This is a genomic window from Jiangella anatolica (assembly GCF_003236295.1).
Classification (GTDB): Bacteria; Actinomycetota; Actinomycetes; order Jiangellales; family Jiangellaceae; genus Jiangella; species Jiangella anatolica.
Genome location: NZ_POTW01000029.1, coordinates 1 through 56,167, shown reverse-complemented (window position 1 = coordinate 56,167; position 56,167 = coordinate 1). Strand labels below are relative to the sequence as shown.

Here is a 56,167-nt window from a genome sequence, read left to right as displayed (position 1 = left end):
GGGGAACGTCGCGGGGTAGCGGGCGTAGCCGGCCGGCGACAGCGCGAACTCCAGGCCCTTGCCGTCGAACTGCCCGACCACCGCGAGCGGCGAGCCGGTCGCCGTCACCGAGACCTGGCTGCTGGCGGTCAACGGCGCGGACGGCTCCGAGCGCGCGCCGGCCGCGTCGACCGTGACGACGCGATACGTGAACCGGCGGGCGTTGCCGCCCAGGCCGCTGTGCACGTAGTGCGGGTAGACCGTCTTGGCCAGCAGCGTCGACGGGCCGCCGTCAGGCGCGGCGTACACCGCGTAGTGGTCGACGACGGTGTCCCAGGGCAGCGGCATCCAGTCCAGCACGATGCGCCCGAGCCGGCCCTCCGCGCGCAGGCCGGTGACGGTACGGACGTGGCGGCCGCTCATGCGAGACGCTCCAGACCCGGCGCGCCGGCCGGCGTGGTGAACCGGGCGACGGTCTGCAGCGGCGCCGACGCGTCCGCCTCGACCCAGGGCACGATCTTGAACTCCGACGTCATGCTGTCCTTCGTGAGCGTCACGAGGACGTAGCCGCGGCGGCCGTCGTAGAGCTTGACGTAGGGGTGCTGCACCCAGTCCGGCGTGTAGGCGTCGGTGGGCGCGCCGTCGCCGTCGGAGGCGATCGACGTGCAGATCAGCTCGACCCCGACGGCCGGCGCGGCCGGGTCCGGCCGGAGCTCCGCGGCGACGTGCTTGTGGATGTCGCCGGTGAGCACGACCGGGTTGCTCGTCCGTTCCATCGCGGCCAGCAGCCGGCGCCGGTTGGCCGGGTAGCCGTCCCACTGGTCGGTGCGGTTCGTCGTGATCGGCGCGACCGTCACCCCGTTGGCGATGACGTTCCAGCGGGCCGGCGACGCGGCGAGGCCGTCGTACAGCCAGGCCTCCTGGGCCGCGCCGAGGATGCTGCGGTCCTCGCGGTTCTGGTCCGCCGCGTCGACGGGCAACGGGTCGCGGTACTGCCTGGTGTCCAGGACGTGGAAGCGGACCAGCCCGCCGTCGCCGAAGCTTCGGTAGACCCTGCTGTCCGGTCCTTCCGGCAGCGCCGACAGCGACACCGGCAGGTTCTCGTAGAACGCCCGGTACCCGACGGCGCGCAGGTGGACGAAGTGCTCGGGCAGCACGCCGTACTGCGACCCGTCCGCGCCGTAGTTGTTCTGCACCTCGTGGTCGTCCCACGTGACGATCCACGGCGCCTTGGCGTGCGCGGCCTGCAGGTGCGGGTCGGACTTGAACAGCGAGTAGCGCAGCCGGAACTGCTCCAGCGTCTGGATCTCGACGGCGTGCTCGGGTGTCACGCTCGCGCCCGCGCGCCACAGGTTGGACGACGTGATGGCGTACTCGTAGATGTAGTCGCCGAGGAACACGACCGCGTCCAGGTCCTCGTCGACCAGATGCCGGTAGGCGGTGAAGTGGCCGTGGTACCAGGCCTGGCAGGACGCGGTCGCGAACCGGAACCGCGCGTCGCCGTCCGCCGGAAGCGTCTTGGTGCGCCCGGTCGGGCTGACCTGGCGGCCGACGTGGAACCGGTAGAAGTACTCGCGTCCCGGCTCCAGCCCGTCGATCTGCGGGTGGACGGAGTGGGCGAGTTCCGGCGAGGCCACTGCGGCGCCTCGCCGGACGACTGTGCCGAAGCCCTCGTCGGTGGCGACCTCGTACCGGACCGGCACCGGCCGCGGTGGCATCCCGCCGTGCCCGTCGGCCGCCAGCGGGTCCGGCGCCAGCCGGGTCCACAGCACGACACTGCCGGTGCCCGGATCGCCGGACGCGACACCCAGCCCGAACACCCCGTCCGGCACCGCCCCGGCGTCGGCCTCGGCGGCCGCCAGCGCCTGCGCCGGCGCCGTCACACCTAGCGCCAGCGCGGCCGAGCTCACGCCGCTGAGCTGCAGAAATGTCCGTCTGTTCAGTCGAGGGCCGGTCATGCGTCCGACCCAACCGAACCGAGGTGACCGAAGGTGGTCCTACAGGTGACGGGTGGACCAGTGGTCCATGTCGGTTTGCCCGAACTGCGTCACGCGGCGATCCGCACTAGCCTCAGCCGCGTGCGTGTTGGTGTCTACGTCGACGGCTACAACCTCTACTACGGTGCGCGTGGTCTCTGCGGCCGGTCGACACCGGGCTGGCGGTGGCTGGACCTGCGCGCTCTCGCAGAACATCTGATCGTTTCGCGCTCTCAGTGGGTGGGTGCGGTGGTCGACAACGTCACCTACTGCACGGCGCGCATCAATGGCGCATCGAATCCCGTCGGGCAGCGTGAGCAGGATGTGTACCTGCGAGCGTTGGCGCACACGGGTTCCGCGACCAGGATCAGCTATGGCACCTACGTGTCGCGGGTCGCGACGGCACCACTGGCCGTGAAGGGGCGCAATGGTCGGCCGGTGCTCGTCGAACCGAGCTGGCCGATCATGGTTCAGGACGCCGCCGGAGGCGACGTGCCCGGAGCGACTTTCATGGCGTCCGTCGCCCGGCGCGAGGAGAAGGGCTCGGACGTCAACGTCGCGTCACATCTGGTGATCGATGTGCTGACCGGCCGTCGTGGACGCGGCCATCGTTGTCAGCAACGACAGCGATCTCGCCTATCCGATCCAGGTTGCTCGCGACCGAGTGCCGGTGGGGTTGGTCAATCCGACCAAGGGAATCCGCGCCGGGAAGCTGGCGGGCACGCCGAAGGACGGCGTCGGCAACCACTGGTGGTACCGGCTCGAACCTGCTGATCTGCACGCGCATCAGCTTCCTGTGAAGGTCGCCGCCCGGATCGTCAAGCCGGCGCCCTGGTAGACTGACCGCACACCACCCGGCGCCTCTGGCGTCGGGTCTTTTCATGTGGCACGGCCTCAGCTGGGCGACAGGGGGAGCCGGACGGTGAAGGTCGTCCCCTCGGGGCCAGTGGTGAAGCCGATCGTCCCGCGGTGCCGCTTCTCGACGATCCGCTTGGCGTTGTCGAGGCCCAGCCCGCTGCCCTGGCCGACCGGCTTGGTCGTCACGAACGGCTCGAACAGCCGGCCCTGGACCTCCTCGGGCACACCGCGCCCGTGGTCGGTGACGTCGACGGCGGCGTGGTCGCCGTCGCGGTAGGTGCGCAGCTCGAGCACGCCGTGGCCGTCCATCGCGTCGACGGCGTTGTCGATGAGGTTGGTCCACACCTGGTTCAGCTCCGCGGCGAAGGCGGGCACCGGCGGCAGCGTGGTGTCGTAGTCGCGGTGGACCTCGACGTCGCCGAGTTTGTGCCCCAGCATGACGAGTGTGCTGTCGATGCCGGGGTGGAGGTCGACCTCCTGGTGGGCGGCCTGGTCGAGGTGCGTGTACTGCTTGATCGAGGCCACCAGCGTGGAGATGCGGTTGGACGCGTCCTCGATCTCGTCCATGAGCGCCTCGGTCTCGAGCGTGTAGGAGAGCCAGGCCAGCGCCGACGGGAGCGCGTCGCCCACCTCGGCGGCGACGTCGTCGAAGAAGGTGGTGTCGAGGCCGGCCGAGACGTAGACCGGCGCCACGTCGACGGCGTGGTCGAAGCCGAGGTCCTCGAGGTGGTCGACCATCTCGTCCTCGAGGTCGCTCTCCTGCAGTGGAGAGAGCGGGTCGCGTTTCTTGGAGGCTATCTCGACGGCGCGCTCCTGGATGGTGATCAGCCGGGCGATCATCGCGGGGTCGAGCGTGCCGGAGGCGATCACGCCGAGCTTCTGCCGCATGTGCGCCACGCGGTCGCGCAGCTGACCGGCGGCCCGGACGGTGGCCGCGGCGGGGTTGTTCAGCTCGTGCGCGAGGTTCGCCGACAACGTGCCCAGCTGGGCCAGGTGCTCGCGCTGCCGCACCGTCGCCTCGGTGGTGCGGATGCCGAGGTAGAGCCCATCGAAGAGGTGCACTGCCATCGGGAACCACTTGTGCACGAAGGCCGCGAAGTCGTTGGCGGGCCACCGCAGGAACCGGCAGTCGGTCACCGCGTGCAGCGACGTGGGGTAGGCGGCGGCCCCCGCCGACGTCGCGAAGGCGCGGACGGCGCCGGCGTACGAGCCGCGGTGGTCGGTCTCGTTGACGACGACCTCTTCGCCGTCGGCGTGCCGGACCAGCCGTAGGGTGCCGTCGACCAGGACCCACAGCGCGATGGACGGCTCGCCGGCGCGGTAGACCGTGCTGCCGGCCGGGTAGGCGCGGACCTCGCAGCTCGCGGCGACCTCGGCCAGCTGCTCGGGGGTCATGCCTTCGAAGAGGAACAGCGTGCGCAGCTCCTCGACGTCGATGGGCGTACCCATGGTCACGTCGCCTCCAGGTAGCGGTGGACCAGCGTGATCGCCATGGCGCCCTCGCCGACGGCCGACGCGACGCGCTTGACGGACTCCGCGCGCACGTCGCCGGCGACGAACACGCCCGGGACGCTGGACTCCAGGTGGTACGGGGTGCGGGCCAGCGGCCAGTCGCGTGGCGGTCGCCCGTCGGCGTCGAGAAGTGCCGGCCCCGTCAGGAGGAAACCCCGTTCGTCGCGGGCGAATTCCTCACCCAGCCACGACGTCGGCGGCTCGGCGCCGATGAAGACGAACAGCCGCGTCGCGGGCAGCGTCTGCGTGCCGCCGTCGCGGGTGTCGGTGACGACGATGCGTTCCAGCCGGCCGTCGCCCTCGGCGGCGGTGACCTGGGTGCAGGTGCGCACCTCGACGCGCGGGTCGGACTCGATGCGCTCGACGAGGTACTCCGACATGCGCAGCCGCAGGTCGGGGCCGCGCACCAGCATGACGACCCGGTTGGCGTACTTGGCGAAGTGCAGTGCCGCCTGACCGGCGGAGTTGGCGGCGCCGACGATGTAGACGTCCTCACCCTTGCAGCCGGGCGCCTCGTGCGCCGATGCGCCGTAGTAGATGCCCCGGCCGGCGAAGTCGTCGGCGTGCTCGGCCGGCAGCTGCGACCACCAGACCCCGGTGGCGATGACGACGGCGTGCGCCGTGACCTCGTGACCGTCGTCGAAGCGGACGACGCGGCCCTCGCCCTGCGCGACGACGTCGACGGCGGCGGCCGCGGTGAGCATCTCGACGTCGAAGCGGACGGCCTGGTCGCGGGCCCGCTGAGCGAGCTCGGCGCCGGAGACGCCCTGCGGGAAGCCCAGGTAGTTCTCGATCAGGCTGCTGCGCGCGGCCTGGCCGCCCACGCCGGCGCGGTCGACCAGCAGCGTGCGCAGGCCCTCACTGGCGCCGTAGACCGCCGCGCCGAGCCCGGCCGGCCCGCTGCCGATGACGACGAGGTCGTAGAGCGGGCTGCCCGCCGTCGTGGCCAGGCCCAGCCGCTCGGCGACGTCGCGCAGCGGCGGGCAGGTGAGCACCACGCCGTCGGGCATGATGACCGCCGGCAGCGCCTCGTCGGGGATGGCCGCGGTGTCCTGCAGCGCCGCGCCCTCCGACCCTCGCAGATGCCGGTACGGGACCTGGTTGCTGGTCAGGAACTCCTTGAGGTCCTGGGTCTCGGCCGCCCACTGGTGCCCCAGCAGCGTGACGCCCTCGAAGCCCGGCCTGCTGTCGCGCGCCCAGTGCTCCAGCAGCTCGTCGAGCACGGGGTACAGGTGCTCCTCGGGCGGGTCCCACGGCTTGACGAGGTAGTGGTCGAGGTCGATGTCGTTGACGGCGCGGATGGCGGCCTGCGTGTCCGCATACGCCGTCAGCAGCACCCGCTTGGCCTGCGGCACGACGTCCATGGCCTGCTCGAGGAAGTCGATGCCGTTCATGCCCGGCATGCGGTAGTCGGCCAGGATCAGCGCCGTCGGCTCGCCCCGCAGCGTGAGCTCGCGCAGGACCTCCAGCGCGCCGGCACCGGTCTCGGACCGGACGACGCGGTGGTCCGATCCGTAGCGGCGGCGCAGATCGCGAGCGATCGCCCGGCTCACCGCCGGATCGTCCTCGACGGTCAGCAGCACAGGTCCCTGTCGTGGCACGTGCCCTCCATGAAGTGCCGAGCGGTCGGTGCCCCAAGGGTACGGCGTCAGAGGCCACGCGCTTTCAGCCAGGCGAGAACGTCGTCGGCGACGACCCGCCAGCCGGCGTCGATCGTCAGGCTGTGGCCGCGGTCGGGGTACTGCCGCAGCTCCGTCACGGCCGGCGACTTCCGGTACAGCCGGGCGGTGGTGCGCACGATCGCCGGCGCGACGGTGTGGTCCTTGCCGCCCAGCGTGAGCAGCAGCGGCCCGCGGGTCGCCTTGCCGGTGTCGACCTTGGCCGGCGACGACGGCTTGAGGTTGGCGACCGCGGCCTCGAACAGCGGCCGGCCGGGCGATCCGATCGTCCAGCGGTCGTACAGCTCGTCGGACTCCGCCTGCGGCAGCGCGTTGCCGAACCCGTAGCGGAACTGCTTGCGGGTCAGCGTGACGGTGCCGCGGCGGTTCGCCGGGTTGCGCAGGGCGACCGACGCGACCCGCAGCGACGACGGCGGCAGGAAGATCACGCCCTTGATCGGCGCCGGGTCGATCGCGACGGCCGCCGCGGCGAGGTTCTGGCCGAGCAGCCGCTGCGCGATCAGCCCGCCGAACGAGTGCCCGACGACGATGGGTTGCGTGTCCAGCGCGCCGATGACCTGGGCGTAGTGGTCGACGACGGCGTCGATGCCGATGCCGGCGACCCGCTCCGGGTGCTGGCGGTTCTCCTCGACCGACGGCGAGTCGCCCGGCCAGCCCGGCGCCTGCGGGTCGTAGCCGGCCTCACGGAACAGTTCCAGCCAGGGCGTCCACGAGTCGGCGTGCAGCCAGAGGCCATGGACGAAGACGACCGGACGACGATCACTGGACACGACGATCCCCCCTCGACGGCGCGTGCACCGATCATGGACCAGGATCGACCCGTTGGGAACGGGTCACGCCCAGCTCACGTGCGATGACCGCGCGCAGCGACTCCAGGTCGTAGGGGCCGTGGTGGCGCTGGCCGTTGACGAAGAACGTCGGGGTGCCGGCCACACCGCTCTGGTCGGCGCTCTCGACGTCGCGGGTGACCCGCAGCGCGAAGTGCCGGGACGACACGTCGCGGGCGAACCGGTCGACGTCCAGGCCCAGCTCCTCGGCGTAGCCGAGCAGGTCCGGGTAGGTCAGCGCGTCCTGGTGGGTCAGCAGCAGGTCGTGCAGCTCCCAGAACCGGCCTTGCTTGCCGGCCGCCTCCGCCGCCTCGGCGGCCAGCTGGGCGTGCTCGTGCACGTCGGTGAGCGGCAGGTGCCGGAAGACGAACGTCAGCTCGTCGCCGAAGGCCTCGGTCAGCTCGCGCAGAGCGGGCTCGGCCCGGCCGCAGTACGGGCACTCGAAGTCGCCGTACTCGATCAGCGTGACGGCGCCGTCCACCGGGCCGCGGATGTGGTCGACCTCCGGGTCGACGGGATCGGCGAGGTCGACGATCGGCGCGGCCAGCCGGTCCTGCCCGGCCGACCGGGCGCGCTGCGGCAGCCGGCCGATCGTGCGGAACACCAGCAGCGAGAGCAGCGTGGCGAGCAGCGACGCGGCCAGGATGCCGAGCCGGGCGTCGTCCAGCTCGGCGCCGTCGAACGCGATGCCGGCGATCAGCAGTGAGACGGTGAAGCCGACGCCGCCGATCGTCCCGGCGCCGATCAGCTGCGGCCAGGGCACCGTCAGCGGGAAGCCGAACCGGCTGGCCAGCCACGTCACGCCGATGATGCCGACCGGCTTGCCGACGACCAGGCCCAGCACGATGCCGAGCGTGATCGGCGACGTCGCCGCCTCCCGCAGCACCTCGCCATTGATCGCCATGCCGGCGTTGGCCAGCGCGAACACCGGCACGATGAGGTAGTTCGCCCACGGGTGGAACAGGTGCTGCAGCCGCTCGTTCGGCGACACGGCGGTCGCGAGCGACCGGCTGGCGGTCCGGGCGTACTCCGGCACCGGCTGCTCGCGGAACAGCCGCCACACCGCGCCGACGCGCTCCAGGTCCTCCCGCGACGGCGGGAACGCCGACGCCAGCAGGCCGAACGCGATGCCGGCCAGCGTCGCGTGCACGCCCGAGATCAGCGTCGCGAGCCACACCCCGGCGCCGACGATGAAGTACGGGACGCCGTGCCGGACGCCGCTGTGCTTGAGCACGATCACGACGCCGAACAGCGCGACCGCGACACCGAGCGCGCTGATCGACACGTCGCCGGAGTACGCGACCGCGATGATCGTCAGGGCCACCACGTCGTCGACGATCACCAGCGTCAGCACGAACGTCCGGGTCCGCGGCGACGCCCGCTCGCCGACCAGCGCCAGCACGCCCAGCGCGAACGCGGTGTCGGTGCCCATCGCGATCGCCCAGCCGTGCACGGCGGAGTCGCCGGCGTTGACGGCCAGGTAGAGCAGCGCGGGGACGGCCATTCCGCCGAGCGCGGCCAGCACCGGCGTCGCGACCCGGCGGCGCTCGCGCAGCTCGCCCATGTCGAACTCGCGGCGGATCTCCAGCCCGACGACGAAGAAGAAGAACGCCATCAGGCCGTCGTTCACCCAGTGCCGGATGTCCAGCGACAGCTCCGCGTCGCCCAGCCGGATGGCCAGCTCGGTGTGCCAGAACTCCTCGTAGCTGTCCGGCCACGGCGAGTTCGCCCAGATCAGCGCCGCGACGGTGGCGGCGAGCAGCACGATCGCGCCGGAGCTCTGCGTCGCGATGAACTCACGGATCGGCGAGGCCAGCCGCCGCGACCGCGGGGTCTGCCCGCCCGCCATCAGGACAGCCGGCTCAGCTGCTGCTTGGCCTCGCGACGCCGGCGGCGAGCCGCCTCGGAGGCCTTGCGGGCGGCCTCGACGTCGTCCTCGGCGCTGCCGACGTCGTCGCGGGCCTGCTCCAGCTCGCGGCGGGCGGCGTTCAGCTCCTCGGTCAGTCGCTCGACGGCGTCCTGGGCGCGCTCCAGCCGCTGCCGCTGGTCGTCCAGGGCCGCCTCGGCGTCGTCGACCCGGTCCTCGGCAGCGTCGACGTCGGCCTCGGCCCGCTCCAGCTCCCGCTCGGCGTGCTCCCGCTCGTCGCCGTCGCCCTCCTCCTCGGCCGGCGCCTGCTCCGCCTCGGTCTCATCCTCGGCCGCCGCGGGCTCCGCGGCCCGGGGCCGCCGCGTGGTCTCCAGCCGCTGGCCGCGGGCGACCCGTGCCTCGGACAGCGAGATCACCTCGGCCGGCTCGCCGTCGTCGTCGATCGCGCCGAACCCGACGTGCTCCAGCCCGTGCGAGAGCCGGGCGGCCTGCAGCTGCTCGGCCGCCCGCGGGTCGGCGATGGCGGCGTCCAGGGAGACGTTCACCGCCTCCAGCAGGTCCGGGCCGATCTTCTGCCCGGCCTCCTTGGCCAGTGCGCGGGCCGCCTTGAGCAGGGTGTCGACCTGCTTCTTCCGCTCGGCGGCCAGCTCGCGCAGCGCGGCGCCGTCCATCGCCGACGTCGCCCGGCGCATCCGCTCGCCGAGCGCGGCCAGCTCGGCGACCTCGGCGGCGCGCTGCCGGGCCAGCCGGTTGGTCAGCCAGGCGGCCACGGTCGGCTTGCGCAGCGCCTTGACCCGCGCGGCGACCTCGCCGTCGCCCTCGCTCTTGAGCCGCTTGGCCAGCGCGTTGCGGGCTTCGACGAACTCGTCGGGCGGGAGCGCGTAGAGCTCGTCCGCCGCCTCGTCGAGGTTCATGCGACCAGTGTCCTACTGCAGGTACTTCTCCACCTCGTCGACGGGCCGGGCGGCGGCCTCGTCGGGGTTCTGGCCGGCCTCGACCCGGGCCCGGCGCTGGCGGAGCAGGTCCCAGCACTGGTCCAGCTGCTCCTCGACCTGACGCAGCCGAGCGTGCTCCTCCTCGGTCGAGATCTCGCCCGCCTGCAGCCGCTGCCGCAGGTCGTGCTCGTCCTCGACCAGCGCGTTGATCCGGGCCCTGATGTCGTCTTCCTGCATCGCTGCTCCCACGTCGGTCCGAGCGGTGACCCTGCCGAGCATAGGCGTCGCTCAGCCGATGAGGTCGAGCATCGCCCGAGCCGCCGCCGAGAGCTGCTCGCGCGGCGGGTGCGCGACGGCGACCCGCCAGGTCGGTGCGGGGTCGACGGCGACGTACTCGACCCCGGTGGTGCTGGCGACGACGCCGGGCGGCACGAAGCCGACGCCGAGGCCCTGCCGGACCAGGTCGGTGAAGAGCGGGATGTCGTTGACCTCGAACGCCGTGACGCGGTCCAGTCCGGCGGCGCGGAACAGCTCGTCGGTCGCGGCGCGGGCGCCCCAGCCGGGGCCGAAGTCGACGAACGGCTCGCCGGCCACCTCGGCCAGCGGCACCGGCGCGGCGGCGGCGAACCGGTGTCCGGGCGGGCAGGCCAGCGGCATCGGCGCCCGGCCGAGCGGGCGGACGTCGACGCCGGCCGGCGGGCGGTCGCCGAGCGCGACGAACGCGAGGTCGAGCTGGGCGGTCCGGACGCCCTCGACCAGCTCGCTGCTGGGCGCCTGGCGCAGTCGCAGCTGCACACCGGGATGCGCGGTGTGGAAGCGGCGCAGCAGGTCCGGCAGGTCGTAGCTGTGCGAGGCCTGCATGAACCCGACCACGAGGCGCCCGGTGGTGACGCCGCGCACGGCGGCGACCGCCTCGCGGGCCAGCGCCGCGGCCCGCAGCGTCCGGCGCGCCTCCGGCAGCAGCACCCGGCCGGCCTCGGTCAGCCGCACCTGCTTCGTGCTGCGGTGGAACAGCTGGGCGCCGAGGCCGGACTCGAGCGCGCGGATCGACGCCGACAGCGCCGACTGCACGAGGTGCAGCCGGCCGGCCGCACGGGTGAAGTGCAGCTCGTCGGCGAGGACGACGAAGTGCTCGAGCTGGCGCAGTTCCATCGGTGATCTCGATCAGTGGAATCGAAAAGATCTGTTGGCACGATGGATCTTCGCGCGCGCACGCTGGGGACGTCAACCCACACGAGAAGGGTTCCGATGACCACCGAGCTCCTCTCCCGGCCCGGACGCACGACCGTCCCGCACGCGACCGGGTTCTGGCTCACCGCCTACGCGTTCGCCGTCACGATGGCGTTCTCCGCCGTGCCGACCCCGCTGTACGTCGACTACCAGCAGCGCGACCACTTCTCCGCGGCGACCGTCACGGTCGTGTTCGCGGTCTACGCGCTCGGCGTCGCGGTCAGCCTGCTGCTCGTCGGCCACGTCTCGGACCGGCTCGGGCGGCGACGCGTGCTGGTGCCGGCCGTGCTGCTGTCGGTCGCGGCCGGCGTGGTCTTCCTGCTCTGGCCGGCGCTGCCCGGCCTGCTGCTGGCGCGGGTGCTGCAGGGCTTCGCCGTCGGCGCGATCACGGCGACCGCGACCGTCCACCTCGCCGAGCTGCACCGGGCTGCGCGGCCGGACGCGGGCCCGCGCCGGGCCGAGGTCGTCGCCGTCGCCGCGAACCTCGGCGGGATCGGGCTCGGGCCGCTGGTCTCCGGGCTGCTGGCCGACGTCGCCGCCGACCCGCTGCGGCTGCCGTACCTCGTGGTCACCGCGCTGCTGGCGGTCGCCGCGATCGGGCTGGCGCTGGTGCCGGAGACCGCGCCGGCGCCGGCCGATCCCGGCCCGTACCGGCCGCAGCGGGTCCGGGTCCCGGCGGCGGAGCGCGGGCTGTACGCGGCGGCGGCGCTGACGGCGTTCGCGGCGCTCGCCGTGTTCGGGCTGTTCACGTCGATCGCGCCGACGCTGCTCACCGAGATGCTGGGCGCGCCGTCGCACGCGCTGACCGGCGCGGCCGCGTTCGTGACGTTCGCCGCGGGCGCGACCGGCCAGGTGCTGCTGTCGCGCCGGCCGCCCCGGCGGACGCTGCCGGCCGGCGCCGTCGCCGTGGCGGCGGGGCTGGCCCTGCTGGTCGTCTCGGTCGACGCCTCGTCGCCGGCCGGGTTCCTGCTCGGCGGCGTGGTGGCCGGCGCCGGGGCCGGGCTGCTGTTCGCTGCCGCCGTCGCGATCGTGTCCGGGCTGGCCGGCGCGACCGGACGGGCGGAGGCGCTGGCGGGACTGTTCCTCGCCGGCTACGTCGGGCTCGCGGTCCCGGTGCTCGGGCTGGGCCTGGCGACCCGGGTGACGGGGCTGTCCGGTGCGCTGCTCGCGTTCGCCGTCGTCGTCGGCGCGCTCGGCGTGGGATCGGCTCTGGCCGCCGTCCGCCGGCTCCGCTAGCGTCAAGCCGTGACCGTGATCGGCACGTGGAACCTGGAGAACCTGTTCCTGCCCGGCGACGAGGACGGCCGTCCGCCGGACCAGGCCACCTACGAGGCCAAGCTCGACGCGCTGGCCGGCACCATCGGCCGGATGGCGCCCGACGTCCTGGCGCTGCAGGAGATCGGCGAGTCCGCCGCACTGGCCGACCTGGTCGAGCGGCTCGACGGCGACTGGACCTCGCACGTGTCCGCGCATCCGGACAGCCGCGGCATCCGGGTCGCGGTGATCTCGCGGCTGCCGGTCGAGGAGACTGAGGACCTGGTCGCCTACGCCGACGGCGTCGGGCCGGTGCGCGCGTCCGACGGCGGCGCGCTGTCGGAGGAGATGGGCCGCGGCGCGTTCCGCGCCCGCGTCCGCACGACCGGCGGCGACACCGTCGACGTCGTCACCTGTCACCTCAAGTCCAAGCTGCTCAGCTATCCCGGCGGCCGGTTCGCGCCGCGCGACGAGGGCGAGCGGGCCCGCTACGGGGCGTTCGCGCTGTACCGCCGCGCGGCCGAGGCGGCCACCGTCCGCGAGTGGGCCAACGCGCTGCTCGACGGCGAGGGCCAGGATCGCTCGCTGCTGGTCTGCGGCGACCTCAACGACGAGCCCGGCGCGGCGACGACGCAGATCCTGCTCGGGCCCGGCGGCTCGGAGATCGGCACACCCGGCCTGAACCAGCCGGACAAGGGCGACGCGTGGCGGCTGTGGAACACCGCGCCGCTGATCCCGGAGGCGCGCCGGTACAGCCGCGTCTACCGCGGCCGGGGCGAGCTGATCGACCACGTGCTGGTCTCGCACCGGCTGCTGCAGCGGGTCGCGACGGTGGACAGCCTGGTCGACCGCGGGCTGCCGTCGGTCACCGACGACCCGCGACCCCGCGCGACGGCCCACGACTCCGACCACGCGCCCGTCGTGGCGACGTTCACGGACTGACGGTCAGGTCCTCGAACACCGCCAGGCCGAGCCGGTCCTGGACGTGCGCGCAGGACAGCACGCCGACGTCCTGGGTCGCGGCGGCGGTGGGCAGGTCGGCGGCGCCGATCGTCAGCCAGGTCGTGCCGTCGACGCTGTAGGAGCCGGTGAACCGCTGCCCGTTCCGCGCCAGCCGCAGGTGCACCGGCGACGGCGACGGGTTCAGCTCGGCCCGCAGCACCGACTCGACCGTGCCGCTGCCGTCGCCGTCCCAGATCAGCAGCAGCCCGTTCGCCGGCTTCACCACCAGCGCGATGTAGCCGGTCGACGTGCCGGCGCCGCGCAGGTCGTTGCGGAACACCAGCCCGGCCCGGGCGTTCGGGTCGGTGGCCTCCTGCGAGACGACGGTGACGGTCGCCGTCGTCGCGGGGCCGGCCGCGCCGTCGAGGAAGATCGCGCCGTACTGGTCGACGCCGGTCCACAGGTCGGCGCCGTTGCCAAGGATCGCCAGTCGGCCGCCGCGCTGGCCGAAGTGCGCGCGCGTCGATGCCGCCGTCGTCAGCGGCGCCTGCACCGGCTCGGCGACGGCGACGACGTGCTGAGCGCTGTGGCCGCCGCCGTCGTACGCGACGGTCGCGTCAAGCGTGGCCTGGGCGACCGGCTCGGCCGGAGCGGCCGCCGTCACCCGCCAGGTCACGGCGAACTCCGCGCCCGGCTCCACCGCGGCGGCCTCCGTCGGCGTCGACGGCGTCACCGTCCAGCCCGCTGGGGCAGCCAGCGCGAGCCGGACCGCTGACACCGTCGCCGCCTCCTCGTTGACGAACGTGACGGTGACGTCGGCGGCGACGGCCGGGCGCAGCTCGTCCGCCGCCTCGAACGTCAGCACGCCGGCGTTCGGCGGCCACGTGAGCACCATCCGGTCCGCCCGCAGCCGCTGCCGCAGCGCCGGGTAGGGCACGTCCTGCACGGCGATGCCGCCGCTCAGCGCGAGGTCCGCCGCGACCGCCGCCGCGTGCCCCGTCGCCATGAACACCGGCTCCATCCGCGCGGACCCGAACGCGATGTGCGACGCCGAGATCGCGCAGGTCACCAGCAGGTTCGAGCACTCGCCGCGCCTGGGGACGATGGCGCGGTAGGACAGGCCGTACGGCCCGGCCGGCGGCACCTGCACGTCGCCCTCGTTGCGCGGGAACCCGCCGACGAGCACGCGGGCGCAGTTGTGCGAGTCCATCGTGTACGACGCCAGCGCGATCGGGTCCGGCGCGGCCACCGTCCATCGGCAGTCGTGCTCGGTGACGACGTAGTCGCCGAGCATCCGGCGCGCCTCGCGTATGTACAGCTCGTGCGACCAGCCGGCCGTCGCCGGGAACTCGTCGTTCGTCAGGCCCCAGCCGTTCACCTCGGCCCGGATCGCCTCCGGCACCCGCGGGTCGTTGGCCAGGAACCAGAGCAGCCCCTGCTGGTAGGTGACGTGGTCCTGGAAGATCGCCTCGCGGGTCGCGTGGTCGCCGTCCGGCCAGTCGTAGTTGCGGCCGATGTTGTCGGTGCTCACGGCGCCGTTGTTGTTCATGTCGGTCTTGCCGTTCGGCATCGGCGTGTTCAGCCGCATCGCGTCCCACACGCCGGCCCGGATGTAGCGCAGCAGCAGCTCGTACCGGTCCGGGTCGTAGCCCGGCGGCTGGGGGAACGGCCTGCGGTCCGCGGCCCGGGTCAGGCAGACGCGGAAGTTGAACGCCTGGATGCGGTGGTCGCCCTGGCCGGTGGCGCCGGGCGCGTCGGCGGAGATGCCCGGCAGCAGGCCGCTGGCCGGGTCGCCGGGGACGACGTACGGGTCGAGCTGGCGCTGGAACTGGTGGCCGGAGCGGAACTGGACGCCGTTGAGCGTCTCGCCGTAGGTGCTGTTCGCCTCGCGGCCGACGGTGTAGCCGACGCCGGCGGCGGCCATCAGGTCGCCCTCGTAGCTGGCGTCGATGAACGCGCCGGCGACGAAGACCTTGCCGTTCTCGGCGCGCAGCGAGTGGATCCGGTCGCCGACCATGCGGACGTCCTCGAGCCGGTGCTCGCGGAAGACCTGGACGCCGGCCTCTTCGACCCAGGCGTCGAAGGTCTGCTCGGCGACGTGCGGCTCGAACGTGAACGACTCCGGCCGGCCGTAGTGCGCGCCGAGGCGGCGGTAGAACCCGCGGCTCAGCCCGCCGATCGACTCGATCCGCCCGGTGTCCGTCGCGCCGAGCCCGGCCGAGCTGAGCCCGCCGAGGTGCCGGCCGAAGACCACCAGCGCGACGCTGCGGCCGGCCTGCGCGGCCCGCACCGCCGCCGTCACCCCTGCCGACGTGCCGCCATACACGCACACGTCGGTGCGGACGATCCCCGGGGCGCGCGGAACCGGGTACCAGTACCGCAGCCCCGGGTTCTGGTCGGGCCCGATGGCGGCCTCGGCCACCGGCGTGGTCGCGGCGGACGGCGCGCCCGCAGCGGACGGCGCGCCCGCAGCGGACGGCGCGCCCGCAGCGGACGGCGCGCCCGCGGCCAGCCAGAGCGCTCCGGCTCCGGCGGCGCCCAACACGGTCCGGCGGGTGGGTTCGGGTGCGGGCATGCGCATCACCTTCCGGACGGCGGCGGCTGGAAAGCGCTTGGCCCGGATCGTACTGATCATTCCCGCGCGAGCGGAAGGTCTTTCGCGCGGTGAATTGTGAAACTCGTCCGGTCAGTGGCGAAAGTCGCGACCCAGTGCCCAGAGCAGGTCGCGCAGCTCCGCCGCATCGACGTCCGCGGCGGCGTCGAGGAACGTCCGCTCCGCGGCGTCGACCGCACGGGTCGCGTCGGCGCCGGTCTGCCGTCCGTGCTCGGTCGGCTCGATGAGGTTCTTCCGGCGGTCGGACGGATCCGGCCGCCGGCGGACCAGCTCCAGGCCCTCCAGCCGGTCGACGATCGCGACCATCGTCGTCCGGTCCACCTGCAGCGGCCGGGCCAGCTCCTGCTGCGACTGCGGGCCGTCCTGGGTCAGCGTCACGAGCACGGCCAGCTCGCGCGGGTCGAGGCCGTAGGGGGCCAGCGCCTGCCCGGTCAGCTCGGCGAGCCGCAGGTGCGCGCGCTTGAGCAGGTACTGCAGGCGGTAGGCCCGCGGCGGCGAGCCGGCGCCGTCGTCGGTGGACATGTGTCGATTCTGCCATCGCCCTGATCGTCAGTTAGACTGACGATCAGTCGTACTGATGAAAGGATGGCCATCGTGAACGGTGTCAGCTTCGGGCTCAAGACCACCCAGGTGAACGTCGACTACGCGGACCTCGTGCGGGTGTGGCGCGAGGCCGACGAGGTGCCCGTGCTGGCCGACGCCTGGCTCTGGGACCACCTGGTGCCGATCATCGGCCCGCCGACGACACCGGGTCACGAGGGCTGGACGCTGCTGGCGGCGCTCGCCGCTCAGACGTCGCGGATCCGGCTCGGGCACCTGGTCACGAGCAACCGGTTCCGGTCGCCGGCGCTGCTGGCGAAGATGGCGGCGACGGTCGACATCGTCTCCGGTGGCCGGCTGGTCCTCGGGCTCGGCGTCGGCGCGACCGACGCGCACGGCGAGGGTCAGGAGTTCGCCGCCCGCGAGCACGCCGCGTACGGGCTGCCGCTGGTGCCGCCGGCCGAGGGCCGGGCCGCGCTGGCGGAGGCGTGCACGATCGTCCGCCGGCTGTGGAGCGAGCCGCCGTTCGACTTCGACGGCGAGCACTACCGGCTGCGCGGCGCCGTGTGCGAGCCCAAGCCGGTGCAGCGCCCCGGCCCGCCGCTGCTGCTCGGCGCCTGGGGCCCGCGGTCGCTGCGGGTGGTCGCCGAGCACGCCGACGTGTGGAACGTCCCCGGCCCGCCGCACTTCGACCTCGCGCTGCTGCGGGAGCGGACGGCGCTGCTGGACCGGTACTGCGCGGAGATCGGGCGCGACCCGGCCTCCATCGCCCGCTCCGTCCAGCTGATCGTCGAGTACGACCAGCCGGCCGCCGCCCGTGCGACGGTCGAGGAGCTGATCGAGGCCGGGTTCGGCCACATCGTGCTCAGCGTGCGGCCGCCGCTGCGCGACGGCGTCGCGCACTGGCTGGCCGACGAGATCATCGGGCGCGTGGTCTCCTGAACCCATGGAGATCGGTGACGCGTTCGGCCGGGTGCTCGAGCGATGCCACGCCGCCGGCGGGCGGCCGGGTGTGGCGTTCACCGTGATGGAGCGCGACGACGGGCACATCGGGGTGCACGACGCGGCCGGCTACTTCACCGGCCTGGACGACTGGCCCGAGGCGGAACGGCGGATCTGCGCCGGTCTGGCCGGCCGGGTCCTCGACGTGGGCTGCGGCGCCGGTCGGCACGCCGCGGTGCTGGCCGCCGGCGGCGTCGACGTGGTCGGGGTGGACCCGTCGCCCGGGGCGGTCGCCGTGGCACGCGAGCGCGGCGTCGACGCGCGGCTCGGGTCGGCGGAGGCGCTGCCGGACGGCATCGGCACGTTCGACGCGGTGCTGCTGCTCGGCAACAACGTGGGCCTGCTCGGCTCGGCCACGACGGCGCCGGTGGTGCTGGCCGAGCTGGCCCGGGTGACGGCGCCCGGCGGGCGGCTGCTGCTGTCGGGCCTGGACCCGTTCGACACCGACGACGCCGAGCACCTGGCCTACCACCGGTGGAACCGCGAGCGCGGCCGGCTGCCGGGGCAGTGCCGGCTACGCGTGCGCGACGGCGCGCTGGCCACCGAGTGGTTCGACTACCTGTTCGTGTCCGAGCCGGAGCTGCGAGCACTCGTCGAACCGTCGCCGTGGACGATCGGGCGGTGGGAGCGCGACGGCCACGGATACGCCGTCGAGCTCACTCGCGGGCGGTAGCGGCGGCGCCGGCCACCGCGTCTAGAACGGGCGAGTCGATCTCGCACACCGACCGCAGCGCCGTGACGACGGCATGCCCGCCGGCCAGCAGGTCGGCGTCGGTGCCGGGCGCCGGTGGGTCGGCCAGGCCGGCGACGGAGAGCCGGATGTGCTCGTCGGTCTGCTCGGTCATCGTGGTCTGCACGATGCCGAACGCGGCCAGCGGCGCCGGCCGCAGCTCGCCCAGCTCGCCCGGCTCGCGGTCGGGGACGTTGAGGTTGAGCACCGTGCCCGGCGGCTGGTCCAGCAGCGCCGGCACCACCCGCGCGGCCAGCTCGGCCGCCGTCGCCCAGTGCGGCTCCGCCGCCGGGGCCTCGAGGTGGTACTCGACGGCGAGACCGACGTCGAGGGAGACGGCCAGGCCGCGCGACTTGTTGATGCCGGCGGTCAGGGCCGCGCCGACGGTGCCCGAGTGCAGGATCGCCCGTCCGACGTTGGCGCCGTGGTTGACGCCGGACAGCACGACGTCGGGCGGGTCGCCGAACGCGCCGTACGCCGCGATCAGCGCGATCAGCCCGGGCGCGGCGCCGACGGCGTACGCGGGCACGTCGTCGAGGCCGTCGAGCGGGTGCCGCCGCAGCGCGATCCGGTCGCGCTCCTCCAGCCCGGCGATGATCGACGCGCTGCTGCCGCTGGACTGCACCGCCGGCGCCGCCACGACGACGTCGAGGCCGAGCTCCTGCGCCGCTCCGGCCAGCGCGCGCAGGCCGGGCGCGTCGATGCCGTCGTCGTTGGTGACGAGGGCGCGCGGCCGGGCGGTCACGATCCGTGGGCCCGTTCGGCCAGGTCGCGCGGGGTGACCTGGGCCTGCGGCGCGGTGCCGGCGCCGGGCTCCAGCCGGTCCACCTCGACCAGCTCGCGCAGCTTCAGCACCGCCTCGACGTCGCCGGTGCCCAGGCCGTGCCGGGTGACGTTGAGCATGCCGGCCGCGGCGCCGAGCCGGACCGCGTCCTCTATGTCGCCGCCGCGGGCCAGCGTCGCCGTCACGCCCGCGGTGAGCGAGTCGCCGGCGCCGTGCGTGTCGGCGGACTGCAGCTGCGGCATCCGCACGACTCTGACGATGCCGTCGGCCAGGACCAGCAGCGGCTCGTGCGCCCGCGTGACGATGACGTACTCGGCGCCGTGGTCGTGCAGGTCGTGCATCGCCGCGATCAGCGCGTCCTGGTCGTCGCCGTCGGCGCGGCCGTCGTCGAGCAGCTCCTCATGGCTGACCTTCACCACCGTCAGCCCGCTCTCCAGGACCGCGGCGAGGCGCTCCCCGGCGAGGTCGGCGATGACCGGCTTGCCGACGGCGCGCAGGTCCGCCGCCAGCCGGCGGTAGGTGTCGGCCGGCACCGCGTCGGCCGCCGCCGGGTGGTCCGACGGGCCGCTGAGCAGCACCGCGCCGGCGTCCAGCCCGGTGCTCAGCGTCAGCCCGTACAGCTCGTCCAGGTCGTGCCGAGTCAGCGGGTCCGACGGCGCCTCGGCCACCTCGACCCGCTCGCCGCCGCGGCGGTCGTGGATGTAGGCGCCGTTGCGGCCGGCGCCCTCGACCGCCTTGACGGCGACGCCCTCGTCCTCGATCAGGTGCCGCAGCACGGTCCCGGTCTCACCGGCCAGCACGCAGCACATCGTCACCGACGCGCCGAGCGTGACGAGCATCCGCGCCTGCCAGACGCCCTGGCCGCCGGCGTGGACGTGGATGTCCGGGCTGCCGCCCTGCTCCTCGACGGTCACCGTCAGCACGGGCGACGGTGCGAACAACGCGACGTCGCTGGGCACCATGGCTCCTCCGTTCGTCACCCTGGACGTACCCAGGACGCGCCGAGTCGACGCGGGTCAGGACAGCACGGCCGCGGCGGCCCGCAGGTCGTCGACGAAGCCGGCGTACGCGGCGGACCGGTCGCGGGAGCGCAGCACCGCCGACGGATGCACGGTCGCGACCACCACCGCGTCGTCGAGCGGCGGCCCGTCCTCGGTCGTCAGCGGCGACGCCGGCGCGAAGTCGGCCCACTCCAGCGCCTGGCCGTGCTGCTTGGTCACCCGGAACGAACGGCCCAGGATCGTCGCGGCGGCGGTCGCGCCGAGCACGACGAGGACCCGCGGCCGGACGGCGGCCAGCTCGGCCCGCAGCCACGGCCGGCAGGCGGCGATCTGGCCGGCGTCGGGCTTCTCGTGGATCCGGCGCTTGCCCTCGCGGTGGAACTTGAAGTGCTTGACGGCGTTGGAGACGTAGGCGGCGTCGCGGTCCAGACCGGCCTCGGCCAGCGCGCGGTCCAGCAGCCGGCCGGCCGGTCCGGCGAACGGCCGGCCCTCCCGATCCTCGATGTCGCCGGGTGTCTCGCCGACGAGCATCAGGGGCGCGTCCCGCGGGCCGGCGCCGAACACCGTCTGGGTGGCGTCGCGGTACAGGTCGCAGGCCTGGCAGTGTGCCGCGGCGGTGCGCAGCCGCGACAGCGAGCGGGTCCGCGGCACCGGCGCCGGAGCGATGACGTCAGGCATGGCGGACCCGGGCGCGGCGGAACCAGGCGAGGGTGGCGGCCAGCCCGTCGCGGACTCCGGTGCGCGGCCGCCAGCCGAGCAGCTGCGCGGCGAGCGTGACGTCGGGCCGCCGGGCGTGTGTGTCGGTGACCGGCGGGTCGACGAAGACGATCTCGGCGTCCGGGCCGGCGATCTCCGCGACCTCGCGGGCCAGCGCGAACACCGACACCGCCTCCGGGCTGCCGATGTTGACCGGCCCCGGATACTGGCCGCCGGCCACGGCCAGTAGCCCGGCGACCGCGTCGTCGACGTAGCACAGCGAGCGGGTCTGGGTTCCGGGGCCGGGCACCGTCAGCGGCGTCCCGGACAGCACCTGCCGGATGAACCGCGACAGCACCCGGCCGTCGTCCAGCCGCATCCGCGGCCCGTAGGTGCCGAAGATCCGCGCGATCCCGGTCCGCAGGTCGTACGCGCTGCGGTACGCCGTCGTCAGCGCCTCGGCGAACATCCGCGACTCGTAGTAGCCGCCGTACCCGCCGGCCGGGTCGACCGAGCCGGCCTGGTCCTCGCGGCTGGGCGCGTCACCGGCCGGGCCGTACACCTCCGACGTCGACGCCAGCACGAACTGGGCCTGCCGATCCCGGGCCAGGTCGAGCGCGTTGAGTGTGCCGACGCTGGCGATCCGCATGGTGGCGACCGGGTCGAGCAGATAGTCGCTGGGCGCGGCCGGAGCGGCCAGGTGGTAGACGACGTCGACCGGCCCGACGAGGGCGTCCTCGTACTCCGTGAGGTCCTGGCGCACCAGCGTGAACCTCGGCTCGTCGGCCAGCTGGCGCAGGTTGGCGGCGCTGCCGGTCGAGAGGTTGTCGACGCACGTGACGCGATGGCCTGCCGCGATGAGCGCGTCGCACAGGTGCGAGCCGAGAAATCCGGCGCCACCGGTGACCACCGCGTGCTGCGTCGCGACGTCATCGCCATACATGCCTGGTGCATACCCGCTCATCTCGGATCGACACGGCGCCGGGCGCGTCAGGCGGCGATACGTGGGGGAAGATGGAGGGGCGGACGGCGCGACATGGCGGAGGACGGAGTGGCCGAACCAGACGCGGGAGACTTCGCGGAGATGGCGCTTGCGTTGCACGACGAGCCGGACGTCGAGCAGACGCTGGACCGAGTGGTCGAGTACGCCCGGGCGGCCACCGTCTGCGACGAGGCCGGGCTCATGCTGGTACACGGCGGCGGCCGCATCGAGACCGCCGCCGCCACCGACCCCTGGGTGCACAAGGCCGACGAGCTGCAGAACGACATCGGCGAGGGGCCGGGCCGGCTGGTGGTCGAGAGCCGCACGTCGGTGCTGGTCGACGACACCGCCGCCGACCCTCGCTGGCCCACGTGGGGCCCGCGCGCCGCCGAGTTCGGCCTGCGCAGCGTGCTGTCGGTGCGGCTGCACACGGCGCACACCACCCTCGGCACGCTGAACCTCTACGGCCGCCGGGCCGGCATGTTCGACGACGACGACATCGACGTCGCGCAGATCTTCGCCCGGCACGCGTCCATCGCGCTCGCATCGGCGCGCGAGGAGGACGGGCTGCGGGAGGCGATCGGCGCCCGGCACCTCATCGGGCTGGCGCAGGGGATGCTGATGGAACGGTACGGTCTCGACGCCGACCGCGCCTTCGCCGTGCTGCGGCGCTACTCCCGCAACACCAACGTCAAGCTGCGTGCCGTCGCCGAGCGCGTCATCGCCACCGGACGGCTGCCCGACGAACCCTGATCGGCGCGGTTTATCGGCCGAACCCCTGGGTAACCGGGGGTGATGACCATCGGCGTGATGCGGATCGTGCTGCGGACCGAGACCGGCCGGCGCAGCGATGTGGTCGTGCCCAGCGCGGAGGAGGCGGGGGCGCGGGTGGACTCGGCGTCGTGGTGGGAGTACGGGCTGTGCCGGGGCTGGGACGCGGACCTGTTCTGCGCGCCCGACGGCATGTCACCCAGCCGCAAGCGCGCGCAGGAGACCAGGGCGAAGCGGATCTGCCGGACCTGCCCGGTCCGGGAGCGCTGCCTCGCCGAGGCGATGGCCAGGGACGAGCAGGCCGGCGTGTGGGGTGGGCTGGATACCGAGGAACGGCGGCGGCTGGAGCGGCGGCGACGGGGGATGCGCCGCTCCAGCTGACCGTCCGCCGCTACGCGGGCCGGAGGCGGACGGGACGGCGCCGACCTCGTCGAGCGGCCCTTGGCACGCCGGAGCGTTCCACGAACGCCGCATTTCGGGCGCGAGAGGTCGCCCGCGGCGTGCCAAGCGCGATGTTTCGCCGCTCACGCGGTGATGCGCCGCCAGTCGCGGCTGCGCCGGCCCGGCCGGTAGGGACTGTCCAGCCGTTTCGCGACGACGCCGGCGAGGCCCTGCTGGCGGGCCGCCTCGAGCAGCACGTCGCCGTCGCCGCGCTGGTGGTCCGGGACCTGCCAGGCGGATCCGGCCAGCCGCAGCGCCGTGAGCTCGCGCCGTCGCTCCTCGTACGGCGCGTCCAGCAGCGACCGGCCGTCCAGGTGCAGCAGGTCGTACACGACGTACACGACCGGCGCGGTCTCGGCCCGGCGGCGGATGTCGGTCTCGTCGGACGCCGCCACCCGTCGCCTCAGCCGCGTGGCGCTGGGCCGGCCGTCGGCGCCGAACGCGACCAGCTCACCGTCGAGCAGCAGCCGGCGAGCGCCGACGGCGTAGGTCAGCGGCCGCAGCTCGGGGTAGCGCCGGGTGACGTCGCGGCCGTCGCCGTCGGCCAGCCGGAGCCGGCCGGGGTCGGCGTACGCGAGCGTGCGGGCGCCGTCCCAGTCGACCTCGAACGCCCAGGCGTCCTGGTCCCGCGGCAGCGCGCCGGGGGTGGCCGTCATCGGCGCCAGCGACTCCGGCAGCGGCTCGCCGTCGTCGGCCGGTCCGTCCATCCGGTGGATCATCCAGTCGTCGCCGCGGGTGCGGAACAGCGCGAACCGCCCCTGGACCCGTTCGCCGTCGAACCGGGCCACGACCTTGTCGTCGCGGAACTTCTCCGCCGTGTAGGTGCCGTGGTCCCAGATCGTCATCGCGCCGCCGCCGTACTCGCCGGCCGGGATCTCGCCGTCGAAGGTGAGGAACTCCATCGGGTGGTCGTCGGTGCGGACGGCCAGCCGGTTCTCCTCGGGCGTGCGCGGGAACCCGCGGGGCAGCGCCCACGACGCCAGCACCCCGTCGTGCTCGACGCGCAGGTCCCAGTGCAGCCGGCGGGCATGGTGCTCGTGGACGACGAAGCGCCCGCCGGAACTCTCGTCGTCGCTCATCCGTTCCATCGTCGCCGGGGTAGTGCCCGGCCGACAAGCACGCCGCCGGAATAGCGGGTCGTACCAGGACGTTCCACTTAGCGGAAGTCTCCGGTAGACCGCCTGACGGCCCGGGGCTTCGGGAGCCGGATCGAGAGATCCGCGGACTCCCGCAGGGCAACCCACCACACACCATCGACGGTTCGCGCCCGAGCGCGCGCGGACCGGCATGGGCGAGCCATGGGGTGCCACCAAGACATCGCGATGAGTAAGGAGAACGGGGAATGACGATGGTGGAGGAGCAGGTCCGCGCCCCGAACCGGGTGCGTGACGAGGACTACGACCTGGTCGGCCAGTACCTGAAGCAGATCGGCTCGACGCCGCTGCTCTCGGCGGCCGAGGAGGTCGAGCTGGCCCGCCGGATCGAGGCGGGCGTCTACGCGGCGTCGCTGCTGGAGTCCGAGGTCGACGGCGACCGGCGGGCCGAGCTGGAGGCGCTGGTGCGCGACGGCGAGCGGGCGAAGGATCACATGATCCGGGCCAACCTGCGGCTGGTCGTGTCGGCGGCGCGCAAGTACTACCGCAACAGCGGGCTGCCGTTCCTGGACGTCGTGCAGGAGGGGAACCTGGGCCTGATCCGCGCGGTCGAGAAGTTCGACTACGCGAAGGGGTTCAAGTTCTCGACGTACGCGATGTGGTGGATCCGGCAGGCCATCGAGCGCGGCAAGGCCGAGCGGGCCCGCACGATCCGGCTCCCGGTGCACGTGCTGGAGACGCTGTCCAAGCTGGGCCGGGCCGAGCGCAAGCTCACCGTCGACCTGGGCCGCGACCCGACGCCGGACGAGCTGGCCGAGGAGATCGACCTCACGACCGCCCGGGTGATCGAGCTGCGCCGCATCCGGCGCGACACGGTCAGCCTGGACACCCCGATCGGCGACGAGGGCAGCGCGAGCCTCGGCGACCTTATCGAGGACACCGAGACGCCGCACGCCACCGACGTCGTGGAGTTCCAGGCGCTGGGCGAGCAGGTCCGTGAGCTGGTCGGCACGCTGGCCCCGCGCGAGGCCCTGATCGTCTCCATGCGATTCGGGCTCGAGGACGGCGAGCAGCACACGCTGCAGGAGGTCGCCGAGCGGGTCGGCCTGACGAAGGAGCGGGTGCGTCAGCTGGAGAAGCTGGCGCTGGCCGAGCTGCGCGACCCCAAGCGGCACCAGCCGCTGCTGGAGTGGGCCGGCTGAGCCGATCGACACCGAAGGACCCGGGCGTAGCCTGGGTCCTTCGGCATGTCTGGAGGCTGTCATGAGCGAGCACCCCGACGGTGTGCATCACACCACCCAGGAAGAACGCGACCGCGCGATGGCCGTCCACTCCGTCGACGACGAGACGCGCGTGCACGGCGACGCCGACGAGACCGAGCAGGTCATGGGCGCCGACGGCGACCTGCGGGTGCCGGACGAGCCGGTCGAGCCGGTCGAGCCGGACGACGAGGGCTGAGTCAGCCCGGCAGGAACGACAACCGCAGCTTCCGGTCGCGGTTGTCGACGTTCGAGTCGACGACGCACACGCTCTGCCAGGTGCCCAGCGCCGGCGCGCCGTCCAGCACCGGCAGGGTCAGCGACGGCGCGATGAAGGCGGGCAGGACGTGGTCGCGGCCGTGGCCGAGGCTGCCGTGACGGTGGCGGTAGACGTCCTCGCGCGGCAGCAGCCGGTCGACGGCGTCGGCGAGGTCGGGCTCGGTGCCGGAGCCGGTCTCGATCAGCGCCAGCCCGGCCGTGGCGTGCGGCACGAAGAGGTGGCACAGGCCGTCGCCGCGGCCGCGGCAGAACTCGAGCACGGCGCGGGTCACGTCGGTCACCAGGTCGGCGCCGGTACGCAGGTCGACGATGTGGGTGTCCATCCGGACCATTCTGGCGGCTGCTGTCCACACACGTTCCGGAAGCCGGACGTCAGCCCGTAACCTTCTGGCCAGCGAGGTGATCACACTGTGAGGCAGGCGCCAGGGGGAGGCGAGCGGTCATCGGGGAAGAGTTCGACGTCGTGCTCGACGCGGCGCGCGCGGGCGCGCCGTGGGCCTTCGAGCGCCTGTACGGCGACCTCGCGCCGATCGTCACCGGCTACCTGCGTCTGCAGGGCTCGGCCGAGCCGGACGACCTGACCAGCGAGGTCTTCCTCGGCGTGTTCGCCGGGCTGCCCTCGTTCGAGGGGACGGAGTCGCAGTTCCGGTCCTGGGTGTTCACCATCGCGCACCGCCGGCTGATCGACGAGCGGCGGCGGGCCGTGCGCCGGCCCAGCGAGCCCACCGACGACCCGGCGACGCTGGACGGCCCGGGCGGCGACGCCGAGGCCGAGGCGCTCGACGCGCTGGGGCTGCGCCGGGTGTACGAACTGTGCGCGACGCTCTCGGCGGAGCAGCGCGAGGTGGTGCTGCTGCGCATCGTCGGCGACCTGACGGTCGAGCAGGTCGCCCAGACCGTGGGCCGCTCCGTCGGCGCCGTGAAGGCCCTGCAACGGCGCGGTCTGACGGCGTTGCGGAAAAAAGTCGAGTGAACCCGTACCCCTGGACGTCGCGCCGGCGATGACAGGGACGAGATGCTTCCACTTCACCTGCTCGACGAGGACACCGTCGAGGCCCTGCTGACCGGCCGCCCGGTCACGCCCGGACTCGCGCCGCTGGCCGGCGCCGTCGGGGCGATCAAGGCTGCCTCGCGGCAGCCGGTGCGGCCGTCGGCCGAGCTGGCCCAGCGCATGGCCAGCGGTGACTTCACCGGCATCTCGCCCGCACCGATCCCGGCGCCGGCCGGGCGCCGGTTGCGCTCCTGGCTCTCCGGGGTCAGCCCCCGGGTCCGCGTCGTCACCGGCGCGGTCGTCCTCTTCACCGGCCTCACCGCCGCCACCGCCACGGGCGCGCTGCCCGGCCCGGCGCAGGCGCGCATGGAGACGCTGATCGAGACGGTGACGCCGATCAGCTTCCAGGACGAGCCCGAGCCCGACGTCGTCGACATCCGCGACACCGAGCCCGACCGCGGCCGCACCGCCTCCACGGGGCCCGGCGAGTCGCACACCCCCGCAGACCCCGGCCCGCCGGTGACGACGCCACCCGGTAAGCCGGAGACCCCTCCCGGTAAGCCCGAGACTCCGGGCAACCCGGACAAGCCGGAGACCCCGCCGCCGGGCCGGCCGGAGACGCCGGGCAATCCGGACCGGCCGGAGACACCGAGGCCCGAGGCGCCGGCGCCGGACAACTCCGGCCAGGGGAACAACGGCAACGGCAATTCCGGGAACGGGCTCGGCGACGGCAACGGCGGCGCCGGGAACGGCAACGGTAACGGCAACTCCGCAGATCGCCCCAACGGTCCAGACCGTTAGGGCCCCAGAACGCCCGACGTATCGATGACGTCGGGTGCAGGTTGCGGCCCCGGTTCGCTGCGGAGGCCGGGGTCGCAACCTTCAACTTCTCCCGTCACACCGACCGCTGGTAGGCGCGGAACGCCCGGGTGGCCAGCCAGGCCATGACCAGCATCAGCGCGAACAGCAGCCCGGCCCGGCCGAGGACGGCCGACCAGTCCGGGTGGCCCAGCAGCGCCTCGCGGCTGGCCCGTGCTGCCCAGTCGACCGGGTTGTAGCGGGCGATCGTGCCGACCCAGTCCGGCAGCAGCGCCGGCGCCATCATCACCGTCGACGTGAACGCCAGCGGCAGCGTCAGGAACTGTGACACCCCGATCAGCGACTCCTGCGAGCGCAGCATCAGCGCCACCGCGCAGGACAGCGCCGCGAAGATCACCGCGAGCAGCACGGCGCACAGCAGCACCACGAGCACGCCGGTCACGCCGCCGTCGTAGCGCGCGCCGGCCGCCACGCCGACACCGAACACGATCAGCGACTGCACGACCGTCACCACCGCCTGGTACGTGAGCGCGCCGGTGATCAGCGCGCCGCGGCTCACCGGCGAGGTGAGGTTGCGGTCCATCACGCCGCGGTTCATGTCGTCGATGAAGCCGGTGCCGGCCCAGCCGGCCGACATCATCGCCGTCATCACGACGACGCCGGGGGTGAGGTACTCCAGGTAGGACGTCGAGCCGAAGCCGGGCAGCTCGGCGACGCGCTCGAACAGCGCGCCGAACAGCAGCAGCCACACCATCGGCTGGATCAGTGTGAACGCCAGGTACACCGGCTCGCGGCGCAGGATCCGCAGCGAGCGTCCGGTGAGGTAGCCGGCGTGCCGCAGCGACGTGAACCGGCGCGACTCGGCCGCCGGCGCCACCGGTGCGAGGGTCGTCGCGCTCATGCCGCCACCTCCGTCCCGGCGCGACCGGCGCGGTCGGCGCTGTGGAAGGACCGGCCGGCATGGCGCAGGTACACGTCGTCCAGCGACGGCCGGGCGACCGTCACCGACGCCAGCGGGATCGCGGCGTCCTCCAGCGCGGCCAGCAGGCCGGGCAGCGTCGCCGCGCCGTTGCCGACGCGGGCGTGCAGCCGGGCGCCGTCGGCGCTGATCTCACCGGTGCCGCGTACCGAGGCGACGGCTCGCCGGGCCGCCTCCTGCTGCCCCGCGTCGGCCAGCTCTACCTGGACGGTGTCGCCGTCCAGGCCGCCCTTGAGCTCCTCCGGCGTGCCCTCGGCGACGACCTGGCCGCGGTCGATGATGACCAGGCGGTCGGCCAGCTGATCGGCCTCCTCCAGGTAGTGGGTGGTGAGCAGCACGGTGACGCCGTCGGCCTCGGTGACGCCGGAGATCTCCGCCCACATGTCCGCGCGGGCCTCCGGGTCCAGGCCGGTGGTCGGCTCGTCGAGGAACAGGACGCGCGGCCGGTGCATGAGCGCCAGCGCGACGTCGAGCTTGCGCTGCATGCCGCCGGACCACGTCTTCGTGACGCGGTCCGCGGCGTCGGCCAGCCCGAACCGCTCCAGCAGCTGGTCGCCGCGGGCGCGGATGTCGGAGCGGGACAGCCCATAGACGTGGCCCTGCAGGGTCAGGTTCTCCCGCCCGGTCGCGGTCGGGTCGAAGCACGGCTTCTGCGGCACGTAGCCGATCGCGTGCCGCACCCGGCCCGGCTCCCGGCTCACGTCCAGCCCGGCGACGACGGCGGTGCCGCTGTCCGGCGTGGAGAGCGTGGTGAGGATCTTGGTGGTGGTCGACTTGCCGGCCCCGTTCGGCCCGAGCAGGCCGAACACGGTGCCGCGTGGGACGGCGAAGCCGACGCCGGACAGCGCCCGGACCGCCTTCGTCCCCTTGCCGTAGGTCTTGACCAGACCCTCGGCCTCGATGGCGTGCTGCATGGTGTGGATCTCCTTCCGATGGGAAGGAGCCGGCGCCGCCCGTATCCTTGGTGATGCAGGACCTGGGATCGGGGCGATCCTTGTGGTGAGTCTCCGGCTCCTGGTTTGCGATGGGCTCCCGGTCGTGGTGTTGCAGCACCGTGGCCGGGAGCCGTGTCGTCAGTCGTGTTTCTCGTAGTGGGTCACGAAGGTCAGCTCGTCGGCGAACTCCGCGTTGATCTTCGCCTCGATCTCCTCCGGCGGGAGCCCGGAGCGGCGCAGCTCGTGCACGCGCTGCCACATGGCGAACCCGCCGATCGACCCGTCGCGCAGATCGGCCAGCAGTTGCTCCACGAACGTGGTCTCGGCGCTCAGCAGCGCGGCGGAGAACTCGGCCTCGATCATGAACAGCCGCGGCAGCTTGACCGTGGCCGCCTCGGCGAACATCGCTTCGACCGCCTTCTGCCGGAAGTGCAGGTTGCGCAGCCGCTGCGAGAGCAGCTCGGTCACCTGCTCCGGCGGCAGCGCAGCGGCCAGCGTCAGAGCCGCCTCGAACTGGGTGAACTCCTTCTTCGGCGTGCTGAGCAGCTCGACCAGCCAGTCGACCATGACCCGCCCGCCGGCGTCGGTGATGGCGTAGACGGTCCGCTCCGGCCGGCGGCCCTCGCGGACGGTCTCGGTCGCCTCGACCAGGCCGCGCTTCTGCAGCGAGTCGACGACGGAGTACAGCGAGCCGTAGTTGAGCTTGATGCTGTCCTCCTTGCGCCGCTCGCGCAGGGTGCTCGACATCTCGTAGGGGTGCATCGGCCGCTCCCACAGCAGCACGAGCACGGCCAGTGCCAGTGGGTTGGACGGACGGGTCGCGGCCACGACGCCTCCTTCGACAGCTGCTCGACAACGAATACTCGACTTCGAGTATTCGTCTCCGAGCAAGCGTTGCCAACCGGTGAGCCGGACGTGGCGGAACGGCGACACGAGCAGCATCAGCACGACGGCGGCGAAGATCGCCGCCGCCAGCACCAGCGCGGGCGCGGGCCCGAGCCGGTCGGCGAGCATCCCAGCGAGGGGCGAGACCACCACGATCACGGCCCGGTTGAAGGACCGCATGGTCGTGTTCGTGCGCGCCTGCAGGGTGTCCGGGCTGAGCGCCTGGCGGTAGGCCATCTCGTGCGAGTTGCTGAGCCCCATCGCGAAGCCGTGCAGCGCCTGGCCGGCGCCGAGCAGCACCGCCGCCGGGCCTGCCCCCGCCGACGCCGCCACGATGACGGCGACCATGCTGACGGCGTGTGCGGCGATGATCGCCCCGCCGGTGCCGATCCGGCGGCTGACGGCCGTGGTCACCACCGCACCGAGCAGGGCGCCGACGCCGGCCGCGGCGGTGGTGAGGCCGAGGACCGCGGGGGACAGCCCGAGCTCGCGCAGCGCCCAGACCGGGATCGCGACGGACACGACGGCGTTCCCGGCGAACCACACGTGGGTCGCGACGGCCAGCCGCGCCAGCCCGGACGCGCCGTACACCCAGCGCACCCCCTCGGCGATCTCCCGGCGCAGACTCGGCGCCGGTCCGCCGGTGCGTACGCGGGGCTCGTCCATCCGGGTCGTCGCGACCATGACCGCGGCGAACACATAGCTGACCGCGTCGGCGAGGATCGCCAGCGGGGCGCCCACCCACCGGACCAGCAGGCCGCCGAGCGCGGGTCCGGCCGTCTGGGCCACCGCGTCGGCGCCGTCGATGCGGGCGTGCGCCCGCTGCAGGTGCGCGCGCGGCACCAGCCGGGGCAGGAACGCCATCGAGGCGGCGTCGTTCACCAGCGAGGCGGCGCCGAAGCACGCCACGATGGCCACGAGCAGTGGGAAGGTCAGCAGATCGGCGGCCCAGGCGGCCGGGATCGCCAGCAGCAGGGCGGCGCGGGTCAGGTCGCTGGCGATCATGACCGGCCGCCGCCGGACCCGGTCGACGAGCGCGCCCACCGCCAGCCCGAACAGGAGGTAGGGCAGCCACCGGGCCGAGCTCACCCAGCCCACCTCGGTGGCGCCGCCCTCGAGATCCAGCACCACCAGCGTCTGCAGCGCGAGCAGGGTGACGTAGCTGCCGAGCCCCGAGACCGCCTCGCCGGCCCAGAACCGCCGGAACCCCGGCGGCGGGAACGGCGGCTCGGCGCTCACGGGCCCCACTCTGCCGCACGTAGGCTCGGGGCATGTCCGGCGGCCAGGTCATCGTCACGACGACGGCGGGCAGCGAGGCGGTGGCGCGCGAGCTCGCGGCCGGCGTCGTCGCGGCCCGGCTGGGTGCGTGCGCGCAGCTCGTCCCGATCACCAGCGTCTACCGGTGGGAGGGCGAGGTGCGGACGGACGCGGAGTGGCGGGTCGAGATCAAGACCGCCGCCGACCGGGTCGAGGCGCTGACGGCGCACCTGAGCGCCGTCCATCCGTACGACCTGCCCGAGATCGTCGTGACACCGATCGTCGGCGGCAGCGCGGACTACCTGACCTGGGTGGATGCCGAGTCCGGCTGAGGGTCCGGGCCCGCGTGGTGAACGCGGGCCCGGCCACCCGACTGCGCCCGTAGGCGCGGGCACCCCCGTGACGAGCGCAGCGGCCCGCCGTACCTGATGACCCCCGAGCCGGTGCGGCGGTTGCATCGGAAATCCGGGCGGATCGCCGGCGCAATGGATCTTGATTCTGGCGCGCCGCCGTGCGAGAGTGACCTCCGCATCTCGATCCACGGGTACCTTGACAGTACATGCGACGCTCAGTAAAGGTAGGCGTCGGATGAACTCGGTGCCCAGATGGAGGAGAACGTTCCGCTCGTGTGGGTATCGACCACTGGAAGCCGGCCAGGACTTCGGGGTGGAGACCAGGCTTCCCGAACCGATGGTGGTGAAGCGTCCGTGAGCAACGACGTGGCCGTGCAGGCCCGCGACTTCGGCGGCTGCACGATCCTGACCGTCCCCGGCGACCTCGACGTCGCGCTGGCCGACGAGATCGGCTGGGCCGTCAACGCGGCCGGCAGCCGTCATGTGGTGGTCGACCTGGGCCGCGCCGCCGCGGTCGACCCGACGGCGGCCGTGGTGCTGGTCGGCCTGCACGAGCGGGTGCGCGCCCGCGGCGGCGGCGTCTGCGTCGTCACCACCGACCAGGACGTGCGCGCCCAGCTGGAACGGGCGGCCACGGTGGCCGCGCCGCCGTGCTTCACTGAGATCGGCGACGCCCTCGAGGCGTCGATGACCGAACGCCAGAGCGGCTTCGCCAGGCTGGCCTGAGCGCGGGACGGCCTGAGCGCGGGTGGCGGACGGCGCCAGCACGCCGTCCGCCGCCCGGGCTCCGGCGCCGCTCAGTCCAGCGTCGCCAGCTCCTCCGGGGTCAGCACCAGGTCCACGGCGGCGACCGAGTCGCGGATCGTCTCCGGCCGGCTCGACCCGGGGATCGGGACGACGTGCTCGCTCTTGGCCAGCATCCAGGCCAGGCACACCTGCTGCGGGCTGACGCCGTGCGCGGCGGCGATCCGGCCGAACGCCCCGTGCACCGAGCCCAGCTCGCCGGCCTGCGAGCTGCCGCCGAGCGGGGCCCACGGCAGGAACGCGATGCCGAGCCGGTCGCACAGCTTCAGCTCCGGCTCGCTGCTGCGGAACCGCGGCGAGAACTGGTTCTGCACCGACGCGAGCCGGCCGTCCAGGATGCGATTGGCCAGCTCGATCTGCTCCGGGTTGGCGTTGGAGATGCCGGCCAGCCGGATCTTGCCCTCGTCGAGCAGGTCGCGGATGGCGCCGACGGAGTCCTCGTACGCGACGGTGGGATCGGGCCGGTGGAACTGGTAGAGGCCGATCGCGTCGACGCCGAGCCGCTTGAGCGATGCCTCACAGGCCCGCTTGAGATAGTCGGGCGAGCCGTTGAGCGTCCACGAGCCGTCACCGGGGCGCAGGTGCCCGCCCTTCGTGGCGACCAGCACGCCGGACGTGTCGCCGCCGTAGCGGGCCAGCGCGGTGGCGATCAGCGTCTCGTTGTGGCCGACCTCGTCGGCGTGGAGATGGTAGGCGTCGGCGGTGTCGATGAGGGTGACGCCCGCGTCGAGTGCCGCGTGGATCGTGGCGATCGAGCGGGCCTCGTCCGGCCGGCCCTCGATGGACATGGGCATGCCGCCCAGCCCGATCGCGCTGACCTGGACGTCGCCGATGCGGCGGAACTGCATGGGAAGTGACCTCCGGGGATCGGTGTGATGGCGTCCAGTCTTCGGCCGCGTCCCACGGAGTGTCCAACAGGAGAACTCGAACGAATTCAGAAGCTACGATTCTCAATCGTGGAGCTGCGGCATTTGGAGCATTTCGTCGCCGTCGCCGAGGAGGGCCACTTCACCCGGGCGGCGCAGCGGCTGATCATCAGCCAGTCGGGCTTGTCGGCCTCGATCCGGACGCTGGAGCGTGAGCTGGGCGCCGCGCTGTTCCACCGCAACACCCGGCAGGTCAGCCTCACCGAGGCGGGCCGGGCGCTGCTGGCCGAGTCGCGCCGGGCGCTGGCGTCGGTCGAGGCGGCGCGCGAGGCGGTGGCCGCGGTCAACGGGCTGCTGCGCGGCACGGTGCGGATCGGCGCCGAGCAGTGCCTGGGCGCCGTCGACGTGCCCGGCCTGCTGGCCAGGTTCCGGTCCGCGCACGCCGGCGTCGAGGTCCGGCTGGACCAGGCCGGCTCGGCCCGGCTGCTCGACGACGTCCGAGCCGGCGTCCTCGACCTGGCGTTCGTCCCGGTCGTCGCGCCGCCGCCGGACGGCGTCGAGCTGGTCCCGCTGGGCGCCGAGGCCATGGTGCTGCTGTGCCGGCCGGATCACCGGCTGGCCGGCCGCGCCGGCGTCGCGCTGAGTCGGCTCAACGGGACGGCGTTCGTCGACTTCCAGGAGGAGTGGGGCGCCCGGCAGCTCGCCGACGCCGCGTTCGCCGCGGCCGGCCTGGACCGTCGGGTGACGATGGAGGTCAACGACGTCCACACCCTGCTCGACCTGGTCGGCCACGGCCTCGGCGTCGCGCTGGTGCCCGAGCATGTCAGCCGCAAACGGGCCGCCCAGGGGCTGGAGGTCCTCGCCATCGAGGACGCCCTGCCACGCTGGGCGGTCTGCGTCGCGCTGCCGGCCGCGCACCGCCGCGGCATCGCCGTCGACCGGCTGCTCGACCTGCTGGAGAGCTAGGCGGCGGCCGCGCCCACGCGGCGGCGCAGCTGGCCGAGGATGCGGGTCAGCAGCCGCGACACCTGCATCTGGGTGACGCCCAGCTCCTTGGCGATCTCCTGCTGGGTCCAGCCCTTGAAGAAGCGCAGGTACAGGATCCGCCGGTCACGTTCGCCGAGCTCGCGGCAGGCCGGAGCCAGCGCGACCACGGCCTCGGCCCGGTCGAAGCCGCCGTCGTCCTCGCCGAGCGCCTCGGCGAGCGGCGTCTCGTCGCCGCCGGAGCCGCGATAGTCGATGGAGGCCACGGTGAAGCACTCGTGCGACGCGCTGGCCTCCAGCACGTCGGCGACCTCGGTGCCGAGGTACTCGGCCAGCTCGGCCGGGGTGGGCGCGGCGCCGTTGGCCTGCGACAGCTCGGCCGTCGCGGCGGTGACCCGCGCGTGCAGCTCCTGGACCCGGCGTGGCGGGCGCACCGTCCAGCCGTGGTCGCGGAAGTAGCGCTTGACCTCACCGGTGATGGTGGGGACGGCGAAAGAGACGAAGTCCTTGCCGCGTTCCGGGTCGAACCGGCGGGCGGCGTTCACAAGGCCAAGGCTGGCGACCTGCATCAGGTCATCGCGCTCGATGCCACGGCCGTCGTAGCGGCGGGCGATCGCCTCGGCAAGACGTAGATGACGTTGCACGACGTCGTCGATGTGGCGCTGACGGTCGATGTTCTGGTCCTGGTGCTGATGGTCGTCCGTCGTCGCGAGAACGTGGGTCTGCACGGCCTACACCTCTCCAGAATGAGTGGATGTGGCGATTGCTTGACCACGTGCGACCACCGAATCACAGTGACCGGCTCGTTATCAACCCCCAAATGAACAGAACGGTCCGTCTACCCCCGGGCGGTACGTCGGCAATAGCGCTCCGACCAGCGCGGACGCGGTCCGGACGAGGTCGGTGGATGGTCCGTACCAGGCGGTAATCGACCCCGGACGCACCGCTGCCCCCGTGCCTGCGGGAGGCACGGGGGCAGCGGATGACAGGTTGATCAGACCGGACGGACCGCGTCAGCCTGCGGGCCCTTCGGGCCCTGGGTGATCTCGAACTCCACCCGCTGGTTCTCGTCCAGCGTGCGGTAGCCGTCGGACTGAATCGCCGAGTAGTGCACGAAGACATCCGGCTCGCCGTTGTCCTGTGCGATGAAGCCGAAGCCCTTCTCGGCGTTGAACCACTTGACGGTTCCCTGTGCCATGTGCCGTGTCCTCCTACGGGACGGTGACGAAGGCCGCACCGTGCGACCTCCGGGTTGCTGCCGCCGTCTCCCGCTGCCACAGTGCTGGAGGCACAGAGAAGCGAAAAACGCCCGCGATAACATCCCACGGGCGTTCAAGGACGTGCGAGGAACTGTTACTGCAACCGCGGAAACAGTACCACCTTGGGCCCGCGCCGGGAAGCATACGATGATCGAACGCTAGTTGCACAAGTGTGTGTCCCACTTTGTGAACGCGGCGTCTCATGGCAACTTCCAGTCGACAGGCGGCGCCCCGAGCCCTGCCAGGAGGTCGTTCGCCCTACTGAACGGCCGTGAGCCGAAGAAACCGTTGCGGGCCGACATGGGGCTCGGGTGGGCGGACTCAATGCACGGAACGTTACCAAGTAGTGGCCGTAGATTTCTCGCATCGCGACCCCACAAGATGGCCACGAATGGTGTTCCGCGCCCGACGAGCGCCCGGATGGCTTGCTCGGTGACTTCTTCCCAGCCCTTTCCCCGGTGCGCGCCGGGATTTCTCGGCGCCACCGTCAGAGCCCGGTTCAACAGCAGGACGCCGTTCTCGGCCCACGGGGTCAGGTCGCCGTTGGCCGGCGGCGGGTAGCCGAGATCGGCGCAGTACTCCTGGAAGATGTTGACGAGGCTGGGCGGCAGCGGGCGCACCTCCGGCGCGACGGAGAAGCTCAGCCCGACCGCGTGCCCGGGCGTCGGGTACGGGTCCTGGCCGACGATGAGCACCCGGACGTCGTCGAACGGCTGGGTGAACGCGCGCAGGACGTGCTGCCCGGCCGGCAGATAGGTGCGGCCGGCGGCCAGCTCGGCGCGCAGGAACTCGCCCATCGCGGCGATCCGCGGGGCGACCGGCTCGAGGGCGCGCGCCCAGCCGGGATCGACGAGTTCGGAGAGCGGCCGAGCGGTCATGGCGGCCACCCTATAGAAGGTGTGCGGCCGCGTCAGTCCGCACCGGCGACGAGCGGGTCGAGCGTGACGTCGGGATGCCGGCGCTGCACCGACGCCAGCCGCCACTTGTCCGGGAACAGCGCCAGCAGGGCGCCGTCGCGACGCTCGGCCACCTCGACGCCGGCCTCGGCGTTCAGCGTCGCGACCCCGTCGGCGTCAGTGCGCCGGGCCAGGCCGTAGGGGAGCGAGTCGAGCACGATCGGCACGCCGAACTCCTGGCCGAGCCGGGCGGTCGCGACCTCGAACTGCAGTGGGCCGACGGCGGCCAGGATCGGCGCGCCGTCGCCGCGGCGGTTCGACGTGAGGATCTGGACGACGCCCTCCTCGGCCAGCTGCTCGATGCCGCGGCGGAACTGCTTGGCCTTGCTGGTGTCGGTGCTGCGCGCGGTGACGAAGTGCTCCGGCGCGAACGACGGCATCGGCGGGAACGCGACCGGCGCGCCCTCGGCGTACAAGGTGTCGCCGACGGTCAGCGCGTTCGCGTTGACCAGGCCGACGATGTCGCCGGGGTAGGCGATGTCGATGGTCTCGCGCTCGCGCCCGAGCATGGTGCGGGCGTACTTGGTGGCGAACGGCCGGCCGGTGGCGGCGTGGGTGACGACGGCGCCGCGCTCGAACCGTCCGGAACAGACGCGGACGAAGGCCAGCCGGTCGCGGTGCGCCTTGTCCATGCCGGCCTGCACCTTGAACACCAGCCCGGAGAACGGCGCGTCGACGGGGCGCGGCGTGCCCTCGGCATCCTCGCGCGGGCCGGGCGGCGGGGCCAGCACCGTCAGCGCGTCGAGGAGCTGGCGCACCCCGACGTTCACCACCGCGGCGCCGAACAGCATCGGTGTCGACCTTCCGGCCAGGAACGACTCGGTGTCGACGGTGTCGAGCAGCGACACCTCGTCCAGCGCCGTCCCCCACGCGTCGGGGTGCAGCTCCTTGGCCTGCGCCGCGGTCAGCGTGTGCTCGGCGGCGATGCGCGCGCCGCCCGGCGCCCGCTCGAACGTCGTCATCGTCTCGTCGTCGCGGTTGAGCAGGCCGTGGAACGCGCCGGCCTCGCCGACCGGCCAGTTCAACGGCGTCGCCTGCAGTCCGATGCGCTGGTCCAGCTCGTCGACGAGGTCGAGCACGTGGATGCCCGGCCGGTCCCACTTGTTGACGAACGTGACCACCGGGACGCCGCGGTGCCGGCAGACGTCGAACAGCTTGAGCGTCTGCGGCTCCAGCCCCTTCGCCGCGTCGAGCAGCATGACCGCGCAGTCGACGGCGGCCAGCACCCGGTAGGTGTCCTCGGAGAAGTCGGCGTGGCCGGGGGTGTCGAGCAGGTTGATCACGTGCCCCTGGTACTCGAACTGCAGCGCTGCGGACGTGACGGAGATGCCGCGCTCCTGCTCCATCGTCATCCAGTCGGAGATGGTGCCGCGCCGCCCGGCCTTCCCGTGCACCGCGCCGGCCTCGCCGATCACCCGGGCGTGCAGCGCCAGCGCCTCGGTCAGCGTCGACTTGCCGGCGTCGGGGTGACTGATGACCGCGAACGTCCGGCGGCGGGCGGCCTCGGCGGCGACGCCGGAGGCAGCCGTCGTCGCGGAAGAGGTGGGGGGCATGCCTTCGATTCTACGGTGACCGGATGTGTCGCATGGTCGGCGCGATTCCGCCTGTGCTTGTTGCCGCGGCGGGCGGAGGATCGGCGGCATGAGCAGAGCGCTTCTCGTCATCGACATCCAGGAGTCGTTCCGGCAGCGGCCGAGCTGGGAGCTGATCTCCGACCCGGACGTGGCCAAGCAGGCCGCGCGGCTGGTCGAGCACGCCCGGGAGCAGGGCGACCTCGTCGTGTGGGTGCTGCACACCGAGCCGGGCACCGGCACCGTCTTCGACCCGTCGCTCGGTCATGTGCGCCTGCTGCCCGGCCTGGACCCGCTGCCCGGCGAGCCGGTGCTGACGAAGACCTCCCACAACGCCTTCACGACGACGAACCTGCAGCAGCTGCTCACCGAGCGCGGTGTCCGTGAGGTGGTGGTCAGCGGCATCCGCACCGAGCAGTGCTGCGAGACGACTGCGCGGCTCGCGTCGGACCTGGGCTACCGGGTGACGTTCGTCATCGACGCGACGGCGACGAACCCGATCGAGGCGCCGGGCGCGCCGGCGGGACGGAGCAACGCCGAGATCCTCGCCGACCCGGCGACGCTGCAGGTGGCCGACGTCCTGGCCCGGACGGAGTACGCGCTGGCGGGCCGGTTCGCCGCGGTTGTCCGCGTGGACGACGTCGTCGGCTAGTCGGTGGCCGTTGTGCTGCGGTGGGCCGTTGTGCTGCCGTTGGCCGTCCCCCTGCTGCCCATTTTCTTGGCCGGGCCGGCGCGCCTCAAGTCCGCGGCCTCTGGCTGTTTGCGGTGGTCTGTGGGTGGGGGCGCGTCCTTGACCCGCGTCGTCCCGGCCAAGAACGGGCAGCTATCAGGGGGACGGGGGGAGTGTGGCGACGTGGCCGTGTCGCACGCCCGGTCACCGTCGCCGTCGCCCCTGTGGATTCCCATGATCATCAACCTTCTGCGTCGTCATGACGCCCGAAAAGGTTGATGATCATGGAACGGGGCGGAAGATCTCGCGCACGTCGCGGGGCTGGAACGTCTCGTGGGTGGGCTGCGCCGCGGACACGTGGTCGAGCTGGAACCAGCGGCCGGCGTCGGCCTCGCGGCTCCACGCGAGCACGAACCAGGCGCCGCGGGAGTGGGCGAAACCGAGCGGCTCCACCTGCTCGGTTAGCGCGACCTCGCCGTCGTCGGCGGGTGCGTGGTCGAGCAGGACGACGCGGTGCTCGCGAATCGCGGTGGCCAGCACGGAGCGGACGCCGTCGTCGGCCTCGGGGGCGGGCTCGCCGGGGCGGATCCAGATCCGCTCGGCGACGTCGGTGACCTCGGCCCGGCGGTCCGGCGGGACGGCGCGCAGCACCTTCGCCGCGGCGGCCGCGCCGGCGGCGGCGAACGGCTGGTCAGGCACCGCCTGCAGCCCGACGACGATGGCCAGCGCCTCGTCCGGGGTGAGCGTGAGGTTGCGCTGTCCGGCCTGGTCGATGACGTAGCCGCCCTGCGGCCCGCTCGACGCCCGGATCGGGACGCCGGACTGCTGCAGCGCGATCACGTCGCGCTTCACCGTCCGCGCGGACACGCCGAGCCGCTCGGCCAGCCACGACGACGTGCGGCCCTGGCGGCCGGCGGCGTGCAGCTCGCGGGCGAGGCTGTCCAGCCGGATGCTCCGGCTGGCCCGGCCCGTGTCGGCCGGAACGGGCCCACGCCGGGCGGACGGGGTGCGGGCCGGCGGGCCCGCCGGCCCGGCCGGCCGGCGCATGCGCGGCAGCCGCGACGGTGCCTCCGTCGTGTCGTGCTGAGCCGTCGCCTGGCCCTGGCTGCCCATCGCCGGTCCTCCTCGAGCCGGGCACCTCGGCCCGGCGCACCCCCATGATCAATCGTGTTCGTCATAGCAAACCACGCCGCAGGCCCGCAGACGTGGCGCTCGCCCGGCGTGGCTCGCGAATGCCTCGCCGCGCCCCCGTCGGTTACCGTCTACGTGTGGATGCGAGGCCGGCCGAACTCACCCACATCGGCCCCTACCGGGTGCTCCGGCAGCTCGGCGAGGGTGGCATGGGGGTCGTGTACTTGGCGACCGCTCCGGACGGCCGCTCGGTCGCGGTGAAGACGCTGCGGCCGTGGCTGGTCGGCGGCACCGACGGCCGGCGCCGGTTCGAGCGCGAGGTCGCGACGCTGGTCCGGGTCCGCGGCGACCGCGTCGCGGAGGTCCTCGACGCCGACGTGTCGGCCGACCCGCCCTACATCGTCACTCGCTTCGTCGACGGCGTCCCGCTCAGCACGTGGGTGGCCGAGCACGGCCCGCTGGCCGCCGCCGACCTGCGGATCCTGGCGCACGGCCTGCTCGAGGCGCTGACGTCGGTGCACGAGGCCGGCGTCGTGCACCGCGACATCAAGCCCGGCAACGTCATGCTGGCGCCGGGCGGGCCGGTGCTGATCGACTTCGGCATCGCGCACGCCACCGACGACACCCGGCTGACCGCGACCGGCCTCATCTCGGGCACGCCCGGCTACTTCGCCCCCGAGACCGTGCTGGGCCACGACCCGACCCCGGCCACCGACGTACACGCCTGGGGCGCCACGCTCGCCTACGCCGCCACCGGCCGGCCGCCGTACGGCGGCGGACCGGATCTGGCCGTCCTCGACCGCATCCGGCGCGGCGAGCACGACCTCACCGGCGTCGAGGCGTGGCTGGCGACGGTGCTCGACGCCGCGCTGGCGCCCGACCCGGCCCGCCGCCCGGTCGTCCAGGCGCTGGCCCGGGCGCTCGGTACGTCCGAGCCGCCGACGATCGCCGCGGCACCGCCCGCCCTCGGCGCCGAGCCGCCGACGGTCACCGCGCCGCCACCGCTCCTCGACGACACCGCGGTGATCGCGCCGGTGCCTCCTCCTCCGCTGGCCGCGGCGCCGATGCCGGCCGCGCCGACGGCCGCCGCGCCGCCGTACGTCCCGCCCACCCAGGTGCAGCCGCCGCCGTACGTCCCGCCGACGCAGGTCCATCCGCCGCCGCTGCCGGGCCACGAGCAGCGCAACCGCGAGCGGCCGGCCCGCCAGCAGCCGCGGCCGTCGCCGCTGGCGGTGCCGCCGCCCCGGCCGGGCGGCGAGTCGATCGCGCCGGGCAGCTGGCGGTCCCGGCTGGCCATCGGCTTGGGCGGGCTCCTGCTGGTGTTCCTGACCGCGGCCGCGCCGTACGCCGGCGCCGTCGTCGCGTTCGCCGTCCTGCTGACCGGCCGGATCGTCTGGCGGATCCAGCGGCGGCTGTACGAACGGCGCGAGGCGCGCGGCGCGCAGCGCAACGACTCCGTACTGGCGGCGCTGGCCGCGCCCTGGGACGTCGTCGCGGCGGCGCTGCCGTGCCTGGCCCAGCTGCTGCTGGCGGCAAGCGGCGCGTTCCTGGTCGGCGGCGCGCTGGACCTGCTGGACGTCGGCGGTGCGCGCACTCCGTCGGTCGCGGCGGCGATCGTGGGGACCTGGTTGGTCTGGCGCGGGCCCGGCACGGTGCGCAGCCGGCACGGGATCCGGTCGCTGCTCGCGCCGCTGGACCGGTCCCGGAACCTGGGCTGGGCGGTGCTCGGCGTGCTCTTCGTCGCGGCCTGCGGCGCGGTGCTGGTCTTCGACTCGTTCGGCGGCGGCTGGTGGCCCGCCGATCTGTCCATGAACGACCTCACGTGGTGGCCCGGCTGAAGATCCACTGGTGAGAAAGGCGAACGTGTGACACGTCACAGACTGTTCACGGTCTAGCATTCCACCGTTCGCCAACGTCCGACAGAGGAGTTTCGTGCGCTTTTCTCCGCGAGACAACGCCTTCTTCGACCTGTTCGCCGCCTCCGCGAGCAACCTGCGCGAGGGCGTGCGTCTGCTGTCCGAGGCGCTCGCGTCCGACGCCGACCGCGCCGAGATCGCGGTCCGGCTGAAGGAGGTCGAGCACCAGGGCGACGAACACACCCACGAGATCGTCCGGCGGGTCAACTCGACGTTCGTGACGCCGTTCGACCGGGAGGACATCTACCGGCTCTCCGGCGCGCTGGACGACGTGCTCGACGACGTCGAGGCGGCGCTGGACCTGATGGTGCTGTACCGCGTCGGCGACCTGCCCTCCGGCGTCGGCGACCTGGTCGACGTCCTGGACCGGGCCGCCGAGCTGACCGCCGGCGCGATGCCGCGGCTGCAGACCCCGTCCGACCTGACCGACTACTGGATCGAGGTCAACCGGCTGGAGAACCAGGCCGACCAGGACTACCGGCGGCTGCTGGCGCGGATCTTCTCCGGTGAGTACGACGCGCTGACGGTGCACAAGCTCAAGGACGTCGTCGACACGCTGGAGTCGGCGGTCGACGGCTTCGAGACGGTCGCGAACATCGTCGAGCAGATCGCCATCAAGGAGTCGTGAGCGGGTGGAGCTCGCGCTCATCCTGACGGTGATCGTCGTCGCGCTGTCGTTCGACTACACGAACGGCTTCCACGACGCCGCGAACGCGATCGCCACGTCGGTGTCCACCCGGGCGCTCACGCCGCGAGCGGCGCTGTTGATGGCGGCGGCGATGAACCTCGTCGGCGCGTTCCTCGGCACCGGCGTCGCGCAGACGGTCGGCGCCGGCATCATCGAGGCGCCCGAGGGCGACAGCGGGCTGCTGGTCGTGCTGGCCGCGCTGGTGGGTGCGATCGCCTGGAACCTCATCACCTGGTGGCTCGGGCTGCCGTCGTCCTCGTCGCACGCGCTGATCGGCGGGCTGGTCGGCGCGGCCATCGCGTCGGCGAACACCGTGAAGTGGACCGGCATCCTGGAGAAGGTCGTCATCCCGATGGTGGTCTCGCCCGTCGTCGGCTTCGCCCTCGCGTTCCTGGTGATGACGGCGATCCAGTGGATCTTCCGGCGGTCCCATCCGGGCCGGGTGAACCGCGGCTTCCGGCTGGCGCAGACGTTCAGCGCGGCCGCGATGGCGCTCGGCCACGGGCTGCAGGACGCGCAGAAGACGATGGGCGTGATCACGCTGGCGCTGGTGGTGGGCGGCTACCAGTCCGGCTTCGACGTCCAGTGGTGGGTGATCGTGCTGGCGGCGACGGCGCTCGCGGCGGGCACGTACGCCGGCGGCTGGCGGATCATGCGCACGCTCGGCCGCCGCATCGTGCACCTGGACCCGCCGATGGGCTTCGCCGCCGAGTCCGTCGCGGCCGGCGTCCTCTACACGACGGCGTTCGCCTATCACGCGCCGATCTCGACCACCCAGACGATCACGTCAGCCGTCATCGGCGTCGGCGCGACGAAGCGGCTGTCGGCGGTGCGCTGGGGCGTCGCCGGCAACATCGTCACCGCCTGGGTGCTCACCATCCCGATGGCCGGGCTGGCGGCCGCGCTCAGCTACGGCCTGCTGCACCTGGTCCCGGGACTCAACTCACTCTGAGCGTCAGCCGAAGCGGCCGGAGACGTAGTCCTCGGTCGCCTTCACGCTCGGGTTGGTGAACATCTTCGTGGTGTCGTCCATCTCGATCAGCTTGCCGGGCTTGCCGGTGCCGGCGATGTTGAAGAACGCCGTGCGGTCGCTGACCCGGGCGGCCTGCTGCATGTTGTGCGTCACGATGACGATCGTGTAGTTCTGCTTCAGCTCGCCGATCAGGTCCTCGATGGCCAGCGTCGAGATCGGGTCCAGCGCCGAGCACGGCTCGTCCATCAGCAGCACGTCCGGCTGGACGGCGATGGCCCGGGCGATGCACAGGCGCTGCTGCTGGCCGCCGGAGAGGCCCGAGCCGGGCTTGTCGAGGCGGTCCTTGACCTCGTTCCACAGGTTCGCGCCCTGCAGCGACCGCTCGACGACCTCGTTGGCCGCGCTCTTGCTCATGCGGTTGCTGTTGAGCTTCATGCCGGCCAGCACGTTGTCGCGGATGGACATCGTCGGGAACGGGTTCGGGCGCTGGAACACCATGCCGACCTGGCGCCGGACGGTGACGGGGTCGACGCTGGGACCGTAGAGGTCCTCGCCGTCGAGCAGCACCTTGCCCTGCACCCGCGCACCGGGGATGACCTCGTGCATGCGGTTGAGCGTGCGGATGAAGGTGGACTTCCCGCAGCCGGACGGGCCGATGAAGGCCGTGACCGAGCGGGGCTCGATGGCCATCGACACACCCTCGACCGCGAGGAAGTTGCCGTAGTAGACGTTGAGATCGCCGACGTCGATGCGCTTGGACATAAGGGCGGTTTCCTTGCTCTAGCGGCCGGTCTTCGGGGCGAACAGGCGGGCGATGAGGCGGGCGACCAGGTTGAGCAGCATGACGATGAGGATCAGCGTCAGCGCCGCGGCCCAGGCCCGGTCGAAGCTCGGCTGCGGTGACGAACCGGACAACGGGCGCAACGCCTGACTGTAAACGTACGCGGGCAGCGACATCATCCAGTCGGAGAACGGGTTGGTGTTGATCGACGACGTGAAGCCGGCGGTGACGATCAGCGGCGCGGTCTCGCCGACGACGCGGGCGATGGCCAGCGTGACGCCGCTGGCGATGCCGCTGATCGCCGTCGGCACGACGACCTTGACGATCGTGCGCCACTTCGGCACGCCCAGCGCGTAGGCCGCCTCCCGCAGCTCGTTCGGCACGATCCGCAGCATCTCCTCGCTGGAGCGCACGACCACCGGGATCATCAGCACCGACAGCGCGACGGCGCCGGCGAACCCGTTGCGGGTGCCGACGCCGAACAGCACTGCGAACAGCGCGGCGGCGAACAGGCCGGCGACGATCGACGGGATGCCGGTCATCACGTCGACGAAGAACGTGATCGACCGGGCCAGCCGGCCGCGGCCGTACTCCACCAGGTAGATCGAGGTGAGCAGGCCGATCGGCACCGAGATGAGCGTCGCCAGGGCGGTGATGAGGAACGTGCCGAGGATCGCGTGGTACGCGCCGCCGATGAACGGCGCGGCGCCCTCCAGCGCCTCCTGGTCGTTCAGGCCGGTGACGTTGCGCATCGACGTCGTCAGGAAGTCCATGCTGAACCGGGCGGTGCCGTTGTCGAGCACCGACCAGATGACCGAGATCAGCGGCACCAGCGCGAGGCCGAACGCGGTGTAGACGAGGCTGGTGACCAGCTTGTCGACGGCCTTGCGGCGGCCCTCGACGACGGCGGACAGCACGGTGTTGACGATCACGAAGATCAGCACCGAGAGGACCGCGAAGGAGACGATGGAGAACCCGCCCCACAGGGCGGACACGCCGGCGCCGGCCGCGGCCGAGGCGACGAGCACGAGCTGCGTCGTGTACCGCGGCAGCTGGTTGTGCGCCAGCGAGTTCTGGGCAGGCGGCTTGGTGGCTACGGACATCAGTTGGCCCCCGAGAACTCACTGCGGCGCGACACGATCCAGCGGGCGAACATGTTCACGGCCAGCGTGATGGCGAACAGCACCAGGCCGGCGGCGATCAGCGTGTTGGTCTTCAGCCCCGACGAGTCGGGGAAGTCCAGGGCGATCTCCGCGGCGATCGTGCTGTTGCCGGCGGTCACCATCGACCAGGTGAACCCGCCGGTGGAGAGCACCATGGCCACCGCCATCGTCTCGCCCAGCGCGCGGCCCAGGCCGAGCATGATGCCGGAGATGATGCCGGGCCGGCCGAACGGGATGACCGCCATCCGGATCATCTCCCAGCGGGTCGCGCCCAGCGCCAGCGCGGCCTCCTCGTGCAGCGTGGGCGTCTGCAGGAAGACCTCGCGGGCGATCGCGGTGATGATCGGCAGGATCATGACGGCGAGCACCACGCCGGCCGTCATCATCGTCCGGCCGGTGGCCGAGGCCGGGCCGGTGAAGATCGGGATGAAGCCGAGGTTGTCGGCCAGCCAGGTCCAGGCCGGCTGCACCTGCGGCGCCAGCCACTGGATGCCCCACAGGCCGAACACGACGCTGGGGATCGCGGCCAGCAGGTCGACGACGTAGCCCAGGCCCTGCGCGAGCCGGCGCGGCGCGTAGTGCGAGATGAACAGCGCGATGCCCAGCGCCAGCGGCGTCGCCACGACGAGCGCGATGATCGCGGCGGCCAGCGTGCCGAACACCAGGGGCCAGACGTAGGAGAAGAAGCCCTCGCCGCCGTCGATCTCCGACGGGTCGGCCGTGAACGTGGGCAGCGCCTCGCGGACGAGGAACGCGGCCACGCCGGCCAGGATGACCAGGATCAGGATGCCCGCGAGCTGTGCGGACCGGGAGAAGATGCGGTCGCCTGGTCGCGCCTTGGCCCGCGGCGCGACGGCGGGCGGTTCGGTCGGCGGAGGTTTGGTGGTGGTCACGGCGTCAGCTCCGGGTCGTGGAGGTCTCGCGGGTCAACCGGATGTCGTGCGGACGCCGGGCGGTCCGTCCCACAGTGGGACGAGCCGCCCGGCGACGTCGAACTTCGTGCACAGGATAGGACTCAGCCGACCTCGATCGACTCCACGACCGCCTGGATCTCGGCCTGCAGCTCCGGCGAGATCGGCGCCGAGCCGGCAGCGTCGGCGGCGGCCTGCTGGCCCTCGTCGCTGGCGACGTAGCCGACGTAGGCCTTCACCAGGTCGCCGACCGCCGGGTCGGAGTACGCGGTGCAGACGATCGTGTACGAGACCAGCACGATCGGGTAGGCGCCGGACTCGGTGGTGTCGCGGGCCAGCTCCAGCGCGATGTCGTTCTCGGCCCGGCCCTCGGCCCGCGGCGACGCGTCGACGACGGCCGCGGCGGCCTCGGCCGAGTACTCGACGAACTCCGAGCCGACGCCGATGGCGGCGGTCTGCAGGTCGCCGACCGCGGCGGCGCTGGCGTAGCCGATGGTGCCCTCGGCCGCCTGGACGGCAGCGATGACACCGGCGGTCTGGGCGCCGGCCTCGCCACCGAGCGACTCCGGGAAGACGCCGTCGGGCTCGTGCGGCCACTCCGCCGGGGCGACGGCCGCGAGGTACTCGGTGAAGTTCTCCGTGGTGCCGGAGTCGTCCGAGCGGTGCACCGGCGTGATCGCGGTGTCCGGCAGCGTCGCGTCCGGGTTGTCCGCCGCGATGGCCGGGTCGTTCCACGTGGTGATGGTGCCGTTGAAGATGTTCGCCAGCGTCACCGGGCCCAGCTGCAGGCCGTCGACACCGGGCAGGTTGTAGGCGACCGCGATCGGGTCGATGAACAGCGGCAGGTCGACGGCCGGAGCGCCACACGCGGTCTCGGCGGCGGCCAGCTCCTCCTCGTCGAGCGCGGCGTCGGAGCCGGCGAACGCGACCGCGCCGGAGGAGAACTGCTCGCGGCCCGCGCCGGAACCGTCCGGCGAGTAGTTGATGGTCACGTCGGGGTTCTGCTGCTGGAACCCGGCGATCCAGGCCTGGACCGCCGACTCCTGAGAGCTGGCGCCGGCGCCGTTCAGGGTGCCGGACAGGTCACTGCCGCCGTCGGAGCCCTCGCTGCTGCCGCCGTCAGGCGACTCCTCCGAGGAGTTGTCCGTTTCGGGGTCCGACCCGCAGGCCGCCAGCACGAGGGCGGCCGCGCTGGCGACCGCGACGGGTGCCAGCGTGCGGCGCACGATGCTGAGGTTCACGTCTGGTGTCCTTCCTGGACCTATTCGTCCTTGCGTATCGCCTAGAACGTAGGTTTCTGAAGTGACGCCGTTCCCCGCTGAGAGTGAACGGGGAATGAACGCCTGACACAGAAAAGGCAACGGATCGCTGACCGTGTGATGGCCGTCACGTGAACGGGCCGCGTGGTCGGTTGCGGGACGATCACGACCCGCCGGTTGGGGCGGTCACAGGTCGGTAACCAGCGGCGGAGCGGTTCCCGCGCCGCCCCCAAGCCGCGGGGTGCGTCAGCCACCCGGACGGGGCGGGGCGTGCCGCTCGGTCGCGACGACGTGGCCGTCCTCGTGGTGCAGCACGGCGAACTCGCCGGGCTCCAGCCCGTCGCCCGGGTCGACACCGGCGGCCCGGAACAGCACCGGCAGCAGCGGCCGGTGCGAGCAGACCACGGCCGGGCCGTCGCGCAACAACGTCCGGATGAGCGCTTCCGCCGGGTGGCTGCCGTCCTCGGGCACCCGCAGGCTCTCCTCGGACAGCTGCGGCTCCAGCTCGACGACCAGACCCTGCTTGCGGGCGAACGCGCGCACCGTCTCGGCACACCGGACCGAGTCGCTGGACAGCACCCGCCGCGGCCCCAGTGCGGCGAGGGCCTCGCCGAGCGGCTCCAGGTCGGCGGTGCCCTCCGGGCCGAGCGGGCGCTCGATGTCCGGGCCCGTCCACGACGAGCGCGGCAGCGCCTTGGCGTGCCGCAGCAGCACCAGCGGCGCGGTCCGCAGCGGGCCGCGCAGCGCCATGCGGACCAGTTCGGCGTCGCGCGGATGGGTGAGCCGCCGGACCGCCTCCCCGGCCGGCAGGAAGACGACCTCGTCGACCTCGTGGTCGGGCAGCCGGGCGGTGGCGTTCGGGTCAGCCTCGGCCAGCCAGTAGTGGACGACCTTGGGCCGGCCGGCGACGTCGTAGCGCTGCGGCGGCAGCCGCCGGCCCAGCGTGACCCGGTGCCCGGTCTCCTCGAACACCTCGCGGACCGCGCAGACCAGCAGCGGCTCGTCGCGCTCCAGCTTGCCCTTGGGCAGCGACCAGTCGTCGTAGCGGGGCCGGTGCACCAGGCAGATCTCCACCCGGCCGTCCGGCGCGTCCGGCTGCTCGCGCCATACGACCGCGCCGGCGGCCAGCACCGGGTCGCGCCGGGTGCTCACGGCTCCATCCAGCGCCGCCACTTCGCCCGCCGCACCTGCGGCCAGGTGTCCGCGAACGCGGCCCGGGCGGCGTGCACATGACCGCGCTCGTTCGAGGCCAGCACTCCGAGGGCGAAGGCGACGTCGGCTGAGGCGTGCTCGGAGTTGGCCAGCTCGCGGGCCTTCGCGGCGGCCGTGGCGGCGTCCTGGTGCTCGCCCAGGATCTCGGTGATCTTCTCCACCTGCTTGGCGAACGCCTTCGCGTCGCCGCCGAGCACGGGCGCGACGGCCTCGGCGGCGTAGCGGGTCCGCTTGGCGGCCAGCCGGGCGGCGTGCCACTCGTCGTCGGGCGCGTCGTCGGTGAGGTCGTCGGTGGCACCGTCGAGCTTCTTCCAGGCCTTCTCGACCAGCTCCGGCAGCACGTCGCGGGCCGGCCGTTCCGCGTCGGGCCCGGTCCGCGGCCGGGCGACGGCGCGCACCAGGGCGTCGTGCAGCGCGAGGTAGCGGTCGTCGTCGAGCAACTCGCCGACACGGACGCGGGCGTCGGCGACCGTGCCGCCCAGCACGTCGGCCAGCAGCAGCTTCACCTCGGTGGCCGGCAGGTCCGGCGGCAGATCGGCGCAGTGCCGCTCCAGTCGTTCCCGCAGCACGTCGCCCTCGCGCAGCTCGCCGAGGCTGCGGGCGAACCAGGACAGCTCCGCGCGCAGCTCCTCGGCCCAGGGCCGGTCCAGCAACGGCCGGAACGTGCGCAGCCCGCTGCGCAGCCGGCGCGCCGCCACCCGCAGCTGGTGGACGGCCTCCGGGTCGGCCGGCTCGCGGCGGAACGCGACGTCGGCCGCCCGCAGCGCCCGCACGTGCAGCGCCAGGTAGGCGACCAGCGCGTCGTGCGCCGCGTCCTTCGGCCTGGCCGCCGGCAGCTCCGGCACCTCCGGCGGCGCCGCGGCGTTCGGGCCGAGCGCGCGGACGACCTTGGCGACGAACTCGCCGCCGACCGCGCCGGCCTCGATCAAGGCCGCCGCCACCGTCGCGATCAGCGGGCCGCCGCCGAGCTCCTCCAGCTCCAGCTCGCGGAACCGGGCCGCGACGGCGCCGTCGGCGCCGACCACGTGCACGGTGTCGTCGACCAGCTCGCCGACGTCGCCGTCGGCGGACCGGATGAGCTGCCGGGCCCGGGTGGTGCGCAGCGTCGAGACCAGCCGCAGCGGCGCCGTCCGGATGATCACCCGGACCAGCGCGGTCAGCGCGGGCGGTGGCGCGTCGCCGGCGTCCAGCGGCAGCCGCAGCTCGTCGCGCGAGCCGACGCCGCCGGCGGGGAGCTTGAGGTGCCAGCCCTCATCGTCGCCGGAGCGGCGGCGCAGCGTGATGCCCTCGCGGGCCAGCCGCAGGTCGTCGGTGTCGTAGTAGGCCGACTCCAGCTCGACCACGCCGAGCACGTCGACCGCGGTGACCCCGGGCAGCGTGGACAGGTCGGGGATGCGGAACAGGCCGTGCACGCGGAACTTCTGCTCGACCTCACGAGCGACGTGTGGTCGGGCGGCCTGCTCCGCACGGCTCACGTGGCGGACCTCCGGCGCTGTTTGCGTTCGATGAGCACCTGTTGCATGTCGGCCAGCGGCTCGCCGTCGGGTCCGGTGTGCACCCGCTCCCAGGTGCCGTCCGGGCGCAGGTGCCAGGAGGCGGTGCCGGGGTCGAAGGCGAGGTCGAACAGGCCCTCGACCTCCCGGGCGTGTTCGGGCCGGCGCAGCTTCACCAGCGCCTCGACCCGGCGGTCGAGGTTGCGGTGCATGAGATCGCCCGAGCCGATCCAGTGCTCGGCGTCGCCGCCGTTCTCGAACGAGTAGATCCGCGAGTGCTCCAGGAACCGGCCGAGGACGCTGCGGGCGCGGATGTTCTCCGACAACCCCGGCACTCCGGCGCGGATGCTGCAGATGCCACGCACCCAGATGTCGACCGGCACACCCGCCGCCGACGCCTCGTACAGGGCGTCGATGATCGCCTCGTCGACGAAGCTGTTCGCCTTGAACCGGACGCGGGCCGGGCGGCCGGCGCGGTGGTGCTCGATCTCGCGCTCGATCCGCTCGACGATGCCGCTGCGCAGCGCGTGCGGCGCCACCAGCAGCCGCTGGTAGTCGGAGTCGAGCGAGTAGCCGGACAGCGTGTTGAACAGGTGGTTGAGGTCCTCGGCCACCTCGGGGTCGGCGGTGAGCAGGCCCATGTCCTCGTAGATGCGCGCGGTGCGCGGGTGGTAGTTGCCGGTGCCGATGTGGCTGTAGCGGCGGATGCCGCCGGACTCGTCGCGCACCACCAGGCAGAGCTTGCAGTGCGTCTTCAGCCCGACCAGGCCGTACACGACGTGCACGCCGGCCTGCTCCAGCTTGCGGGCCCAGCTGATGTTGGCCTGCTCGTCGAACCGGGCCTTGATCTCGACGACGGCGAGCACCTGCTTGCCCGCCTCGGCCGCGTCGATCAGCGCGTCGACGATGGGTGAGTCGCCGCTGGTGCGGTACAGCGTCTGCTTGATGGCCAGCACCCGCGGGTCGGCCGCGGCCTGCTCGACGAAGCGCTGCACGCTGGTCGAGAAGGAGTCGTACGGGTGGTGCACCAGCACGTCGGCCTTGGAGATGGCGGCGAACATGTCCGCGGGCGAGGCGGACTCGACGTCGCGCAGGTCGCGGTGCGTCGCCGGCAGGAACGGCCGGTACCGCAGCTCGGCGCGGTCGAGGTCGGCGATCGCGTTGAGACCGGTGAGGTCGAGCGGCCCGGGCAGGATGAACGTCTCGCCGTCGCTGACACCCAGCTCGCGCTGGAGCAGGTCGAGCACGTGCGGATCGACGATCTCGTCGACCTCCAGCCGGACCGCCGGGCCGAACCGCCGCCGCATCAGCTCGCGCTCCATCGCGGTCAGCAGGTTCTCGGCGTCGTCCTCCTCGACCTCGACGTCCTCGTTGCGGGTGACCCGGAACGTGTGGTGCTGCAGCACCTCCATACCGGGGAACAGCTGCGACAGGTGGGCGGCGATGACGTCCTCGAGCGGGACGAACCGCTGCTCGGCGACCGGCAGGAAGCGCGGGAAGTTCGGCGGCACCTTGACCCGGGCGAAGTGCTCGGTGCCGTTGCGCGGGTTGCGCACGACGACGGCGAGGTTCAGCGACAGCCCGGAGATGTACGGGAACGGGTGCGCCGGGTCGACCGCCAGCGGCGTCAGCACCGGGAAGATCCGCTCGCTGAACAGCCGCCGCAGCCGGACGTGCTCGGCGTCGTCCAGGTCGTCCCAGCGGGCGATGTCGATGCCCTCCTTGACCAGGCCCGGCAGCACGTCGCTGCGGAAGCACTGGGTCTGGCGGGCCATCAGCTCGCGGGTGCGGTCGAGGGTGCGCTCCAGCACCTCGCGCGGCATCATCCCGCTCACCGACGGGAACGCGACGCCGGCCGCGATGCGCCGCTTCAGACCGGCCACCCGGATCATGTAGAACTCGTCGAGGTTGCTGGAGAAGATGGCCAGGAACCGGGCCCGTTCCAGCAGCGGCACGTCGGGGTCCTCGGCCAGCTCCAGCACTCGCGTGTTGAAGGCGAGCCAGGACAACTCACGGTCGAGGTAGCGCTCTTCCGGCTTCGTCGGCTCCGCCATGTCACCCATGCTTCCATGCGTGGGTGAACACTGGGTAGCGGCGGTTGCTCAGGACTTCAGGTAGGCGAGGACGGCCAGCACGCGGCGGTGCCCGGTGTCGCCGTGCGCCAGGCCGAGCTTGGCGAAGATGCTGCGGATGTGCTTGCTGACCGCGGTCTCGGTGACGACCAGCCGCGCCGCGATGTCGGGGTTGGCCAGGCCCTCGGCCATCAGCGCCAGCACCTCGCGCTCGCGCGGCGTGAGCGTGCGGATCGGGTCGTCGGAACGGCGCCGGACCATCAGCTGCGAGACGACCTCCGGGTCCATGACGGTGCCGCCGGCGACCACCCGGCGCAGCGCGTCGAGAAACTGCTCGACCTTGCCGACCCGCTCCTTGAGCAGGTACCCGACGCCGTCGGCGCCGTCGGCCAGCAGCTCGGTGGCGTAGCTGTCCTCGACGTACGCGGACAGCACCAGGACGGGGAGGCCCGGCCGCTCCCGGCGCGCGGCGGCGGCCGCGGCGATGCCCTCGTCGGTGAAGCCGGGCGGCAGGCGGACGTCGACGACGGCGGCGTCCGGGCGGTGCTCCGCCACCGCGGCGAGGAAGGCGTCGGCGTTGTCGACCGCGGCGGCCACCTCGATGTCCTCGCTGGCCAGCAGCAGGACCAGGCCCTCGCGGAGCAGGGTGTCGTCCTCGGCGATCACGACCCGCACGGGATCACCGCCTCGACCACCGTCGGGCCGCCGACGGGACTGGTGACCTCGGTGCGGCCATCGAAGGCCGCGACCCGGCGGCGGATGCCGGCCAGGCCGCTGCCGCCGGACTCGGCGGCGCCGCCGTGGCCGTCGTCGCGGACCTGGATCACCAGTGCCTCCTCTTCGTCCGGCCCGGTCGGCGGGCGCAGCGCGACCGTCACCTCGGCGTGCTCGGCGCCGCTGTGCTTGGCGGTGTTGGTGAGCGCCTCGGCGACGACGAAGTACGCGGCCGCCTCCAGCGCGGCCGGCAGCCGGCGCAGCCCGGCGGCGCGCAGCGTGCACGGTACCGGGCAGCGCGCGGCGAGCGCGGCCAGCGCGCCGTCGAGCCCCCGCTCGGCCAGGATCGGCGGGTAGATGCTGCGGACGACGTCGCGCAGCTCGCTCAGCGCGTCGGCGGCCTGGTTCTGCGCCTTGAGCAGCAGCGGCAGCGCCGACTCCGGCTCGCGGCGCAGCGCCCGCTCGGCGATGCCCAGGTGCATGATCACGCCGACCAGCCGGTTCTGGGTGCCGTCGTGCAGGTCGCGCTCGATGCGCCGCAGCTCGGCGCCGTGTGCCTCCAGCGCCGCCGCCCGGGTCGCCGTCAGCTCGGTGACCCGCTCGGTCAGCCGGGCGTCCTTCGTCGGCCGCAGCAGCAGGCCGGCCAGCCCCGCCTGCCACCTGGCCAGCAGCGGGACCAGCACCAGAGTGAGCACGAGCCAGCCCAGGCCGAGCGGCAGCATGCCCAGCGCGTCGAGCCAGGACGTCACCGGGTACGGCGATTGGACCGGATCGTCCTCGGGCATGGCCGACCAGTAGATCGGCACCACTGCGGCGTTGACGACGCTCAGCGGCAGCAGCAGCGCCACGACGCCGATGACCAGGCCGGTGAGGGCGTGGAACAGCATCCAGCCGAGATCGCGGCGGGTGGCCGGCTCGGCCAGCAGGACGCGGGCCGGCACGGCGGGCGCGTCGTCCGAAGGATCGTACGGCGAGGGGACCGGGCGGCCGGTGAAGTTCGCGACGCGGCGGCGCTCGCCGCGAGCCCAGCGGCGCACCGCGCGCACCGTGGACGGGATGGCCAGCCAGCCCACGCCGATCAGCGTGAACACGGCCACCAGCAGCACGCGGATCAGCAGGACCAGCGCGACCACCGAGCTGACGAGGCCGCGCAGCAGGAACGGCAACGCGCGCCTGGTCGCCCCGGCCGCCGCCCGCACTCTGTCCATGTGTTCAGCATGCCCGAGCGATCGTCCCGCGTCGGTATACCCAGCACCACCATCGATACGGGCGCCAGCGGGATCGTGACCGCGCCCGCCGCTTCGTAGCGTCGTGATCAGGTCCTATGAGGAGGAACGACGTGCACACGATGACGGCTCCGGCGGTCCGGCTCGACGCCGTGACCAAGGTCTACGGCAGTGGCGAGAACAAGGTCACGGCGCTGCGCGAGGTCGGCGTCGACCTCGCCACCGGCACCTTCACCGCGATCATGGGCCCGTCCGGGTCCGGCAAGAGCACCTTCCTGCACTGCGCGGCCGGGCTGGACCGGCCGACGTCCGGCTCGGTCCGGCTCGGTGACACCGAGCTGTCGAAGCTGTCGGACAACGAGCTGACGGTGGTCCGGCGCGACCGCATCGGCTTCGTCTTCCAGGCCTACAACCTGCTCTCGTCGCTGAGCGTCGAGGACAACGTGTCGCTGCCGCTGCGGCTGGCCGGGCGCCGGATCGACCGCGGCTGGATCGCCCAGGTGGCCGCGTCGGTCGGCCTCGGCGAGCACCTGCAGCGCCGGCCGGCCCAGCTCTCCGGCGGCCAGCAGCAGCGGGTGGCGATCGCTCGCGCGCTGGTCACCCGGCCCGACGCGGTCTTCGCCGACGAGCCGACCGGCGCGCTCGACACCCGCACCGGGCGGCAGGTGCTGGAGCTGCTGCGCCAGATCGTCGACGAGGGCGGCCAGACGGTGATCATGGTGACGCACGACCCGGTCGCGGCCTCCTTCGCCGACCGGGTGCTGTTCCTCGCCGACGGGCAGCTCACCGGCGTGCTCGACGCGCCGACGGCCGAGCTGGTCGCCGACCGGATGACGAAGCTCGGGGCGTGGTGACCATGCGCGACATCGCCCGCAAGACGATCAAGGGTCGCAAGGCCGGGTTCGCCGGCGCGTTCCTCGCCGTGCTGCTCGCCTCGGTGCTGGTGACGGCGCTCGGCGTGCTGGTGGAGTCCGGCATCCGCGGCGGCCTGCCGCCCCAGCGATACGCCGGCGCCGACATCGTGGTGAGCGGCGTGCAGGCGCTGCCCGTGGTCGAGGACGCCGACCTCGTGCTGTCCGAGCGGGTCCGGCTGCCCGAGTCGGCGCTGGACGAGGTGGCCGGCCTGCCCGGCGTGGAGTCGGCCGCCGGCGACGTGTCCGTTCCGGTGAGCGTGGTGGCCGGCGGCGCCGTGGCCGAGACGTCGCGGCCGGTGGCCGGGCACGGCTGGTCGGCGGCGGCGCTGACCCCATTTACGCTCGACGGCGACGGCGCCGGGCCGGAGCGCGACGACGAGGTGGCGCTCGAGGCCGGCCTGGCGTCGTCGCTGGGGCTGTCCGCCGGCGACCGGGTCGAGCTGGCCGTCGGCGGGGTCGCCTCGTCGTACGAGGTGACCGGCGTGGTGTCGCGCGACGGCGGGGACGCGCGGGAGTCGGCGGTCTTCCTCACCGACGAGCGAGCCGGCGAGCTGGCCGGGACCGGCGACACGGGCCGGTGGGACGCCATCGGGGTGGTCGCGGCCGAGGGCGAGTCCGCCGGCGAACTGGCCGATCGGATCGCCGACGCGCTGCCCGGCGCGCGCACGCACACCGGCGACGCACGCGGCAACGTGGAGTTCTTCGACATCGGCCAGGCCCGCAGCGAACTGACGCTCATGTCGCTGTCGCTGGCCGGCACCACCGTGCTGATCGCCATGTTCGTGGTGGCGGGCACGCTGGCGCTGTCGATCCAGCAGCGACGGCGCGAGTTCGCGCTGCTGCGGGCGGTCGGCGCGACGCGCGGTCAGGTCCGGCGACTCGTCGGCGCCGAGATCATGCAACTCGGCGCGGTGGCCGCGGTGCTCGGCGCGATCCCCGGGTACCTCGTGGGGATCGCGATGGGACGGGCGTTCGCCGGGTCCGGGCTGCTGCCGGCCGACTTCCAGCTCGCGCTCGGCCCGGTGCCGGGGCTGGCGGCGATCGTGCTGTGCCTGGTCACGGCCCGGCTGGCGGGGTGGGTGGCGGCCAGGCGACCGGCGCGGTTGAACCCCGTGGAGGCTCTTGGCGAGAGC

General features: G+C 73.2%; 55 protein-coding genes (1 of these 55 cut by a window edge). 20 read left to right on the top strand and 35 right to left on the bottom strand.

Annotation, left to right across the window (positions count from 1 at the left end):
- Together C1I92_RS14225 and C1I92_RS14220 are read right to left on the bottom strand one after the other, a co-directional pair.
- Positions 1-402: the beginning of a fibronectin type III domain-containing protein gene (locus C1I92_RS14225; RefSeq protein WP_111255314.1), read on the bottom strand. 426 nt of this gene lie to the left of the window's left edge; 402 of the gene's 828 nt are visible here — the first part of the coding sequence; its start codon is at positions 400-402; its stop codon lies off the left edge, out of view.
- Complete coding sequence (locus tag C1I92_RS14220; protein WP_111255313.1) at positions 399-1,937, bottom strand: alkaline phosphatase D family protein; 1,539 nt, start codon at positions 1,935-1,937, stop codon at positions 399-401. The genes C1I92_RS14225 and C1I92_RS14220 overlap by 4 nt, the downstream gene beginning before the upstream one ends.
- A 613-nt stretch (positions 1,938-2,550) precedes the next feature.
- Here C1I92_RS14220 and C1I92_RS34440 point away from each other — a divergent pair.
- Positions 2,551-2,793, top strand: a complete 243-nt coding sequence (locus C1I92_RS34440; protein WP_199521222.1) for a PIN domain-containing protein — start codon at positions 2,551-2,553, stop codon at positions 2,791-2,793.
- Between the two features lie 56 nt (positions 2,794-2,849).
- Here C1I92_RS34440 and C1I92_RS14210 read toward each other — a convergent pair whose 3' ends face one another.
- From C1I92_RS14210 to C1I92_RS14180, 7 genes are read right to left on the bottom strand one after another with little or no spacing between them, the layout of a single operon-like run.
- Positions 2,850-4,262, bottom strand: coding sequence for an ATP-binding protein (locus C1I92_RS14210; RefSeq protein WP_111255312.1), 1,413 nt, complete (start codon positions 4,260-4,262; stop codon positions 2,850-2,852).
- 2 nt (positions 4,263-4,264) lie between these two features.
- On the bottom strand, positions 4,265-5,926 hold the full coding sequence (locus tag C1I92_RS14205) for an NAD(P)/FAD-dependent oxidoreductase (protein WP_111255311.1): 1,662 nt from the start codon (positions 5,924-5,926) through the stop codon (positions 4,265-4,267).
- A gap of 47 nt (positions 5,927-5,973) precedes the next feature.
- Entirely contained in the window at positions 5,974-6,774 is an 801-nt protein-coding gene (locus tag C1I92_RS14200; protein WP_111255310.1) for an alpha/beta hydrolase, read from the bottom strand.
- Between the two features lie 31 nt (positions 6,775-6,805).
- Positions 6,806-8,680, bottom strand: a complete 1,875-nt coding sequence (nhaA, locus tag C1I92_RS14195) for a Na+/H+ antiporter NhaA (protein WP_111255309.1) — start codon at positions 8,678-8,680, stop codon at positions 6,806-6,808.
- Entirely contained in the window at positions 8,680-9,612 is a 933-nt protein-coding gene (locus C1I92_RS14190) for a hypothetical protein (RefSeq protein WP_111255308.1), read from the bottom strand. Before C1I92_RS14190 ends, nhaA begins: the two co-directional genes overlap by 1 nt.
- A 12-nt stretch (positions 9,613-9,624) precedes the next feature.
- On the bottom strand, positions 9,625-9,870 hold the full coding sequence (locus C1I92_RS14185) for a DUF2630 family protein (RefSeq protein ID WP_111255307.1): 246 nt from the start codon (positions 9,868-9,870) through the stop codon (positions 9,625-9,627).
- Positions 9,871-9,921: 51 nt separating this feature from the next.
- A complete protein-coding gene (locus C1I92_RS14180) occupies positions 9,922-10,785 on the bottom strand; it encodes a LysR family transcriptional regulator (RefSeq protein ID WP_111255306.1) in 864 nt (287 codons plus the stop codon).
- Between the two features lie 96 nt (positions 10,786-10,881).
- Between C1I92_RS14180 and C1I92_RS14175 the strand changes: the two genes are divergently transcribed.
- Positions 10,882-12,099: an MFS transporter gene (locus C1I92_RS14175; protein ID WP_111255305.1), complete on the top strand. Its 1,218-nt coding sequence runs from the start codon at positions 10,882-10,884 to the stop codon at positions 12,097-12,099.
- A 9-nt stretch (positions 12,100-12,108) separates the two neighbouring features.
- Positions 12,109-13,059 carry an endonuclease/exonuclease/phosphatase family protein gene (locus tag C1I92_RS14170; protein WP_111255304.1) on the top strand — a complete coding sequence of 317 codons (951 nt, stop codon included), beginning with the start codon at positions 12,109-12,111 and terminating at the stop codon, positions 13,057-13,059.
- Here the strand turns inward: C1I92_RS14170 and C1I92_RS14165 are convergent.
- Complete coding sequence (locus C1I92_RS14165; protein WP_158564129.1) at positions 13,049-15,634, bottom strand: FAD-dependent oxidoreductase; 2,586 nt, start codon at positions 15,632-15,634, stop codon at positions 13,049-13,051. The genes C1I92_RS14170 and C1I92_RS14165 overlap by 11 nt on opposite strands.
- A 111-nt stretch (positions 15,635-15,745) precedes the next feature.
- Positions 15,746-16,195, bottom strand: a complete 450-nt coding sequence (locus C1I92_RS14160) for a MarR family winged helix-turn-helix transcriptional regulator (RefSeq protein WP_111255303.1) — start codon at positions 16,193-16,195, stop codon at positions 15,746-15,748.
- A gap of 72 nt (positions 16,196-16,267) precedes the next feature.
- Between C1I92_RS14160 and C1I92_RS14155 the strand changes: the two genes are divergently transcribed.
- A complete protein-coding gene (locus C1I92_RS14155; RefSeq protein WP_199521221.1) occupies positions 16,268-17,155 on the top strand; it encodes an LLM class flavin-dependent oxidoreductase in 888 nt (295 codons plus the stop codon).
- A gap of 4 nt (positions 17,156-17,159) precedes the next feature.
- Positions 17,160-17,888: a class I SAM-dependent methyltransferase gene (locus C1I92_RS14150; RefSeq protein WP_111255301.1), complete on the top strand. Its 729-nt coding sequence runs from the start codon at positions 17,160-17,162 to the stop codon at positions 17,886-17,888.
- On the opposite strand, the gene surE is transcribed toward C1I92_RS14150, so the two are convergent.
- From surE to C1I92_RS14130, 4 genes are read right to left on the bottom strand one after another with little or no spacing between them, the layout of a single operon-like run.
- Positions 17,872-18,690 (bottom strand): 5'/3'-nucleotidase SurE, encoded by an 819-nt coding sequence (gene surE, locus C1I92_RS14145; protein WP_111255300.1) that lies wholly within the window; start codon positions 18,688-18,690, stop codon positions 17,872-17,874. The genes C1I92_RS14150 and surE overlap by 17 nt on opposite strands.
- Entirely contained in the window at positions 18,687-19,691 is a 1,005-nt protein-coding gene (locus C1I92_RS14140) for a 1-phosphofructokinase family hexose kinase (RefSeq protein ID WP_111255299.1), read from the bottom strand. The genes surE and C1I92_RS14140 overlap by 4 nt, the downstream gene beginning before the upstream one ends.
- A 54-nt stretch (positions 19,692-19,745) precedes the next feature.
- The gene (locus tag C1I92_RS14135) at positions 19,746-20,408 is read right to left on the bottom strand and encodes a UdgX family uracil-DNA binding protein (protein ID WP_111255298.1); all 663 of its coding nucleotides are present in this window, start codon (positions 20,406-20,408) and stop codon (positions 19,746-19,748) included.
- Entirely contained in the window at positions 20,401-21,369 is a 969-nt protein-coding gene (locus C1I92_RS14130) for an NAD-dependent epimerase/dehydratase family protein (RefSeq protein WP_111255297.1), read from the bottom strand. The genes C1I92_RS14135 and C1I92_RS14130 overlap by 8 nt, the downstream gene beginning before the upstream one ends.
- Positions 21,370-21,510: 141 nt before the next feature.
- Between C1I92_RS14130 and C1I92_RS14125 the strand changes: the two genes are divergently transcribed.
- Positions 21,511-22,161, top strand: coding sequence for a GAF and ANTAR domain-containing protein (locus C1I92_RS14125; protein ID WP_199521220.1), 651 nt, complete (start codon positions 21,511-21,513; stop codon positions 22,159-22,161).
- Positions 22,162-22,203: 42 nt separating this feature from the next.
- Positions 22,204-22,560, top strand: coding sequence for a WhiB family transcriptional regulator (locus C1I92_RS14120; RefSeq protein WP_111255330.1), 357 nt, complete (start codon positions 22,204-22,206; stop codon positions 22,558-22,560).
- A gap of 143 nt (positions 22,561-22,703) precedes the next feature.
- Here C1I92_RS14120 and C1I92_RS14115 read toward each other — a convergent pair whose 3' ends face one another.
- Positions 22,704-23,699 carry a DNA polymerase ligase N-terminal domain-containing protein gene (locus tag C1I92_RS14115; protein WP_158564128.1) on the bottom strand — a complete coding sequence of 332 codons (996 nt, stop codon included), beginning with the start codon at positions 23,697-23,699 and terminating at the stop codon, positions 22,704-22,706.
- 263 nt (positions 23,700-23,962) lie between these two features.
- On the opposite strand from C1I92_RS14115, the gene C1I92_RS14110 reads away from it, so the two are divergent.
- Entirely contained in the window at positions 23,963-24,916 is a 954-nt protein-coding gene (locus tag C1I92_RS14110) for a sigma-70 family RNA polymerase sigma factor (protein ID WP_111255294.1), read from the top strand.
- A 61-nt stretch (positions 24,917-24,977) separates the two neighbouring features.
- The gene (locus C1I92_RS14105; RefSeq protein WP_111255293.1) at positions 24,978-25,172 is read left to right on the top strand and encodes a hypothetical protein; all 195 of its coding nucleotides are present in this window, start codon (positions 24,978-24,980) and stop codon (positions 25,170-25,172) included.
- Between the two features lies 1 nt (position 25,173).
- Here the strand turns inward: C1I92_RS14105 and C1I92_RS14100 are convergent, their stop codons facing one another.
- Positions 25,174-25,575, bottom strand: a complete 402-nt coding sequence (locus C1I92_RS14100; RefSeq protein WP_111255329.1) for a YjbQ family protein — start codon at positions 25,573-25,575, stop codon at positions 25,174-25,176.
- A gap of 140 nt (positions 25,576-25,715) precedes the next feature.
- Between C1I92_RS14100 and C1I92_RS14095 the strand changes: the two genes are divergently transcribed.
- Complete coding sequence (locus tag C1I92_RS14095) at positions 25,716-26,225, top strand: RNA polymerase sigma factor (RefSeq protein WP_158564127.1); 510 nt, start codon at positions 25,716-25,718, stop codon at positions 26,223-26,225.
- Between the two features lie 42 nt (positions 26,226-26,267).
- Positions 26,268-27,044: a hypothetical protein gene (locus C1I92_RS14090; protein WP_111255291.1), complete on the top strand. Its 777-nt coding sequence runs from the start codon at positions 26,268-26,270 to the stop codon at positions 27,042-27,044.
- 94 nt (positions 27,045-27,138) lie between these two features.
- On the opposite strand, the gene C1I92_RS14085 is transcribed toward C1I92_RS14090, so the two are convergent.
- From C1I92_RS14085 to C1I92_RS34435, 3 genes are all read right to left on the bottom strand, one after another.
- On the bottom strand, positions 27,139-27,963 hold the full coding sequence (locus tag C1I92_RS14085; RefSeq protein WP_111255290.1) for an ABC transporter permease: 825 nt from the start codon (positions 27,961-27,963) through the stop codon (positions 27,139-27,141).
- Positions 27,960-28,955, bottom strand: a complete 996-nt coding sequence (locus C1I92_RS14080) for an ATP-binding cassette domain-containing protein (protein ID WP_111255289.1) — start codon at positions 28,953-28,955, stop codon at positions 27,960-27,962. Before C1I92_RS14080 ends, C1I92_RS14085 begins: the two co-directional genes overlap by 4 nt.
- Before the next feature lie 159 nt (positions 28,956-29,114).
- On the bottom strand, positions 29,115-31,100 hold the full coding sequence (locus C1I92_RS34435) for an MFS transporter (protein WP_199521218.1): 1,986 nt from the start codon (positions 31,098-31,100) through the stop codon (positions 29,115-29,117).
- A gap of 32 nt (positions 31,101-31,132) precedes the next feature.
- On the opposite strand from C1I92_RS34435, the gene cutA reads away from it, so the two are divergent.
- Positions 31,133-31,450: a divalent-cation tolerance protein CutA gene (gene cutA / locus C1I92_RS14070; protein ID WP_111255288.1), complete on the top strand. Its 318-nt coding sequence runs from the start codon at positions 31,133-31,135 to the stop codon at positions 31,448-31,450.
- 375 nt (positions 31,451-31,825) lie between these two features.
- Positions 31,826-32,197 (top strand): STAS domain-containing protein, encoded by a 372-nt coding sequence (locus C1I92_RS14065; protein ID WP_158564126.1) that lies wholly within the window; start codon positions 31,826-31,828, stop codon positions 32,195-32,197.
- 71 nt (positions 32,198-32,268) lie between these two features.
- Here the strand turns inward: C1I92_RS14065 and C1I92_RS14060 are convergent, their stop codons facing one another.
- Positions 32,269-33,123, bottom strand: a complete 855-nt coding sequence (locus C1I92_RS14060) for an aldo/keto reductase (RefSeq protein ID WP_111255286.1) — start codon at positions 33,121-33,123, stop codon at positions 32,269-32,271.
- A gap of 108 nt (positions 33,124-33,231) precedes the next feature.
- Here C1I92_RS14060 and C1I92_RS14055 point away from each other — a divergent pair, with 108 nt between their 5' ends.
- Positions 33,232-34,107, top strand: a complete 876-nt coding sequence (locus tag C1I92_RS14055; protein ID WP_111255285.1) for a LysR family transcriptional regulator — start codon at positions 33,232-33,234, stop codon at positions 34,105-34,107.
- Here C1I92_RS14055 and C1I92_RS14050 read toward each other — a convergent pair.
- The 4 genes from C1I92_RS14050 to C1I92_RS14035 all read right to left on the bottom strand — a co-directional run bounded on the left by C1I92_RS14050 (position 34,104) and on the right by C1I92_RS14035 (position 37,893).
- Positions 34,104-34,853 carry a SigB/SigF/SigG family RNA polymerase sigma factor gene (locus C1I92_RS14050; RefSeq protein WP_111255284.1) on the bottom strand — a complete coding sequence of 250 codons (750 nt, stop codon included), beginning with the start codon at positions 34,851-34,853 and terminating at the stop codon, positions 34,104-34,106. The genes C1I92_RS14055 and C1I92_RS14050 overlap by 4 nt on opposite strands.
- A 266-nt stretch (positions 34,854-35,119) precedes the next feature.
- Positions 35,120-35,323: a cold-shock protein gene (locus tag C1I92_RS14045; protein ID WP_069109710.1), complete on the bottom strand. Its 204-nt coding sequence runs from the start codon at positions 35,321-35,323 to the stop codon at positions 35,120-35,122.
- A 261-nt stretch (positions 35,324-35,584) separates the two neighbouring features.
- The gene (locus tag C1I92_RS14040; protein ID WP_111255328.1) at positions 35,585-36,262 is read right to left on the bottom strand and encodes a uracil-DNA glycosylase; all 678 of its coding nucleotides are present in this window, start codon (positions 36,260-36,262) and stop codon (positions 35,585-35,587) included.
- A 32-nt stretch (positions 36,263-36,294) separates the two neighbouring features.
- On the bottom strand, positions 36,295-37,893 hold the full coding sequence (locus C1I92_RS14035) for a peptide chain release factor 3 (RefSeq protein ID WP_111255283.1): 1,599 nt from the start codon (positions 37,891-37,893) through the stop codon (positions 36,295-36,297).
- Positions 37,894-37,981: 88 nt separating this feature from the next.
- Here C1I92_RS14035 and C1I92_RS14030 point away from each other — a divergent pair, with 88 nt between their 5' ends.
- The gene (locus C1I92_RS14030) at positions 37,982-38,563 is read left to right on the top strand and encodes a cysteine hydrolase family protein (RefSeq protein WP_111255282.1); all 582 of its coding nucleotides are present in this window, start codon (positions 37,982-37,984) and stop codon (positions 38,561-38,563) included.
- Between the two features lie 300 nt (positions 38,564-38,863).
- On the opposite strand, the gene C1I92_RS14025 is transcribed toward C1I92_RS14030, so the two are convergent.
- Complete coding sequence (locus C1I92_RS14025; RefSeq protein ID WP_111255281.1) at positions 38,864-39,694, bottom strand: helix-turn-helix transcriptional regulator; 831 nt, start codon at positions 39,692-39,694, stop codon at positions 38,864-38,866.
- A gap of 155 nt (positions 39,695-39,849) precedes the next feature.
- Here C1I92_RS14025 and C1I92_RS14020 point away from each other — a divergent pair, with 155 nt between their 5' ends.
- From C1I92_RS14020 to C1I92_RS14010, 3 genes are all read left to right on the top strand, one after another.
- Complete coding sequence (locus tag C1I92_RS14020) at positions 39,850-41,550, top strand: serine/threonine-protein kinase (RefSeq protein ID WP_158564125.1); 1,701 nt, start codon at positions 39,850-39,852, stop codon at positions 41,548-41,550.
- A gap of 94 nt (positions 41,551-41,644) precedes the next feature.
- The gene (locus C1I92_RS14015) at positions 41,645-42,256 is read left to right on the top strand and encodes a DUF47 domain-containing protein (RefSeq protein WP_111255279.1); all 612 of its coding nucleotides are present in this window, start codon (positions 41,645-41,647) and stop codon (positions 42,254-42,256) included.
- 4 nt (positions 42,257-42,260) lie between these two features.
- Positions 42,261-43,268, top strand: a complete 1,008-nt coding sequence (locus C1I92_RS14010; protein WP_111255278.1) for an inorganic phosphate transporter — start codon at positions 42,261-42,263, stop codon at positions 43,266-43,268.
- Between the two features lie 3 nt (positions 43,269-43,271).
- Here C1I92_RS14010 and pstB read toward each other — a convergent pair whose 3' ends face one another.
- The 9 genes from pstB to C1I92_RS13965 all read right to left on the bottom strand — a co-directional run bounded on the left by pstB (position 43,272) and on the right by C1I92_RS13965 (position 54,102).
- Positions 43,272-44,051, bottom strand: coding sequence for a phosphate ABC transporter ATP-binding protein PstB (pstB, locus tag C1I92_RS14005; RefSeq protein ID WP_111255277.1), 780 nt, complete (start codon positions 44,049-44,051; stop codon positions 43,272-43,274).
- Positions 44,052-44,069: 18 nt separating this feature from the next.
- Complete coding sequence (gene pstA, locus C1I92_RS14000; RefSeq protein ID WP_111255276.1) at positions 44,070-45,173, bottom strand: phosphate ABC transporter permease PstA; 1,104 nt, start codon at positions 45,171-45,173, stop codon at positions 44,070-44,072.
- Positions 45,173-46,126, bottom strand: a complete 954-nt coding sequence (gene pstC / locus C1I92_RS13995; protein WP_111255275.1) for a phosphate ABC transporter permease subunit PstC — start codon at positions 46,124-46,126, stop codon at positions 45,173-45,175. Before pstC ends, pstA begins: the two co-directional genes overlap by 1 nt.
- 122 nt (positions 46,127-46,248) lie before the next feature.
- On the bottom strand, positions 46,249-47,385 hold the full coding sequence (gene pstS, locus C1I92_RS13990) for a phosphate ABC transporter substrate-binding protein PstS (protein WP_199521217.1): 1,137 nt from the start codon (positions 47,383-47,385) through the stop codon (positions 46,249-46,251).
- Between the two features lie 264 nt (positions 47,386-47,649).
- A complete protein-coding gene (locus C1I92_RS13985; RefSeq protein ID WP_158564124.1) occupies positions 47,650-48,555 on the bottom strand; it encodes an NUDIX hydrolase in 906 nt (301 codons plus the stop codon).
- Positions 48,552-50,090 (bottom strand): CYTH and CHAD domain-containing protein, encoded by a 1,539-nt coding sequence (locus C1I92_RS13980; protein WP_158564123.1) that lies wholly within the window; start codon positions 50,088-50,090, stop codon positions 48,552-48,554. The genes C1I92_RS13985 and C1I92_RS13980 overlap by 4 nt, the downstream gene beginning before the upstream one ends.
- On the bottom strand, positions 50,087-52,171 hold the full coding sequence (locus C1I92_RS13975; protein ID WP_111255273.1) for an RNA degradosome polyphosphate kinase: 2,085 nt from the start codon (positions 52,169-52,171) through the stop codon (positions 50,087-50,089). The genes C1I92_RS13980 and C1I92_RS13975 overlap by 4 nt, the downstream gene beginning before the upstream one ends.
- A gap of 39 nt (positions 52,172-52,210) precedes the next feature.
- The gene (locus tag C1I92_RS13970; RefSeq protein ID WP_111255272.1) at positions 52,211-52,855 is read right to left on the bottom strand and encodes a response regulator; all 645 of its coding nucleotides are present in this window, start codon (positions 52,853-52,855) and stop codon (positions 52,211-52,213) included.
- The gene (locus C1I92_RS13965; protein WP_111255271.1) at positions 52,843-54,102 is read right to left on the bottom strand and encodes a sensor histidine kinase; all 1,260 of its coding nucleotides are present in this window, start codon (positions 54,100-54,102) and stop codon (positions 52,843-52,845) included. Before C1I92_RS13965 ends, C1I92_RS13970 begins: the two co-directional genes overlap by 13 nt.
- A gap of 116 nt (positions 54,103-54,218) precedes the next feature.
- Between C1I92_RS13965 and C1I92_RS13960 the strand changes: the two genes are divergently transcribed.
- On the top strand, positions 54,219-54,974 hold the full coding sequence (locus tag C1I92_RS13960; RefSeq protein WP_111255270.1) for an ABC transporter ATP-binding protein: 756 nt from the start codon (positions 54,219-54,221) through the stop codon (positions 54,972-54,974).
- A 2-nt stretch (positions 54,975-54,976) separates the two neighbouring features.
- On the top strand, positions 54,977-56,167 hold a 1,191-nt coding region (locus C1I92_RS13955), incomplete at its 3' end, for an ABC transporter permease (RefSeq protein WP_233507000.1).

Coding starts and splice junctions, on each gene's coding strand:
- C1I92_RS14030 (WP_111255282.1), top strand. CDS start 37,982: ATGAGCAGAGCGCTTCTCGTCATCGACATCCAGGAGTCGTTCCGGCAG.
- C1I92_RS14110 (WP_111255294.1), top strand. CDS start 23,963: ATGACGATGGTGGAGGAGCAGGTCCGCGCCCCGAACCGGGTGCGTGAC.
- C1I92_RS14085 (WP_111255290.1), bottom strand. CDS start 27,963: ATGAGCGCGACGACCCTCGCACCGGTGGCGCCGGCGGCCGAGTCGCGC.
- C1I92_RS14040 (WP_111255328.1), bottom strand. CDS start 36,262: ATGACCGCTCGGCCGCTCTCCGAACTCGTCGATCCCGGCTGGGCGCGC.
- C1I92_RS13960 (WP_111255270.1), top strand. CDS start 54,219: ATGAGGAGGAACGACGTGCACACGATGACGGCTCCGGCGGTCCGGCTC.
- C1I92_RS14125 (WP_199521220.1), top strand. CDS start 21,511: ATGGCGCTTGCGTTGCACGACGAGCCGGACGTCGAGCAGACGCTGGAC.
- C1I92_RS14080 (WP_111255289.1), bottom strand. CDS start 28,955: ATGCAGCACGCCATCGAGGCCGAGGGTCTGGTCAAGACCTACGGCAAG.
- cutA (WP_111255288.1), top strand. CDS start 31,133: ATGTCCGGCGGCCAGGTCATCGTCACGACGACGGCGGGCAGCGAGGCG.
- C1I92_RS14090 (WP_111255291.1), top strand. CDS start 26,268: ATGCTTCCACTTCACCTGCTCGACGAGGACACCGTCGAGGCCCTGCTG.
- C1I92_RS14035 (WP_111255283.1), bottom strand. CDS start 37,893: ATGCCCCCCACCTCTTCCGCGACGACGGCTGCCTCCGGCGTCGCCGCC.
- C1I92_RS14060 (WP_111255286.1), bottom strand. CDS start 33,123: ATGCAGTTCCGCCGCATCGGCGACGTCCAGGTCAGCGCGATCGGGCTG.
- C1I92_RS14120 (WP_111255330.1), top strand. CDS start 22,204: ATGACCATCGGCGTGATGCGGATCGTGCTGCGGACCGAGACCGGCCGG.
- C1I92_RS13975 (WP_111255273.1), bottom strand. CDS start 52,171: ATGGGTGACATGGCGGAGCCGACGAAGCCGGAAGAGCGCTACCTCGAC.
- C1I92_RS14150 (WP_111255301.1), top strand. CDS start 17,160: ATGGAGATCGGTGACGCGTTCGGCCGGGTGCTCGAGCGATGCCACGCC.
- C1I92_RS14115 (WP_158564128.1), bottom strand. CDS start 23,699: ATGAGCGACGACGAGAGTTCCGGCGGGCGCTTCGTCGTCCACGAGCAC.
- C1I92_RS14175 (WP_111255305.1), top strand. CDS start 10,882: ATGACCACCGAGCTCCTCTCCCGGCCCGGACGCACGACCGTCCCGCAC.
- C1I92_RS14140 (WP_111255299.1), bottom strand. CDS start 19,691: ATGGTGCCCAGCGACGTCGCGTTGTTCGCACCGTCGCCCGTGCTGACG.
- pstA (WP_111255276.1), bottom strand. CDS start 45,173: ATGTCCGTAGCCACCAAGCCGCCTGCCCAGAACTCGCTGGCGCACAAC.
- C1I92_RS14025 (WP_111255281.1), bottom strand. CDS start 39,694: ATGGGCAGCCAGGGCCAGGCGACGGCTCAGCACGACACGACGGAGGCA.
- C1I92_RS14135 (WP_111255298.1), bottom strand. CDS start 20,408: ATGCCTGACGTCATCGCTCCGGCGCCGGTGCCGCGGACCCGCTCGCTG.
- C1I92_RS13965 (WP_111255271.1), bottom strand. CDS start 54,102: ATGGACAGAGTGCGGGCGGCGGCCGGGGCGACCAGGCGCGCGTTGCCG.
- C1I92_RS14180 (WP_111255306.1), bottom strand. CDS start 10,785: ATGGAACTGCGCCAGCTCGAGCACTTCGTCGTCCTCGCCGACGAGCTG.
- C1I92_RS14160 (WP_111255303.1), bottom strand. CDS start 16,195: ATGTCCACCGACGACGGCGCCGGCTCGCCGCCGCGGGCCTACCGCCTG.
- C1I92_RS14210 (WP_111255312.1), bottom strand. CDS start 4,262: ATGGGTACGCCCATCGACGTCGAGGAGCTGCGCACGCTGTTCCTCTTC.
- nhaA (WP_111255309.1), bottom strand. CDS start 8,680: ATGGCGGGCGGGCAGACCCCGCGGTCGCGGCGGCTGGCCTCGCCGATC.
- C1I92_RS14220 (WP_111255313.1), bottom strand. CDS start 1,937: ATGACCGGCCCTCGACTGAACAGACGGACATTTCTGCAGCTCAGCGGC.
- C1I92_RS14045 (WP_069109710.1), bottom strand. CDS start 35,323: ATGGCACAGGGAACCGTCAAGTGGTTCAACGCCGAGAAGGGCTTCGGC.
- pstB (WP_111255277.1), bottom strand. CDS start 44,051: ATGTCCAAGCGCATCGACGTCGGCGATCTCAACGTCTACTACGGCAAC.
- C1I92_RS14130 (WP_111255297.1), bottom strand. CDS start 21,369: ATGTATGGCGATGACGTCGCGACGCAGCACGCGGTGGTCACCGGTGGC.
- C1I92_RS14190 (WP_111255308.1), bottom strand. CDS start 9,612: ATGAACCTCGACGAGGCGGCGGACGAGCTCTACGCGCTCCCGCCCGAC.
- C1I92_RS14165 (WP_158564129.1), bottom strand. CDS start 15,634: ATGCCCGCACCCGAACCCACCCGCCGGACCGTGTTGGGCGCCGCCGGA.
- C1I92_RS14100 (WP_111255329.1), bottom strand. CDS start 25,575: ATGGACACCCACATCGTCGACCTGCGTACCGGCGCCGACCTGGTGACC.
- C1I92_RS14105 (WP_111255293.1), top strand. CDS start 24,978: ATGAGCGAGCACCCCGACGGTGTGCATCACACCACCCAGGAAGAACGC.
- C1I92_RS14185 (WP_111255307.1), bottom strand. CDS start 9,870: ATGCAGGAAGACGACATCAGGGCCCGGATCAACGCGCTGGTCGAGGAC.